This is a genomic window from Anaerobacillus alkalidiazotrophicus (assembly GCF_001866055.1).
In genome coordinates, this window is the sequence record NZ_MLQS01000030.1 from 519043 (window position 1) to 576713 (window position 57671).

General features: G+C 34.5%; 56 protein-coding genes (2 of these 56 only partly in view). 37 read left to right on the forward strand and 19 right to left on the reverse strand.

Annotated elements, in window-relative coordinates; genetic code table 11:
- On the reverse strand, positions 1–513 hold the 5' portion of the coding sequence (locus tag BKP45_RS18400) for a B12-binding domain-containing radical SAM protein (protein WP_071390030.1). The gene continues 1248 nt to the left of window position 1, outside the view; the window shows 513 of its 1761 coding nt (coding positions 1–513); its start codon is at positions 511–513; its stop codon lies beyond the left edge, outside the window.
- 181 nt (positions 514–694) lie between these two features.
- On the opposite strand from BKP45_RS18400, the gene BKP45_RS18405 reads away from it, so the two are divergent.
- Both BKP45_RS18405 and BKP45_RS18410 read left to right on the forward strand, forming a co-directional pair.
- Complete coding sequence (locus BKP45_RS18405) at positions 695–898, forward strand: hypothetical protein (RefSeq protein WP_071390031.1); 204 nt, start codon at positions 695–697, stop codon at positions 896–898.
- On the forward strand, positions 879–1193 hold the full coding sequence (locus BKP45_RS18410) for a YbjQ family protein (protein ID WP_071311084.1): 315 nt from the start codon (positions 879–881) through the stop codon (positions 1191–1193). Before BKP45_RS18405 ends, BKP45_RS18410 begins: the two co-directional genes overlap by 20 nt.
- A 36-nt stretch (positions 1194–1229) precedes the next feature.
- On the opposite strand, the gene BKP45_RS18415 is transcribed toward BKP45_RS18410, so the two are convergent.
- Entirely contained in the window at positions 1230–1799 is a 570-nt protein-coding gene (locus tag BKP45_RS18415) for a GNAT family N-acetyltransferase (RefSeq protein ID WP_071390032.1), read from the reverse strand.
- Between the two features lie 222 nt (positions 1800–2021).
- Here BKP45_RS18415 and BKP45_RS18420 point away from each other — a divergent pair, with 222 nt between their 5' ends.
- The 4 genes from BKP45_RS18420 (at position 2022) to BKP45_RS18435 (ending at position 5611) form a co-directional block, all read left to right on the forward strand.
- Positions 2022–3020: an ABC transporter substrate-binding protein gene (locus tag BKP45_RS18420; protein WP_071390033.1), complete on the forward strand. Its 999-nt coding sequence runs from the start codon at positions 2022–2024 to the stop codon at positions 3018–3020.
- A 116-nt stretch (positions 3021–3136) separates the two neighbouring features.
- Positions 3137–4135, forward strand: a complete 999-nt coding sequence (locus tag BKP45_RS18425; protein ID WP_139193827.1) for an ABC transporter permease — start codon at positions 3137–3139, stop codon at positions 4133–4135.
- Positions 4122–4916, forward strand: coding sequence for an ABC transporter ATP-binding protein (locus tag BKP45_RS18430; protein WP_071390035.1), 795 nt, complete (start codon positions 4122–4124; stop codon positions 4914–4916). Before BKP45_RS18425 ends, BKP45_RS18430 begins: the two co-directional genes overlap by 14 nt.
- 152 nt (positions 4917–5068) lie before the next feature.
- A complete protein-coding gene (locus tag BKP45_RS18435; RefSeq protein ID WP_071390742.1) occupies positions 5069–5611 on the forward strand; it encodes a hypothetical protein in 543 nt (180 codons plus the stop codon).
- A gap of 237 nt (positions 5612–5848) precedes the next feature.
- Here the strand turns inward: BKP45_RS18435 and BKP45_RS18440 are convergent, their stop codons facing one another.
- The 4 genes from BKP45_RS18440 to BKP45_RS18455 all read right to left on the reverse strand — a co-directional run bounded on the left by BKP45_RS18440 (position 5849) and on the right by BKP45_RS18455 (position 12081).
- Positions 5849–7015, reverse strand: a complete 1167-nt coding sequence (locus BKP45_RS18440; RefSeq protein ID WP_071390037.1) for a KamA family radical SAM protein — start codon at positions 7013–7015, stop codon at positions 5849–5851.
- A gap of 189 nt (positions 7016–7204) precedes the next feature.
- Positions 7205–9148 carry a TRAP transporter permease gene (locus tag BKP45_RS18445; protein ID WP_071390165.1) on the reverse strand — a complete coding sequence of 648 codons (1944 nt, stop codon included), beginning with the start codon at positions 9146–9148 and terminating at the stop codon, positions 7205–7207.
- Positions 9149–9336: 188 nt separating this feature from the next.
- A complete protein-coding gene (locus BKP45_RS18450) occupies positions 9337–10284 on the reverse strand; it encodes a TAXI family TRAP transporter solute-binding subunit (RefSeq protein ID WP_071390038.1) in 948 nt (315 codons plus the stop codon).
- Between the two features lie 384 nt (positions 10285–10668).
- Positions 10669–12081, reverse strand: coding sequence for an MATE family efflux transporter (locus tag BKP45_RS18455; RefSeq protein WP_071390039.1), 1413 nt, complete (start codon positions 12079–12081; stop codon positions 10669–10671).
- A gap of 154 nt (positions 12082–12235) precedes the next feature.
- Between BKP45_RS18455 and BKP45_RS18460 the strand changes: the two genes are divergently transcribed.
- From BKP45_RS18460 to BKP45_RS18495, 8 genes are all read left to right on the forward strand, one after another.
- Entirely contained in the window at positions 12236–13108 is an 873-nt protein-coding gene (locus BKP45_RS18460; RefSeq protein ID WP_071390040.1) for an AraC family transcriptional regulator, read from the forward strand.
- A 494-nt stretch (positions 13109–13602) separates the two neighbouring features.
- On the forward strand, positions 13603–14907 hold the full coding sequence (locus BKP45_RS18465) for a sugar ABC transporter substrate-binding protein (RefSeq protein WP_071390041.1): 1305 nt from the start codon (positions 13603–13605) through the stop codon (positions 14905–14907).
- A gap of 308 nt (positions 14908–15215) precedes the next feature.
- Entirely contained in the window at positions 15216–16541 is a 1326-nt protein-coding gene (locus BKP45_RS18470) for a carbohydrate ABC transporter permease (protein WP_071390042.1), read from the forward strand.
- A gap of 2 nt (positions 16542–16543) precedes the next feature.
- Positions 16544–17392 (forward strand): sugar ABC transporter permease, encoded by an 849-nt coding sequence (locus BKP45_RS18475; RefSeq protein WP_084787894.1) that lies wholly within the window; start codon positions 16544–16546, stop codon positions 17390–17392.
- 193 nt (positions 17393–17585) lie between these two features.
- A complete protein-coding gene (locus tag BKP45_RS18480) occupies positions 17586–19307 on the forward strand; it encodes a glycoside hydrolase family 13 protein (protein WP_071390043.1) in 1722 nt (573 codons plus the stop codon).
- A 151-nt stretch (positions 19308–19458) separates the two neighbouring features.
- Complete coding sequence (locus BKP45_RS18485; protein WP_071390044.1) at positions 19459–20505, forward strand: LacI family DNA-binding transcriptional regulator; 1047 nt, start codon at positions 19459–19461, stop codon at positions 20503–20505.
- Positions 20506–20624: 119 nt separating this feature from the next.
- Positions 20625–21710 (forward strand): AI-2E family transporter, encoded by a 1086-nt coding sequence (locus BKP45_RS18490; RefSeq protein WP_071390045.1) that lies wholly within the window; start codon positions 20625–20627, stop codon positions 21708–21710.
- Positions 21711–21998: 288 nt separating this feature from the next.
- Positions 21999–22367, forward strand: a complete 369-nt coding sequence (locus BKP45_RS18495) for a rhodanese-like domain-containing protein (RefSeq protein ID WP_071390046.1) — start codon at positions 21999–22001, stop codon at positions 22365–22367.
- A 763-nt stretch (positions 22368–23130) separates the two neighbouring features.
- Here the strand turns inward: BKP45_RS18495 and BKP45_RS22250 are convergent.
- Complete coding sequence (locus BKP45_RS22250; protein WP_139193821.1) at positions 23131–23262, reverse strand: DUF3941 domain-containing protein; 132 nt, start codon at positions 23260–23262, stop codon at positions 23131–23133.
- Positions 23263–23528: 266 nt separating this feature from the next.
- On the opposite strand from BKP45_RS22250, the gene BKP45_RS18500 reads away from it, so the two are divergent.
- Both BKP45_RS18500 and BKP45_RS18505 read left to right on the forward strand, forming a co-directional pair.
- Positions 23529–24377 (forward strand): YitT family protein, encoded by an 849-nt coding sequence (locus BKP45_RS18500; protein WP_071390047.1) that lies wholly within the window; start codon positions 23529–23531, stop codon positions 24375–24377.
- Between the two features lie 72 nt (positions 24378–24449).
- The gene (locus BKP45_RS18505) at positions 24450–24926 is read left to right on the forward strand and encodes a BsuPI-related putative proteinase inhibitor (protein WP_245747473.1); all 477 of its coding nucleotides are present in this window, start codon (positions 24450–24452) and stop codon (positions 24924–24926) included.
- A gap of 78 nt (positions 24927–25004) precedes the next feature.
- Here the strand turns inward: BKP45_RS18505 and BKP45_RS22715 are convergent, their stop codons facing one another.
- The 5 genes from BKP45_RS22715 to BKP45_RS18525 form a co-directional block, all read right to left on the reverse strand.
- Complete coding sequence (locus BKP45_RS22715) at positions 25005–25175, reverse strand: hypothetical protein (protein WP_169824107.1); 171 nt, start codon at positions 25173–25175, stop codon at positions 25005–25007.
- 15 nt (positions 25176–25190) lie between these two features.
- Complete coding sequence (locus BKP45_RS18510) at positions 25191–28193, reverse strand: DEAD/DEAH box helicase (RefSeq protein WP_084787896.1); 3003 nt, start codon at positions 28191–28193, stop codon at positions 25191–25193.
- Positions 28183–29775: an SWIM zinc finger family protein gene (locus tag BKP45_RS18515; protein ID WP_071390049.1), complete on the reverse strand. Its 1593-nt coding sequence runs from the start codon at positions 29773–29775 to the stop codon at positions 28183–28185. Before BKP45_RS18515 ends, BKP45_RS18510 begins: the two co-directional genes overlap by 11 nt.
- A 64-nt stretch (positions 29776–29839) precedes the next feature.
- Complete coding sequence (locus BKP45_RS18520; protein WP_071390050.1) at positions 29840–30145, reverse strand: AzlD domain-containing protein; 306 nt, start codon at positions 30143–30145, stop codon at positions 29840–29842.
- Between the two features lie 3 nt (positions 30146–30148).
- Positions 30149–30892: an AzlC family ABC transporter permease gene (locus BKP45_RS18525; protein WP_071390051.1), complete on the reverse strand. Its 744-nt coding sequence runs from the start codon at positions 30890–30892 to the stop codon at positions 30149–30151.
- A 131-nt stretch (positions 30893–31023) separates the two neighbouring features.
- On the opposite strand from BKP45_RS18525, the gene BKP45_RS18530 reads away from it, so the two are divergent.
- Entirely contained in the window at positions 31024–31284 is a 261-nt protein-coding gene (locus BKP45_RS18530; RefSeq protein ID WP_071390052.1) for a DUF6154 family protein, read from the forward strand.
- Between the two features lie 210 nt (positions 31285–31494).
- Here BKP45_RS18530 and BKP45_RS18535 read toward each other — a convergent pair whose 3' ends face one another.
- A complete protein-coding gene (locus BKP45_RS18535) occupies positions 31495–32049 on the reverse strand; it encodes a hemerythrin domain-containing protein (protein ID WP_071390053.1) in 555 nt (184 codons plus the stop codon).
- Positions 32050–32213: 164 nt separating this feature from the next.
- Here BKP45_RS18535 and BKP45_RS18540 point away from each other — a divergent pair, with 164 nt between their 5' ends.
- On the forward strand, positions 32214–32417 hold the full coding sequence (locus BKP45_RS18540) for a hypothetical protein (protein ID WP_071390054.1): 204 nt from the start codon (positions 32214–32216) through the stop codon (positions 32415–32417).
- Here the strand turns inward: BKP45_RS18540 and BKP45_RS18545 are convergent.
- The 5 genes from BKP45_RS18545 to BKP45_RS18560 all read right to left on the reverse strand — a co-directional run bounded on the left by BKP45_RS18545 (position 32414) and on the right by BKP45_RS18560 (position 35517).
- The gene (locus tag BKP45_RS18545) at positions 32414–32764 is read right to left on the reverse strand and encodes a DUF1360 domain-containing protein (protein WP_211272972.1); all 351 of its coding nucleotides are present in this window, start codon (positions 32762–32764) and stop codon (positions 32414–32416) included. The genes BKP45_RS18540 and BKP45_RS18545 overlap by 4 nt on opposite strands.
- A gap of 352 nt (positions 32765–33116) precedes the next feature.
- Positions 33117–33716 carry a hypothetical protein gene (locus BKP45_RS18550; protein WP_071390056.1) on the reverse strand — a complete coding sequence of 200 codons (600 nt, stop codon included), beginning with the start codon at positions 33714–33716 and terminating at the stop codon, positions 33117–33119.
- A gap of 376 nt (positions 33717–34092) precedes the next feature.
- The gene (locus tag BKP45_RS18555; RefSeq protein WP_071390057.1) at positions 34093–34323 is read right to left on the reverse strand and encodes a DUF3813 domain-containing protein; all 231 of its coding nucleotides are present in this window, start codon (positions 34321–34323) and stop codon (positions 34093–34095) included.
- Entirely contained in the window at positions 34323–34454 is a 132-nt protein-coding gene (locus BKP45_RS23395; protein WP_281243164.1) for a hypothetical protein, read from the reverse strand. The genes BKP45_RS18555 and BKP45_RS23395 overlap by 1 nt, the downstream gene beginning before the upstream one ends.
- 256 nt (positions 34455–34710) lie before the next feature.
- Positions 34711–35517 (reverse strand): Cof-type HAD-IIB family hydrolase, encoded by an 807-nt coding sequence (locus BKP45_RS18560; RefSeq protein WP_071390058.1) that lies wholly within the window; start codon positions 35515–35517, stop codon positions 34711–34713.
- Between the two features lie 170 nt (positions 35518–35687).
- Between BKP45_RS18560 and BKP45_RS18565 the strand changes: the two genes are divergently transcribed.
- The 11 genes from BKP45_RS18565 to argF all read left to right on the forward strand — a co-directional run bounded on the left by BKP45_RS18565 (position 35688) and on the right by argF (position 48519).
- The gene (locus BKP45_RS18565; RefSeq protein ID WP_071390059.1) at positions 35688–36965 is read left to right on the forward strand and encodes a molybdopterin molybdotransferase MoeA; all 1278 of its coding nucleotides are present in this window, start codon (positions 35688–35690) and stop codon (positions 36963–36965) included.
- Positions 36966–36975: 10 nt separating this feature from the next.
- Positions 36976–37503 carry a molybdopterin-guanine dinucleotide biosynthesis protein B gene (gene mobB, locus BKP45_RS18570; protein WP_071390060.1) on the forward strand — a complete coding sequence of 176 codons (528 nt, stop codon included), beginning with the start codon at positions 36976–36978 and terminating at the stop codon, positions 37501–37503.
- Complete coding sequence (locus BKP45_RS18575; protein WP_071390061.1) at positions 37496–37969, forward strand: molybdenum cofactor biosynthesis protein MoaE; 474 nt, start codon at positions 37496–37498, stop codon at positions 37967–37969. The genes mobB and BKP45_RS18575 overlap by 8 nt, the downstream gene beginning before the upstream one ends.
- Positions 37962–38195: a molybdopterin converting factor subunit 1 gene (gene moaD, locus BKP45_RS18580; protein WP_071390062.1), complete on the forward strand. Its 234-nt coding sequence runs from the start codon at positions 37962–37964 to the stop codon at positions 38193–38195. The genes BKP45_RS18575 and moaD overlap by 8 nt, the downstream gene beginning before the upstream one ends.
- Before the next feature lie 634 nt (positions 38196–38829).
- On the forward strand, positions 38830–39867 hold the full coding sequence (argC, locus tag BKP45_RS18585; protein ID WP_071390063.1) for an N-acetyl-gamma-glutamyl-phosphate reductase: 1038 nt from the start codon (positions 38830–38832) through the stop codon (positions 39865–39867).
- Positions 39868–39899: 32 nt separating this feature from the next.
- Positions 39900–41138 (forward strand): bifunctional ornithine acetyltransferase/N-acetylglutamate synthase, encoded by a 1239-nt coding sequence (gene argJ / locus BKP45_RS18590; protein WP_071390064.1) that lies wholly within the window; start codon positions 39900–39902, stop codon positions 41136–41138.
- 18 nt (positions 41139–41156) lie between these two features.
- A complete protein-coding gene (gene argB, locus BKP45_RS18595) occupies positions 41157–41939 on the forward strand; it encodes an acetylglutamate kinase (RefSeq protein ID WP_071390065.1) in 783 nt (260 codons plus the stop codon).
- A gap of 77 nt (positions 41940–42016) precedes the next feature.
- Positions 42017–43174, forward strand: a complete 1158-nt coding sequence (locus BKP45_RS18600) for an acetylornithine transaminase (protein ID WP_071390066.1) — start codon at positions 42017–42019, stop codon at positions 43172–43174.
- Between the two features lie 95 nt (positions 43175–43269).
- The gene (locus tag BKP45_RS18605; protein ID WP_071390067.1) at positions 43270–44349 is read left to right on the forward strand and encodes a carbamoyl phosphate synthase small subunit; all 1080 of its coding nucleotides are present in this window, start codon (positions 43270–43272) and stop codon (positions 44347–44349) included.
- On the forward strand, positions 44342–47527 hold the full coding sequence (locus BKP45_RS18610) for a carbamoyl phosphate synthase large subunit (protein WP_071390068.1): 3186 nt from the start codon (positions 44342–44344) through the stop codon (positions 47525–47527). The genes BKP45_RS18605 and BKP45_RS18610 overlap by 8 nt, the downstream gene beginning before the upstream one ends.
- 14 nt (positions 47528–47541) lie before the next feature.
- Positions 47542–48519: an ornithine carbamoyltransferase gene (gene argF, locus BKP45_RS18615; RefSeq protein ID WP_071390069.1), complete on the forward strand. Its 978-nt coding sequence runs from the start codon at positions 47542–47544 to the stop codon at positions 48517–48519.
- 465 nt (positions 48520–48984) lie between these two features.
- Here the strand turns inward: argF and BKP45_RS18620 are convergent, their stop codons facing one another.
- Positions 48985–49671 carry a Crp/Fnr family transcriptional regulator gene (locus tag BKP45_RS18620; protein WP_071390070.1) on the reverse strand — a complete coding sequence of 229 codons (687 nt, stop codon included), beginning with the start codon at positions 49669–49671 and terminating at the stop codon, positions 48985–48987.
- A 363-nt stretch (positions 49672–50034) separates the two neighbouring features.
- On the opposite strand from BKP45_RS18620, the gene lpdD reads away from it, so the two are divergent.
- The 8 genes from lpdD to BKP45_RS18660 form a co-directional block, all read left to right on the forward strand.
- Positions 50035–50361, forward strand: coding sequence for a prenylated flavin chaperone LpdD (lpdD, locus tag BKP45_RS18625; RefSeq protein ID WP_084787902.1), 327 nt, complete (start codon positions 50035–50037; stop codon positions 50359–50361).
- A 227-nt stretch (positions 50362–50588) separates the two neighbouring features.
- The gene (locus tag BKP45_RS18630; protein ID WP_071390071.1) at positions 50589–51686 is read left to right on the forward strand and encodes a TIGR04053 family radical SAM/SPASM domain-containing protein; all 1098 of its coding nucleotides are present in this window, start codon (positions 50589–50591) and stop codon (positions 51684–51686) included.
- Positions 51687–52122: 436 nt separating this feature from the next.
- Positions 52123–53331, forward strand: a complete 1209-nt coding sequence (locus tag BKP45_RS18635; protein ID WP_245747461.1) for an MFS transporter — start codon at positions 52123–52125, stop codon at positions 53329–53331.
- On the forward strand, positions 53331–55454 hold the full coding sequence (gene fdhF, locus BKP45_RS18640) for a formate dehydrogenase subunit alpha (RefSeq protein WP_071390072.1): 2124 nt from the start codon (positions 53331–53333) through the stop codon (positions 55452–55454). Before BKP45_RS18635 ends, fdhF begins: the two co-directional genes overlap by 1 nt.
- A gap of 21 nt (positions 55455–55475) precedes the next feature.
- On the forward strand, positions 55476–56018 hold the full coding sequence (locus BKP45_RS18645) for a 4Fe-4S dicluster domain-containing protein (RefSeq protein ID WP_071390073.1): 543 nt from the start codon (positions 55476–55478) through the stop codon (positions 56016–56018).
- 83 nt (positions 56019–56101) lie between these two features.
- Positions 56102–56635: a Rieske 2Fe-2S domain-containing protein gene (locus tag BKP45_RS18650; RefSeq protein ID WP_071390074.1), complete on the forward strand. Its 534-nt coding sequence runs from the start codon at positions 56102–56104 to the stop codon at positions 56633–56635.
- Positions 56628–56825 (forward strand): hypothetical protein, encoded by a 198-nt coding sequence (locus BKP45_RS18655; protein ID WP_071390075.1) that lies wholly within the window; start codon positions 56628–56630, stop codon positions 56823–56825. The genes BKP45_RS18650 and BKP45_RS18655 overlap by 8 nt, the downstream gene beginning before the upstream one ends.
- Before the next feature lie 259 nt (positions 56826–57084).
- Positions 57085–57671, forward strand: the beginning of a protein-coding gene (locus tag BKP45_RS18660; protein ID WP_071390076.1) for a NarK family nitrate/nitrite MFS transporter. It continues 709 nt past the right edge of the window; only the first 587 of its 1296 coding nucleotides appear in the window; its start codon is at positions 57085–57087; its stop codon lies off the right edge, out of view.

Consider the following 57671-nt stretch of genomic DNA (forward strand, 5'->3'; position numbering starts at 1 on the left):
TTCTTTGTCCTCTAGAAATCGGTAGGCAGTAGGTATCGTTTCTAATTTCATATTTGGACGTGGTGGGTTTACAATCACTTCATTATCTTTTCGGTAAGTTGCCCCAAATACTAGATGATACTTCTGTTCTCCACAAATTTCATCTAATAGATGTTTAAATGTTTCTTCTCCTTCGTTAGATACGATGAAGTCGACTTCTGGGATTCTGTCCATCCAATAAGGAACATCAAAAGAGACTTCTGGTCCCCCCAAGATAATTCTTAATGAGGGCTTAACTCTTTTTAACATTTTTATAATTTCGATCGTTTTTTCAATGTTCCAAATGTAACAACTGAAGCCGATGACATCAGCATTTTTTTCGTAAAGATCTGATAATATGTTTAAACTTGGATCCTTAATAGTGTATTCTTTTATTTCAACTTCATATTCAGGCTCAGCGTAAGCCTTTAATAGTCGAAGAGAAAGTGCGGTATGAATAAACTTTGCATTTAATGTTGTTAATACAATTTTCAAATATAATCCCTCAATTTCTAAGATATTAAGCACTATCGTATTTTAACATAAATATTATAAATTATTTGTATATAATCATCATCATTTCCACGAATCCCACCAAATAACAAAAAAAATGAAAATATTGGTTTTTGTTGTATAATTGAAGTTAGATTTATGTAATTGAGGGAGATAAATATTAATGAAAAATCTAAAATTGATATTATTAATTTTAACTTTTTTGTTTCAAGCGATTGCTATTGTTTTCTTTTTTATTAATATTGTTGTTGCTCTGTATTTAATTGCTCTAAATGTACTGTGCGCAATATCGTTAATTGTAGTAATAATAAAGGAAAGAATAAAAGAAAAAAGAGAGGAAGATGACGATGATTATCGCAACTACTGAACAAATCCCAGGTAAAGAGGTAATTGCTTACAAAGGCTTTGTGAAAGGAAGTACTATTCAAGCGAAGCATATAGGTAGTGATATTTTAGCTGGTCTTAAAAACATTGTGGGTGGTGAGATTAAGGAATATTCAGATATGATGGATAAAGCAAGAAAGATTGCTATTAGTAGAATGGTAAAAGATGCAGAGGAACTAGGGGCGAATGCCATTATTGGTGTGCGTTTACAAACTTCAGGAGTAATGAATAGCGCTTCTGAGATTGTTGCATACGGAACAGCGGTTGTTGTTCAATAAAGATACGGAAAATTTTTCGAATGGCATTTGTGGTATTCACAAATGCCATTCGTAATCTAAAAACTTCCCCATAATTATTAAGTCGTCATATCTACCGTTTCCCAGCTTTACTTGATTTACTAGTCTTCCTTCTTCAATAAATCCAAGTGATTTGTATAAGAGAATAGCACTTTTGTTAGAGGCTAAAACTTCCAAACAAAGTTTTTCTAATAAAGGATTATAATCAGCCCATTCAATTAAAGTTGAAAGGAGTGCTTTACCTACCCCGGTCCCTCGAAAATCTTTTTTAACAATGATTCCAATCGAACCATGATGTTGATATTTTTGTAATGTCCCCCCCTGAAAGGTTAACATACCAATAATCTGTCTATTGTACTCAGCTACAATTAGGCAACTTCTTGGATCATCATTGTAAAAATATATAGACTCTTTTTGTTTTTCTTCATTAAGATAAAATTCTTCAATAGTAGCGACTAACGTATCATTTTCACTAATAACCTCATAACTTAATTGACATAGAGGTCTTGCATCTGTTGGACTTGCTGATCGAAGAAGTATCCTATGTCCATTTTTTGAGATAAATTTATAAGGGATGATAACGCTCATCTTTTTTCACTCATTTCATATTTTATCATTAGTAATATATGAAGGTGTTTAGGTTCGTGTTCCACATTAAAAAAGTAAGAAATAGAACTATTTAATAAAAAATGACCTATGTCGCTAAAACGCTTTAAAGTAACAAATTTTTTTGTTTACAATGCAAAAATAATATAATATTATATTATTTAAATATATTAGAAAATTTTAAATTTTCAGGGGGACTTAACTATGAAGAAACAAATGATTAGTAGTTTTGCAATGTTATTATTGGCAATTTTTGCTCTTGTCGCTTGTGGTTCAAATGAACAATCGCAAGAAGAGAACGAAGTTAAACAAATAAAAATTGGAGCAACTCAAATTGTTGAGCATCCATCATTAGATGCAGCTTTTGAAGGTTTTAAAGCAGCGCTTGATGATAATGGTTTTGTTGAAGGAGAGAACGTTACTTACGACTTCCAAAGTGCACAAGGCGATCAAAATAATGTCGCAACAATTTCTAACCAATTTGTTGCCAATCAAGTAGATCTTATCTTTACAAACTCTACACCGAGTACATTAGGTGCGTTAAATGCAACGAACGAAATTCCTATCGTATTTGCTTCTGTGTCTAATCCAGTTGGCGCAGGTATTGTTGAAGCATTAGATCAACCTGGAGAAAATATTACTGGTGTTATTGATTTACATCCTGAATTTACGAAAAGAACGATCGAATTTATTGATACAAATTTTGAAGGTGCAAAAGTTGGATATATTTATAATTCTGGTGAAGCGAACTCAGTTTCTCAATTAGAAGCAATTAAAGAAGCATTAGAAGGATCAAGTCTTACATTAGTAGAAAGAACTGTTGCTACATCTGCTGAAGTACAGCAAGCAGCTGATTCTCTAGTTGGTAATGTTGATGTGTTTTTAATGACAACTGATAATACAGTTGTTCAGGGCTTAGGTTCTTTAGTTGGTACTGCTAATGACTATGGTATACCATTAATCGTTGGTGATCCTGAATCCCTTGATGCAGGTGGTTTTGTCACATATGGTGTTGATTTCTTTTCGATTGGATACCGAGCAGGTGAAATGGCTGCAGCAATTTTAAAAGGAGAAAAAGTACCTTCTGAAATGAATGTTGAAATACCACCTGAATTATCATTATTAATTAATAAGAGTGCAGCAGAAGCTCAAGATGTTGAATGGAATGCCGAGTGGGATGAAATTGCTAAAATTTTAGAGTAATAATTGTTGGTGGAAATTTGAATAATTTATTAGTTTAGGTGTCATGTGGTCAGACATTACTGACTACATGACATTTTAAATAAGTATGTGACTTATAATTAGGAAGGATGAGTTTTGTGTTTATCTCTATTTTTGGCTCAATTGAATCAGGTATCATCTATGCTCTAATGGCATTAGGGGTTTACCTCACCTTTCGTATACTTGATTTTCCGGATTTAACGGTAGATGGGAGCTTTGTGACAGGAGCAGGAGTTGCCGCAATAATGGTTATTAATGGCTACTCTCCTATTATTGCAACAATTGGAGCTGTAGTGGCTGGGTTCATTGCTGGTTGTGTCACAGGGATTCTTCATACGAAAGGGAAGATTAATCCTTTATTATCAGGAATATTAATGATGATCGCACTTTATTCTATTAATTTACGTATTATGGGGAGACCGAATTTACCATTGTTAAATGAGACAACGCTAATTAAGCAAATTACAAACTTTTGGCAAAATCTAGGCTTCGACCAATTTTTTAATGGAATATTAGCATTTTTGGGAGTTTCACATATGCCTCGGACATGGGCAGTTATTTTTGCTGGACTAATTATTACATTCATTGCAAAGTTATTATTGGATCAATTTTTAAAAACTGAGGTTGGCTTAGCATTAAGAGCAACGGGCGATAACAAGAAAATGATTCGTAGCTTCTCTGCTAATACAGACTATTTAATTATTGTTGGTTTAGGAATATCTAATGGACTAGTGGCATTGTCTGGGGCATTAATTGCTCAGCACGGTGGCTTTGCAGATTTGGGTATGGGTATTGGAATGATTATTATTGGTTTAGCGTCAGTAATTATCGGTGAAGCACTTTTTGGTACGAAGACTATTGCACGTACGACCCTAGCAGTTATCGGTGGTGCCATTATATATAGAATTGTGGTTGCCTTGGCACTGAGAGTAGAGTTTTTAGAAACAGGAGATATGAAGTTAATTACTGCTCTTATCGTAACAGCTGCACTTATCGTCCCAAAAGTAATGGCCACACAGCAAGAAAAAAGGCGGAAGCAGCGTAAACGATTAGAGTTATCAAAATCTCAAGGAGGGGAAAGAAATGCTGCAACTTAATAATATTAGCATCACCTTTAATGAAGGAACCCTTGATGAGAAAAAAGCCCTTCAGAATATTAATCTATCTTTAGAAGCAGGGGATTTTATCACCGTTATCGGTAGTAACGGAGCGGGTAAGTCAACATTAATGAATACCATATCCGGATCCTTGTTACCCGATGTTGGGGAAGTTTATATCGGTGGAAATAAAGTAACTCATATCGCTGAATATAAACGGGCAGCACTCATCGGTCGTGTTTTTCAAGATCCAATGGCGGGCACCGCACCTAATATGACAATTGAAGAAAATTTAGCGATTGCTTATAGTCGAAATCAGAGAAGAACATTGAGGTTTGGTGTTAATAAGAAACGAAAAGAAATGTTTCGTGAATATTTACAATCACTGGGATTAGGGTTAGAAAATCGTTTATCGGCAAAGGTAGGTTTGCTATCGGGTGGAGAAAGGCAAGCACTGTCGCTTTTAATGGCTACTTTTACAGAGCCAAATATTTTACTACTTGATGAGCATACTGCTGCACTTGATCCCTCAAGAGCAGAAATGATTACTAAATTAACTGGGGATATTGTAAGAACATACAAATTAACAACAATTATGGTTACTCATAATATGCAGCAAGCGCTAGATTTAGGAAATCGATTAATAATGATGGATAAAGGTCAAATCATATTAGATATTGCTGGTAAAGAAAAACAACAATTAACAATTGATAAGCTAATGAAAGAGTTTCAGCGTATTAGAGGGACAGAAATGGCTAGCGACCGTGCACTCCTAGGCTAGAACGCATTAGAAAAATCTTAGGGCTATTGCCTAAATTATTCAAATACCTAAAAACTAATTGGAAAATTATCACAAGACATCCTCCTATTTCATAAGATTGATAGTGTCAACTTAAACAAGTACCTAACTTACAATCAGGAAGGGGTAATAGAATGTCTTGTGGATGTAATAGTAATAAACATATGCATACGGGAGTAATGCCATACCAAATGGGTATACAGCCAGGGGTATTACCACACCATATGGGATGCCCAGCACCAGGAATGGTACCACAGCAAATGGGAATGCCAATGCCAGCAATACCACCGCAACATATGGGGGTACCAGCACCAGGAATGATGCCACAGCAAATGGGAATGCCAGCGCCAGGAATGGTACCACAGCAAATGGGAATGCCAGCGCCAGGAATGGTACCACAGCAAATGGGAATGCCAGCGCCAGGAATGGTACCACAGCAAATGGGAATGCCAGTGCCAGGAATGACACCACAGCAAATGGGAATGCCAGCGCCAGGAACGACACCACAGCAAATGGGAATGCCAGCGCCAGGAATGATACCACAGCAAATGGGAATGCCAGCGCCAGGAATGACACCACAACAAACTGTCGGCCAAATGCCTACTATGATAGATTATGATGATGATTTAGAAGAATTGCAAATGAATTGGAATGTAAATAATCCTAATTTATATTAGTATTTTAATATTTCCTTAGTAAGTGTTGATTGCCATTTCTTTCAACAAAAAAGGAGCTAACTTTGCTTTTAAAGTTAGCTCCTTTTTTGTACTTTAAGAAAGTTTAACTTCTCTAAAGGAATAGTATAAGAAAAACTAAGGCTTTCGCTTTAGGACTTGGCGATAAGCCAAGTTTTTCTTATAGATTAAGAAACCATAAATTTCTCCCCTTGAAAAGCCGTATAGCTTGTCGTTTTCTTAACTTCTAACTAGTTCTTTTTCACTCATGATCTCATTTGCTGATTGGATTGCTTCTTCCTTCTTGACTGGTGCTTTCCAATATTTTTCATTTCCAGGCAAATCATCAAACCAAGCGGCATCTTTTGGACAATCTAGAACCATGAACTTTCCGTATTCTTTATCTCTAGATTGATGGTATTTTAGGTATGCTTTACCATCTTCAATTGCTAGTATTTCGATTTTTCCAGATGTATGGCTCATAGACAAGCGAACGCGTTTACCTAACCCAGATGTACGTGCTTTTGCTTGTTCAACAATATGATAAGCTTCCTCTAATGTAAGTACAAAATCGTTATTTCCTGCCACCGGGCGATTGATAAAGAAATAGTAAGGTGTTACACCAGCCCATGACAATCGATCAAGTAATTCACCTAAAACAACGGGATCATCATTAATTCCTTTTAATACTGGAGTTTGGTTAACAACAATTGCTCCGGCGTCATGGAGAGCTTGAAACCCTTTTTTAGCTTCTTCTGTAATTTCTCTTGGATGATTAATATGTGCCATAATATAAATGCGTTTTTCAGGAGTTGAATATTCCCGAATAAGATTGAGGAATTCTTGATCTTCATAAATACGCATTGGGTTAAAAACCGGCATCTTTGATCCTAATCGGATAATCTTTACATGGTCAATCGCTCTTAGACGTTCTATAATCAGACGTAGTTTTTTTGTAGCTAAAATTAATGAATCGCCACCAGTAAGTAGAACGTTATTAATTTCTGGATTCTCGGCAATATACTCAATTCCAGGGTTAACGTCATTCATTGCTTCCTTAATTTCATTCCGGAACAAACGTTTTCTAAAGCAGTAACGGCAATAAGCACCGCATACTTCAGAAACGATTAATAAAGCTGTTGTTCCATATTTATGCTGGCATCCAGGAACAACATAGTTAGTCGCTTCATCGGAAGCATCCCAGCGCCCATATTCGGCAAGCTCTCCTTCATTTGGAATAACGAGTTTACGGATGGGATCGTTCGGATTATTCCAATCAATCAGACTTAAGTAATAATCATTTACACGGAAAACGTATTTCTCTGTAATTTTTTTTAATTTTTCCCGCTCAATCTCTGGTATCGCCTCAATTTTATTTATGTCAGTTACATATTTTGGCATTACCATCCTATCAGCTCCTTTTAATAGAATTATAGTAATCAAAATTAAGTATAACAAATAAAGACAAATTCGGTCAAAAAATTACTAGTTTTTATTAGATGATTACAAGAAAATGCTTTTGCGTTAAAACATATAAAAAAGAGAAACCCACAATATTTGTGAATTTCTCTAAAAAGCTCAAAAATTTCATGCTTATTAAGCATTAGCCTTTTGATTAAGATGGCTCTTTTTACGGAAATGTTGAATGGTCCCGATTGAAACAAGTAAAACTAAACCTATAAAAGAAAACACCAAGTTATTAGGATAAATCAATAAAACACCAGAAACGAGTAACATAATTCTTTCAACGAATAATGGTTTATAGACAAAATAATTCATCATCGCTGCACTAATGGCTGTCATTCCAATAAGTGCCGTTAATAATACGGGAGTAAAGGTTGAAAATGTTGCATCTTCTAATACTAAAACTGGATTATAAACGAAAACATAAGGAATGATAAATGCTGCAATAGCTAATTTCAGTGCATTAATTCCAGATTTCATAGGATTTGCCCTTGCTATCCCCGCTCCAGCGTAGGCTGCGAGACAAACAGGTGGTGTAATATCTGCAACAATTCCAAAGTAAAAAACAAACATATGGGCAGCAATAACAGGCACCCCAAATTCAAGTAATGCAGGTGCAGCCATTGAAGCAGTGACTACATAATTTGCAGTCGTTGGTAGTCCCATACCTAATAAAATACAAGCAAACATTGTAAAGAATAAAAGTAAAAAGAAACTTCCACCAGCTAAATCTAATATTCCACCAGCAATTTTTCCACCTAAACCAGTAAATACTACAATTCCAACAATTATTCCTGCACTTGCACAAGCAGCAATAACAGGCAGTGCTACTCTTGCACCTTGTTCTAAAGCTTGGAATACATCACGTATCGACATGCGTGTATCTTTTCTAGTTAAACTTACTAAAAAAGAAACTAAAATACCCCATAAAGCCGCATAAGTAGGCGTGTATCCGTAAAATAGCATACCGACGATTGTAAATAGAGGGAGGAGTAGGTCTGCGCGTTTAGCTAAACTTTTGAAAGACGGTAATTCACTTTTAGGTAAGCCTAAAATTCCACTTTTCTTTGCTTCAAAATGTACTCCCATAAACACTCCTGAAAAGTATAAGATAGCAGGTACGATTGCTATTATAATAATTTGACTATATGGGATACCAGTATATTCAGCCATAATGAATGCTGCAGCTCCCATAATTGGTGGCATGATTTGTCCACCAGTCGAAGCAGAAGCCTCAGAAGCTGCTGCAAATTCAGGTTTAAAACCAGCTCGTTTCATCATAGGTATAGTAAATGAGCCCGATCCAACAGTATTAGCGACCGAACTACCGGTCACCATACCTTGAAGTGCACTAGCAGAAACCGCAGCTTTTGCTGTTCCACCGGTAAAACGCCCTGTTGCTCCAAAGGCTAAATCATTAAAAAATTGGCCGATACCAGTTTTCGTAAGCATAACACCAAAAAATAAAAACAAATAAATAAATGTTGAAGAAATTTGAATAGGGATCCCGAAAATTGCATTGTCACTATATACAAGTCTTCTTACTAAACCTTCCCATGAAAAACCACGATGGCCAAAAACTGGAATGTATTTTCCCCATAAACCATATGCTATTGCGAGTAAAGCAATAATAACGATGGGTAAACCTACAGCACGGCGTGTTGCTTCTAGTAGTAAAGCGATTGTTAAGGAAGCAACAATAACATCTAAAGTAGAAAATCCAGTTGTTAAAGCTCGTGTCGTTAACCATTCATAATTATAAATAATATAAAAATTACAACCTAACGATAAGAAAGCGAAAAGTACGTCATACCATGCAATTCCTGGATTCTTAATAAGTGATCGCTTAACAGGGTATAAAAGAAAAATAAGCGATAATCCTGCACCAAGATGAATGGCTCCTTGAATCATAGATACATAAGACCCTTTAAGTGCAGTGTAAAGTTGAAAAAAAGTTAAAGAAATAGCAATAATCGTAATAACCCAAGCCCACTTCTTAAGGTTGGTTCTATATGCCGCTTCTCGATCATATTTGGCTAAGAGTTCTTGTTCGTTTAGATCATTTTTATTAACCATGAATTCACCACCTGAATAATAAATTAAAATCGATGAAAAAGTAGGAGGCTCAATATTTCCTGCTTTTTCATCGATATCCGTTTCAAACGGAAGTTTTTGATGAAAATACAATATAAGTAATATGGAAAAGATACTCGTTTGATACGTATAAAATAGACCGAACGTAAAGTCCGGTCTATTTTTCTAAATTATTTAAGACCAATTTCTTTGAAGTACTTTTCTGCTCCTGGATGGAAAGGTAAACCTTCTGACCCATTAAGAGCATTTTCGATTGTTAAATGTTGTGCTTGATCATGTGTAACCTTAGTAGCATTTTCAAACATAGCTTTTGTGATGTTATAGCCTAAATCTTCATCAATTGTATCTAAAGATCCTACTAAAACTGCATATGCAGTAACTGTACTTACAGGTGCATCTAAGAATTCATATGCATCCGCAGGGATTTCTAAGTGACCGTACTCGCTATTAGCTAGGATGTAATCTAAGGCTTCGCCTTCGATATCAAGAATAACAATATCGCGGTTTAGTGCTAATTCTGTTACAGCTGAAGCAGGTAATCCTAGTAAACCAAATAGAGCGTCGATGTTTCCATCTTGTAATTGACCAGCAGCATTACCGAATCCTTCAGCAAATTCAGTATAGTCACCATCCTCAATGCCATGTGCTTCAAGAATTAATTTAGCCGCAGCTTGAGTACCACTACCGGCTGGACCAATTGCTACTCGTTTTCCTGCTAAATCAGCAATTGAAGTAATACCTGAATTCTTTGTTGTGACAACTTGCATAACTTCAGGATAAATGTGGCCGATAAAACCGAAATTTTCTACAGGTGCATCAAAGGCACCTTCTCCATTAACTGCTTCCTGAGCAGGAATGTGAACAGTCATTCCTAGGTCCATTTCTCCTTGGCCAATCATAGAAAGATTTTCAACAGATGCACCTGATGAAACTGCACTTACTGAAAGACCATCGATTTCAGCGCTAACAACGTTAGCAATTTCTGTCCCGAGTGGGTAATATGTACCGCCTGGACTTCCAGTTCCAAGTTGCAATTGTGTTTCAGTGTCACCACAAGCAACTAGAAGTAGAGAAATGCTCAGTAGCAAACTGAAAAGAACCAACATTTTCTTTTTCAAATTAATTCCCCCTATTTTTATTTTATTAATAATTTCTACTAACATAAATTATGTATGCTAGGTATCTATATATTATTTTACACAGAGAAATATTTTTTTGTCAAAAAAGATTTAGTAGAAACTTTTTTGAATGGTGATCTTTTAAACTATACATAATGAAAAAATTAAAAAAAAGGCTGTTATATCGAGTACTCAGTAAAACAGCCTTTAAGCAAGGGGAGTATGAGTTTAAAAATGATTAAAAGGTTTTCCAAACTCATGTTACTGTTATTTTATGTTAAATAAATTTGCTAAACAAGTTATTGATAACAAAAAGTGTGGGAAGTAATATTACAAATTATTAAGTTACATAGTTGACCGATTACAAAAGGAGAAAGGAATTGATTAATGAAACGTTGAAGGGACACGTTTTTTTTCTTGGATGGACAATGGCCTTACAGTTTCTTTGTCTACAAAGGACATTTGCTTCCATTTTTTTGACCTCCAACGTTTTAACATTAGTAAACCCCGTAGCCATTCGTCGGCACTGAAGGCAATCCAGACACCAATTAGTCCTAGGCCAAAGTGAATTCCTAAAAGGTATGAAAGGACAACAGCAACTCCCCACATTGAAATAATTCCTATATAAACTGGGAACTTCACATCTCCCGCAGCTCGTAATGAACTGATTACTACAAGGTTAAAAGCTCTTCCAGGCTCTAAAATTATGGTTAAAAATAGAAGTGTACTACCAATGGTAATAATTTCTGGATTATTTGTGAAAATACTAAACAAAGGCTTACTAAACAAGGTGAAAATAATAGCCATTACAGTAGAGACGAATATGGCAATTTTTAGACTTTTTATACACCGTTTGTAGGCAGCTACAAATTTCTCTGCACCGACGTATTGACCGATTAAAATTTGTGTACCTTGGCCAATGGCAATAGAGAAAAGTAAAATAAACATCATGATGTTTTGTGTATAAACTTTAGAGGTTAAGGCTATTGTTCCCATAGAAGCTATGAAATAAGTGATTGCTATTTGAGATGTATTATATGCGATATGTTCACCAGCTGATGGTATGCCGATTTTTAAAAGTTTTTTTAGTTCCTCCTTAGGGAACTTTTTAAAAAGAAATGCAATTGGGATATTTCCTTTTGTCCGGTAATAAAGAATAATGATCATCGCAGTAAGACCAATTGTTCGACTAAGTGTAGTGGAGATAGCTACCCCAGTAACACCTAATACCGGGAAACCAAATGGACCAAAAATAAAAAAGTAGTTTCCTATGACATTGATTAAATTCATTCCAAAGGTTACATACATTGCATCTTTTGTAAAGCCGTGACTTCTTATGATGGCAGCAATGGTTAATATTAATGCTTGAATAAATGACAATCCACCGACAATTTGTAAATAGATTAAAGACGAGTCCGTTAGCTCTGAAGGGATATTCATTGCCTTTAATATAGTAGGTGCAAGTATGAATATAATAATGCTTAACAAAATTCCGAAAATTAGATTTGCAGCGATAGAAACAACGCCGATTTTGTTTGCTTCTTCTTCTTTTTTTGCACCTACATATTGAGCAATTAGAATACTAGTACCTGCTGCAATAAAGCCAAACATGACAATAATTAGATTAAGTACTTGGTTAGCAACACCTACTGATGCAACAGCGTTATCATCATATTGACTTAGCATTAACGTATCAGCACTACCCATTAACATGTGTAATAAGATTTCAATGAAGATAGGCCAAGTTATAGCAAATAAAGTTAGCCTTTCTGTTTTATTAGATTTTAACTTATTCATCTAGTTTTTCCTCCGATTTTCTATGGCTTGATGCGTTATTATTGGACATATACGAATTTTTCAGTATCATTAGTGTAAACGTTTTTCTATATGATAAAAAGACATAATAACGATAATAATTGGATTTTTCCGACCTTGAAGGAGTGGCTTTATTTTGAATACTTTGTGTTTCTTAGCTCCACCTTACCCGACATATATTAATGGTAGAGCACACTGCTTTAAAAAAGGTAAGAAGCATATTAAAAGAGTTTTTACTGTTTTTGATCTATTAGTTGTAAAAAGTGGAGTCATTTATATGTGCGAAAATGGTGTGAATTATGATGTGAAAGAAGGGCAATATATCATTTTGGCACCTGGTCTTGAACACTTTAGTTATAAGCCTTGCGATACAGATACACATTACTATTGGTTGCATTTTGATATAGATGTACATTATGAACTAAAAGAAGTTGCTGATATTAATTGGGGTATGATTATCAAGCAAGAAAAAACAGGAATTGAAGCTGCAAAACATGTATTGCATATCCCGAGATACGGCACTCTTATTAACGAAAAATTTATAGATTCTGAAATAACGCGTTTATTTTCTTTAGATAGTTCCAATAAGCCTGAAAAACGATTAAAAGAACAAATTATTTTTCAAGAAATATTATTACAGTTGCAATCGGATGCTATTCGAATACCGACAAGTGCTGAACAAGTTACAAAACATGCAATAGCATTTATTCAAGCGAATTATTATAAGGAAACGATAAAAATGGACAATCTTTCCAAAGAGTTACTTCTTCATCCTGACTATATAACACGATGTATGCAAAAAACGTTAGGGGTAACACCAATGCATTATCTAACTTCCTATCGATTGACCAAAGCAAAAAATTTCTTATCAAATACAAATGAGAAGCTAGATTCAATTTCAAGACAAATAGGAATTCAGGATAGTGCATACTTTACAAGAGTGTTTAAAAAAAATGAAGGAATAACACCAAGCGATTTTCGTAGATTAGCCAGACGGGAAGGGAAGTAAATAAAAGTAGATATTAACACCATACTGAAGAAATATTTCAGGCATTTTTCACTATTTATATAATCAAAGATATAAAGGAGAGTAGTGCAAACGAGTGCGTTGTGTTCAGGGGTGTGGTCATTATAACATCTCTGCAAAGGCTTTCCCCTATATTTTTCCTATAACATTAATTAAAGATATTCCTAAAAAACTCTTGTTTTTTTTACGAGTCATAGTATAATAGCTTTAAAGACAAACAGTGCAAGCGTTTTCCTTGATAGGTACGTAATGTTTATTTTTTTAAAACAGTGCGCAAACGTTTGTCTTGAGTGAGGTTGGATGCTTTGGAATTTGTGATAGTCAAAAATATTAAAGTAAGAATTTTTTGCATAGTTATTTAAATTTATATTCATACTTAGTAAGAAATTTCTTGCTTTCGTGTTTGATGGCATTACTTGTAAGCGGTTCATCTCATTCTACTGAAAACTCTATTGAAAATATAAGGGGGAAAGAAAATGGTAAAGAATACGAAATTTTTATTACTTTCATTATTGATGATAATGATGCTGACTTTAGTTGCTTGTGGTGGGAATGATGATGCTGCTAAAGAAGACACGGATGGAGCTGTAGATAATGGAGTAAATGAAGAAAGTGATTTTGATTTTGAAATTGTACCAGAAGAAGGAGCGGAACTTTTATTTTGGAGTGAAGGAGATGAAAACTTAGATTGGGCAAGGGAAATGGCAGAAGCATTTGAAGCTGAGTATGGAGTTCCTGTACAGGTAGAAGAAGTTAACCAAGAAGATGCTCCAGAACGTTTAGCTACAGACGGGCCATCTGGACTTGCTGGTGATGTATTTGCTTCAACTCATGATCGAATTGGACGAGCAATATCTGCGGGATTAGTATTAGAAAATTTCTGGCCAGAGGAATATGAAGCTGAATTTATGGATGCAGCGATACAAGCAACTTCATTTGATGATGTTCTTTATGGTTACCCGGCCCGAATTGAAACATATGCACTTTATTATAATAAAGATTTAGTAGATACACCTCCTGCAACTATGGATGAATTTATTGCAGTTGCAAAAGAGCTTAATGATGAGATTGATCGTGGCTTTATGATGGAGCCTGGAAATTTCTATTTCACATATGGATTTTTCGGTGGCTATGGTGGTTATGTATTTGGTGATAATAACACAGATGTAAGTGAGATTGGGCTAAATAATGAAGGTTCTGTGAAGGCAGTTGAATTAATTAAGGAGCTTCGTGATGAAATTGCTCCTGGTGTAGCGGCTGAAGACATCACTTATGATGTAAGAACATCACTTTTTGAAACAGGAGATATGGCATTCGATATTAATGGACCATGGGCAATTCAAGGATATAGAAGTGCTGGAATCGACTTTGGTATTACGCCACTACCTGTTCTAGATAATGGACAAAATCCTACAAGCTTCTCTGGTGCAGGTGCCTTTTATGTAAATGCATATACTCCATACCCTGATGCTAGTGCGTTATTTGCAAAATTTATTACTAGTGAGGAAAATTTATTGAAATTATATGAAACAGTTGGTCACCTACCACCACGTTTAGCACTTCTTGATAACGAAGTTATTCAAAGCAATCCATTTGCAGTAGCATTCCTTGAGCAAGCGGAGCATGCTGTTCCAATGCCAAATGTTCCTGAAATGCCTTTAGTTTGGGGACCGATGGAAGCAGCGGTAAACGAGGTTTGGAATAATGATGTTGATATCCAAGAAGCTTTAGATCGTGCAGTTAATACGATTGAAAACGCAATTAGAGAACAGCAGCAGTAACGTCAGTCCTTAGAATATGAAAATAGTAAATGATTTGATCATTGAGAAAGGTTAAGAATTTCTTACCTTCTCAATGATCAGCATTTATCCCGTACTTAAGGGGCAGTAATACCCCCATCTCAAAACGAATGAAAATCAGAAAACCTAGGTGGAGGTAATCTGCTCCTAAAGATCTGATATAGCGTACTTTTCAATTGATGGTCAATAAAAGTAAGCCTTTTTACCGACTGAATTTAAATCTAATAACAGTAGGAATCGAAGGTGTAATAAAAAAGAATGTCACTCTAAAGTAAAGGAGTATGAATACTATGGAGAATAAGCTTCAAATATCAAGCACTCATAATAGCCATAGCAAGATCGCTGCTGTGTTATCAGCACTTTTTATGGGGTTAGGGCAAATTTATAATAAACAGTATATCAAGGGTATACTATTATCTTTGAGCAAGGTTTTAGTATTAGTCTTTTTTTCAAGACCGATTATTGATGGATTGTATGGGTTAATTACCTTAGGTGAAACACCCCAAGTAAGACAACGAGGACGTATCATTGAGCAAGGAGATCATTCAATTTTATTGATGGCAGAAGGACTTCTCTTATTGTTTTTACTTATTGCTATATTATTTGTTTATTATTTTAATATTCGTGACGCCTATCAAATCGGTAAATTACGCGAACAGGGAAAAGCTATTCAACCGTTTAAAGCTACGATGAAAAATGTTTGGGAAAACGGTTTCGCATATATACTAATCACTCCTACAGCTTTGTTCATGGTTCTATTAACAGTTTTTCCGTTAATATTTACTGCTTTAATAGCATTTACCAATTATTCCTCCCCTAACTACTTACCGCCAGCTAATTTAGTAGATTGGGTTGGACTTCAACAGTTTGTTCGATTATTTACAATGGAATCGTGGAGAGGAACGTTTATTGGGGTTTTCTCTTGGACAATCATTTGGGCAACGTTATCAACTGTGATGGTCGTATTTTTTGGTCTTTTTGTAGCAGTTGTATTGTCGCAAAAAGTAGTAAAGTTTACGAAGTTTTGGAGGAATTTATTTATCCTACCGTGGGCAGTACCAGGTTTTGTGACAATCTTAATTTTTAGAAGTATGTACAACGGTCAGTATGGAATTATTAATGATATGTTAAGAGCAGTCGGCTTAAATGGAATTCCATGGTTATCGGATCCGCTGTGGGCAAAAGTAGCAGTTTTATTAACCAATCTTTGGTTAGGTTTTCCATTTTGGATGGCATTGTTTACTGCAATATTAACAACAATTAGTAAAGAGCTTTATGAAGCAGCCCAAGTCGATGGTGCAACAATTGTTCAGCAGTTCAGAAAAATAACTTTTCCAATTGTAATGGTAGCCGCAGTTCCATTAATGGTCTTTACATTTGCATTTAATTTTAACCAATTAACATTCATTTATTTAATGACTGAAGGTGGACCGACGAATTCTAATTACAACTTTGCAGGTCACACTGATATTCTACTATCATGGATCTTTAAAATGACACTAGATAACGGTCAATATGCGATTGCATCTGCTGTTGCATTATTGGTTTTCCTTATCATTGCATGTTTTGCGTATTTTAATTTGAAAAATACGAAATCAATGAAAGGGGATTTTTAATCATGATTACAAAACAAAAGTTTATGAAATTCACTAATTATTTTATTGTCTATAGCATTTTAATCATTTTAGCGCTTATTTGTCTGTTTCCAGTTTACTTTGTATTTATAGGATCGGTTAATCCTGGTAGTTCACTACGCGCAGCTCAAATTTTTCCAAGTTTTTCTGACTTGAACTGGGGTCATTACCGTGCGTTGTTTGATGATTATAATTATGTCACTTGGTACAAAAATACAATGAAAATTGCTGTGTCAAACATGCTTATTGCTACATTCTTTGGAGTTTTATCAGGATATGCTTTTTCAAGATTTAATTTTAAAGGCAAAAGACAAGGTTTGATGGCCATTATCATTTTGCAAATGTTCCCGACAATTATGGGGATGATCGCGATCTACACTTTGTTAGGTTCTTTTGGGTTATTAGATACTCATCTCGGTTATATTTTAGTTTTAGCTGCTGGGAGTGTTGCGTTTAATACTTGGATTGTTAAAGGTTTTTTTGATGGTATTCCAAGAAGTTTAGAGGAGGCAGCAAGGATTGATGGAGCTTCTAATTTACAAATTTTTGTTCAAGTTATGCTTCCACTTGCAACGCCAATAGTTGCTTTTGTTGCCTTTAATAGTTTTATTGCTGCAAGTATGGACTTTATTATGGCGGAAGTTATTCTTCGTTCAAGTAATCAATGGACATTAGCTCAAGGATTGTTTACATTAATTTCTGGTCAGGCGAATAACAATTTTACGGTGTTTGCAGCTGGAGCAGTATTAATTTCAATCCCACTTATGTTAGGATTTTTCATATTCCAAAAATATATAGTAGAAGGATTAACAGCTGGTGCTGAAAAAGGATAATTAATAAAGTAGGTGCTTTTCATGCTTAAAAGGTTCAAAGTGTTATCAATTATATTGTTAGTTTTAGCAGCTGGTATGATTATATATTCAACATTGCTCCTTTGGATCGTAACGAATTCTTAAATAAAAGAGTAGATCGTATAGGGGTAAAGGGATTATTAATAGTGAGTGAGATATGAGAAGGGTGGAGAATATGGTTAAAACATGGTGGAAAGAAGCAGTAGCTTATCAAATTTATCCACGAAGTTTCATGGATTCAAATGGAGATGGAATTGGTGATATTCAAGGAGTTATATCTAAACTAGATTATCTAAAGGGTTTAGGAATAGATGTTATTTGGATAGGCCCGATATATAGTTCTCCAAATGATGATAACGGTTATGATATAAGTGATTATAAAGGGATTATGGAGGATTTTGGAACGATGGCTGATTTTGATACGCTACTAAATGAAGTTCATTCCAGAGGCATGAAATTAATCATGGATTTAGTCATCAATCATACATCTGACGAGCATCCTTGGTTTATTGAAGCGCGATCTTCAAAGGAAAATCCATATAGAGATTATTATATTTGGCATCCAGGGAAAAAAGGAAAGGAGCCGAATAATTGGGAATCTATTTTTAGCGGTTCTGCTTGGGAATTTGATGAGAAAACAAATGAGTATTATTTACATGTTTTTTCACGTAAACAGCCTGATTTGAACTGGGAAAATAATGTTGTCCGAAAAGAGCTGTACGAGATGATAAATTGGTGGTTAGATAAAGGAATAGATGGCTTCCGTGTAGATGCTATTTCTCATATTAAAAAGTTAAAGGGTTTCCCAGATATGCCGAATCCAAAGAAGTTAAAATACGTCCCTTCACTTGATGGCCATATGAACCAAAAAGGAATAGATGTTTTTCTAAAAGAATTAAAACGTGAAACTTTCGACAAATACGATATTATGACAGTTGGTGAAGCAAATGGTGTGAAAGCTGAACATGCAGAGGAATGGGTGAGTGAAAAAAGTGGTTATTTTAATATGATATTTCAATTTGAACATTTAGATCTTTGGGGTAAAAATACAGAAAAAGGGATAGATCTCGCTGCACTCAAAGAAACATTTACTAAATGGCAAAAAGAACTAGACGGGAAAGGTTGGAATGCACTTTTTCTAGAAAACCATGATCAACCACGTTCTGTATCTACGTGGGGAAACAGTGATAAATTCCGAGTAGAGTCTGCTAAAGCTTTAGCTACATTATATTTTTTAATGCAAGGAACCCCTTTCATTTACCAAGGCCAGGAAATTGGTATGACCAATGTAAAGTTTAATTCCATTGAAGATTATAATGATGTTGCAATTAAAAACTTATATAAAAGTGAAATTGAAAATGGAAAAACTCATGAGGAAATTATGGATATTATTTGGAAAAATGGACGTGATAATTCTCGTACTCCTATGCAATGGAATGATGAAGAGAATGCAGGATTTACTACAGGGCAACCATGGTTAAAGGTGAATCCAAATTATAAACAAATTAATGTTCAACAATCAATCGAAGATCCGAACTCTATTTACAATTACTATAAGAAGTTAATCCAATTACGTAATGAAATACCGGCTTTAGTATATGGAAGTTATGAGTTAGTTTTAGAAGAACATGAATATATTTACGCATATACTAGGACCTTAGCGGATGAAATAGTATTAATTCTGACTAACCTTTTTGAAGAGGAAGCAGAGTTTACTTTACCTGAAACACTTATTGATAAACCAAGAAAATTCTGTATTGGTAACTATGATGTTGACCCTATAGAAGATATAAAAAAAGTAGTTTTAAAACCTTACGAGGCAAGAGTTTATTTATTAAAAACAAACAAGAATAGTATTAGCATGAAAAACACAAGTGAACTAGCTTCAACAAGATAACACTAAAGATATGGGAGGGGTAAATTATTATATCTTTCCATATCTTTTTCTTCGAGTATTTTGAAATAGAAAAATTTCATTGTTAAAGGATATAAAAATAGCTAAAATATATAAAGATAGTTAATAAATAAAGAGGGAAAAGAGGAGAACTATGGCAGTAACAATTAAAGACGTTGCAAAACTAGCAAATGTCGCTCCTTCCACAGTATCTCGTGTTATAGCTAATAGTCCTAGAATTAGTGAAAAGACAAAAGTAAAAGTTCGAGAAGCGATGGAGAAACTAGGTTATCATCCAAACTTTCATGCTAGAAGTTTAGCAAATAAGAGTACAAATACAATAGGTATTGTCATGCCTAGCTCAGCAAATAAATCGTTCCAAAACCCCTTCTTCCCTGAAGTTATTCGGGGAATAAGTTCCAAAGCTTATCAAGAAAATTACGGCTTGTATTTATCAACAGGACAAACAGAAGAAGAAATCTTTCAAGAAGTCGTACATATGGTGCAAGGAGGAAGAGTAGATGGGATTATTCTTCTGTATTCAAGAGTAAATGATAAAATTATGCCTTATTTACAACAACAAAAATTTCCTTTTGTTTTAATAGGGCGTCCATACAATGAAGAAATTCATAGCATTACTTATGTGAATAACGACAATTACAAAGCTGCGAAAACGGTTACGGAGTATTTGTTGTTGTTGGGGCATCGGAATATTGCTTTTATTGGTGGAGAGTTAGACTTTGTTGTAGCAGTCGACCATAAGAAAGGCTATGAACAGGCACTAAAAAATGCAAAAATTCCTATTAGGGAAGAATATATTATTTCGCATCATGAATTAGAGCAAGGAGGAGAGGATGCGATCATTCAGTTAATGAGTTCATCAGTACCACCAACCGCACTTATCGGTTTAGATGATATTATGACTTTCGGATTGTTAAAGATGTTTAGTGAAATGGGAATACGTGTTCCTGATGATATATCAATTGTTAGTTTTAATAATGTTTTGATTTCAGAGCTTTCTTCTCCACCTATGACCACTGTCGACATTAATATTTTCGGACTAGGCTTTGAAGCGATGAAGCTTTTAGTTGAAAAAATTAAAGAACCTACAAAAGAAGTTAAAAGTGTGATAATCCCTCACAAATTAGTAAAGCGTCAAACATGTAAAGCGTTAAATAGATCTGAAAAAAAGGATGAATGAGCACTTTAGTCTTCATCTTTTTTGAGTGGTAATAAATAGAAAAAATTAAATGAATTGTGCTATAATTAAACAAGCTTATTTTATTTCATAAGAAAGTGAAAAAGAGTGGTGAGTACTTGTTGTCACAATATAAATGGTTTCGTGTATTTTTAGGAATTATTATGTTGTTTTTAATTATATACTTAGGAACACTTGTACAATTTATATTTCGGCCAATTGTTGTTTTTGTAGAAGCGCTATTTGTTCCGTTTCTCCTTGCCGGAGTTTTGTATTATTTATTTCGACCAATCGTAAATTTGCTACATAAACAAAAGCTTCCGAAAACATTAGCTATCATAATCATCTACTTAGCTGTTGTTGGATTAATAACATTATTAGTATTATTAATTGGTCCAATTTTACAAAAACAGGTGAACAGTCTAGTCAATAACCTTCCATATTTAATTAATGAGATACGTGCATTAATTATTCAACTTCAAGAAAATGACTGGATTAATCGTTTTGAATGGTCAGAAACATTGTCTTTCGATACGCTTTCAGCTAATACGACTCATTATGTTAATCAAGCATTTAATATAATTAGCACTAATATTGCTGGATTATTTAGTTTTATTACGAATGTTGTCGTTGTATTTATTATTATTCCATTCATTCTTTTTTACATGTTAAAAGAAGGTGAAAAAGCTCCTAATCAAGTGTTAAAACTACTACCTGAGAAACAAAGAATCGAAGGACAAAAAATATTAGGAGAAATGGATGTAAAATTAAGTTCTTATATTCAAGGTCAAATACTTGTGAGTATGTGTGTTGGAATCTTGATGTATGCAGGTTTCTTAATTATAGACATAGAGTATTCATTAATTTTAGCTTTAGTTGCTATGTTTACGAATGTCATTCCTTTTGTAGGTCCATGGATTGGAACTGTGCCAGCTGTTATTGTAGCAATTATTCATTCACCATTTATGGTATTAAAAGTCTTGATTGTGATTGTTGTTGTTCAGCAATTCGAAAGTAATTTTATTTCACCACAAATTATGGGGAAAAAACTGGCTGTACATCCGTTAACAATAATATTACTTTTAATTGTTGCTGGAAGGTTTGCAGGAATTATTGGAATGTTATTAGCGGTGCCAACTTATGCAGTATGTAAAGTTGTTGTATCACATACATATCGCTTACTGAAGTTGAGAAATAGAATAGAGTGATAAGGATCATTGGTCAAATTTTTTCCTCCTTGGATAAAATAAATTAATGGAACAAAATATAAACAGAAGTACAATGATATGTACTTCTGTTTTTGATGTTTATTGGAGTTGTTTACTTATCTTTAATCGTTTGAAAGGTTGAAATTCAACGCTTAGGAGCATGATTATTGATAGTTATTATGTAGGGATATAGAAACGTAAAATATGGCAGCACATTCCTTGTAAAAAGATATATAGTCAAGTAAACTGTATGTGTATAGTGTTAATTGTTGGAGGTGGAGGTTTAATATGGCTTTTATTAATGAAGGTGTTAAACAAATTGATGTAAATGAACTAAAACAAATTCTTAAAGATAAACCAAAGAATACAGTAATTATAGATGTGAGAGAGCGAGAAGAGTATGAAGCTTTTCACATTCCTGGTATTCCATTAATACCGATGCATAACATACCAAATATTTTAGAAGATTTAAAAAGTGATAAAGAGTATATTCTCGTTTGCCGTAGCGGAAGTCGGAGTCACCATGTAGCTCGATTTTTGATAGAAAATGGAATAAAAGAAGCGCATAATTTTTATGGTGGAATGCTCACATGGGATGATGAAGTTAAGACAGGTTTAGAAAATGTTGTAACTGATGTTTCAAAGCTATATCAGTAAGTAGGAGGGAAAACCTTCTGCTTACTTTTTTATTGTTTATCTTATATCGTATATCTTTGTAATTCGGCCTAATTATCATTAAAAGTTACGAGTAGAATTTAATGTAGATATATCGACTTTTCGTTTACCGCAACAAATGGGGCATTTTACTTTAACATTGAAAAGAATAAAGCGAGATTCCTCTACTTTGCCAGTACCTTTACATTTTTTACAAACCACAATAATTGCCATATCGTCACCTCATTTTGGTTTGGTACAAGGATTAAAAAGAAAATTCAGACTTTGGTTTGCAATATAAGATTAGTTATATATCTACCACTATAACAATAATAACATATACCTCCAACTAAAGTTACTTATAACTATTCTATAGTTAGTAATATTATGTAACCTAAAAAGTATAGAGTTAACCAGATATGAAATAAAAAAGGAGAAAGTTATCCTACAACTAAGAAACAGTCAGACAACCCACCTCAAAACTTAGAATATCGAAAAGTTTAGGTGGGGGATGAAAGAAAACCCCCACTGATTGAAGTTCAGCATTATGTGGATGAACAAGGGTGCTTTCGATTTTCTTATAAGGTAAAGTATAAAATTTCTAACTTAGAAACTGTCTAGCTCCAGGTGCCCTATCGACTAGAAAGCTTCCTTCGTCTCGTCTACGATAAGTCGAGAACGAAAGTCTAACGACTTTCGACTCTCCTATATCTCACTCGACTCAGTCCATCTTTTTACGTCTAGAGCTGCGGCGCTTGCGCTTTTCTTATAAATGGTCTGTTTTTTTAGAGAATTGTCTTTCGCCACGTTCAGTGTTCTTCCCTCTTTGAACATTTTTTATATGGCGTTTTGCATTATTGTCCTGTTTCTTTTTATCGTTATCTTTCGTATGAGGCATTTTTTAAAGCTCCTTTCACTTAAAGTCTATAGATATTTTTTCCAAACAAAAGGTATTTATGTGAGTGAATTTCATAATTACCAAAATCGAGCCTCATACATTTATCTCTAGTTACGAAAGGTTCAACGTACCTAGGGGTAGTATCTTAGTGGCAAGAATCATGAATTGTGAAAATTAATTGTAATGAGCCTTTTATGAAAAATGGTATGTTCTAAAATAGGAAAGACTGTATAATAGGTTAGATATTGTAAAGTTTAGGGTGAAATATGAACAAAGAAAGGAGCTTTTTAATTTTGGAAGAAATAAAGAAAATAATAATATATATAATTGGTTCAATTTTATTAGCAGTATCGTTAAACTTCTTTTTAATACCAGCAAACGTTTTTGCAAGTGGATTTACTGGTGTAGCTCAAATATTAGGGGCGCTAACACCTTTATCAACGGGTATTTTTCTATTCATACTAAACATCCCTGTTGCTATTTTAGGTTGGTTAAAAATAGGAAAACGTTTTACTCTATATAGTTTTTTTAGTGTAGCTGTAACAACAATCTCTTTAGAGATTTTACCAATTGTCTCAATCTCTCAGGATATTTTGTTAAACTCGGTTTTCGGTGGAGTTATTATGGCTATTGGTGCTGGTCTTATTTTAAAATATGGTGCTTCCTCAGGGGGAGTTGATATTATAGCTTTAGTATTAGCGAGGTATAGTGAACGACCTCTAGGAACATATTTCTTTGTCATTAATGGTGCGATTGTATTAACCGCGGGTCTACTTTTCGATTGGGAAAAAGCATTATATACGTTGGTAACACTATATGTTTGTTCGAGAATTATTGATACTATCCACACTCGCCATGTGAAGCTAACTGCGTTAATTGTAACTAGTAAACCTGATGAATTACAAGCTGCGATTCATGAAAAGCTTACAAGAGGAATAACACGTATTCCAGCTAGAGGTGGGTATTCTAAAGAAGATAAAGAGATGCTTATGATCGTTATCACTAGATATGAACTATATCATCTGAAGAAGATTATTGAAGAAAAAGACGATAAAGCTTTTACTAATATTGTTGAAACAGCCGGAATTTATGGAATGTTTAGAAAAGAGAGTTAGGTGAATTTTCAGTCTAACTGTTTAAAATAACGGGATAAAAATAATGTATGGAAGGTGGTGAAATTTTTGTTAATGGTCAGTAAATTCATCATCCTAATGAGTATTATTGTTATTGGTGGCTGTGGTACTAGTAATCAAACGAATGATAATCAAGGTGAGGATGGAAAAAAGATGGTAAGTACTAATATTAGTGTTTCTGAATTAAACAGTAAGCTTATGTTTGAGTTGTCTTTAACTAATAACACTGATGAACACAAACAATTACAATTTCCTTCTGGGCAACAATTTGAAATAACTGTCATTGATGAAAATGATAATATTGTTTATCGTTATAGTGATGGAAAAATGTTTACGATGGCAATAGTGATGAAAGAACTAAAATCTTCTGAGACGCTAAATTGGTCAGAAGAATGGGATATGAAAGTAAATGGGGAAAGAATTTCAGCAGGAACTTACACTACTATTGGTGAACTACAAATTATGGCGATCAACGAAGAAAATGTTGAGCGAGATCAATTTAAGGTCGAAAAGTCAATTACTGTTGAATGAAGGTGGAGCATAAAGTGCCCCACCTTCTTATTTTTCCACTTGCAATGAACGCATTGACTCACAAAGGAAAGTTCAGCTTTATCGATTTGGTATATCTTTTTGTACTCGTTTTTTTACAGCTTCTAAAAATAATTTCCATTCATCACTGAGGTTTTCTTTATTAGAAGTGTAAGTCTTTTTTTTCGGTAATTCCTTTGACATATGCCAATAATGATGAAAGGTTTCAGGTAATTGATCTTTGGAAGTCATTTTATACTCCTTTCATTACGATAAATTAGAACTGCGCAATTTAAGGAATTGTTCTAATTCACTTGTTGACAACTCAGATAGTTTATTTTCATTTGTATTTAGTATTTGATCAGACAGTTGTTGTTTTCTTTCTAGCATAGTATGAATTTTTTCTTCCAATGTCCCTTTTGTAAGTAGCTTATGAACAGTAACGTCTTCGGTTTGACCAATTCTGTACGCTCTGTCAGTAGCTTGATTTTCTACAGCAGGATTCCACCATCGATCGTAATGGATGACATGGGTAGCTGCAGTTAAATTAAGTCCTACTCCACCAGCCTTCAACGAAAGAATAAAAAATGGTGCATTCCCATTCATAAACTCATGTATAAGCTCTTCACGTTTTTGTCTTTGTAAACTACCATGTAAAAATGGTATCGTTGTTTGTAATTTTTCTTCTAGACCGTTTTGAATGATTGAACCCATTTCTTTATATTGAGTAAAAATAAGCGCCTTTTCTTGGTTAGAAACAATGGTATCAGCTAAAAGCATCAGTTCTTCCCATTTTTCAGAACGATTTTCAAGACTGCCACCGTCTTTTAAATAGTGTGTAGGGTGATTACAAATTTGTTTTAGTTTTGTTAGGCTACTTAAAATTAATGCTCGGCGCTCCATTTCAGAAACAGTATCTATTTTCTCAAACAGATCATTAATTACTGCTTGATACAAACTAGCTTGTTCTACAGTTAATCCTACACGATGGATAATTTCATTTTTACTAGGAAGCTGGATGTGAATATGCTTATCTTGTTTTGTTCTTCTAAGTAAAAATGGTGAGATTATTGATCGTAGTTCATTAAGCTTTTCTATATTTTGCTCACTTGCTTCAATTTCTTTAATGTATGTCTTTGAGAATTGTTGGTACGAACCAAGAAAATGATCATTTAATAAATCGATGATTGACCAAAGTTCTTTTAATCGATTTTCGATTGGAGTACCCGTTAATGCAATTTTATGAACAGCATCAATTTGTTTAATGCTTTTTCTTTGTTTTGTTTCAATATTCTTAACATGTTGCGCTTCATCTAGTATAAGAGCTTCCCAATTTCTGGCCTTCCATAAAGATTCATCTCGAACAGATAAAGAATATGATGTAATAACAATATCAACTTCAGTAAGTTCATCAATTGAGCGGTTTTGTCCATGATGAACATAGACGTTAAATGTTGGAGCGAATAAATGTAACTCGTGTTCCCAATTTCCGATCAATGATGTTGGGCAAATAAGAAGGAATGGTTCAGTTAACTTTCCATTATTAGCTTCTTTTACAGCAAGTAAGTATGAGATCGTTTGTATCGTTTTTCCTAACCCCATATCATCAGCAAGACATGCGCCAAAACCAATTTTCCTCATATTTAATAACCAAGAATATCCATCCTGCTGATATGGACGCAATGTACCGTTTAATTCTTTTGGTAAGGGGGCCTTTTCCCAAGTATGAACCATTAAATCCTGTAATAAAGATTCGATTTTCTTGTTCCATTGAGCTTCCCATTTAATATTTTTTTCAATTTCATCTTGTAAATGAAGCTGATATGCTTGCATATAAGTAAGTTTCTTTTTTTCTTTGTATCGTTTAATTTTTTCTTGAATTTTTTGGGCTGTATTTACATCCCAAAGTACCCATTTCCCCCTTAGTTTCACAATCGGTTGTTTATGGTTTACGAGTTCATGAAATTCTTCTTCGGAAACGGTGACTCCACCAACGGATATAGAATAATCAAACTCAGCAATTGATTGCCAATTTAATAAAGGTTCAACATGACCTCTATGTTCACTAATTTCTTTTTGTTTAAGGGTAACGAAGAAATCATCTTCTTTTTTATGCCACCAACTAGGGACAAGAACCGCTATTCCGAGCTGCTCTAATTCTATTTGATTATCTCTTAATAAATTATACGCTTCTTCAATTGATACCTTTATAGAAGGTTTAGTTAAAGAAAATTTTTCAAAGTCTATTATTTGGTTTTGGGTATTTTTGAGTGCTTCTTTAAAGAAAGTTATCGGATTTTCTCTCCAGGGATGATTTCCAACAAGAAGCTCATTAACATCAATCATTAATGTTGGGTCTTTCCGATCTTGTATAAATAATGTTATTTGCCAATCATCCGTTCCTTTTTTCTCTTCAACCCGAACCCCAAGTTTGAACGGAGCCACTTCAACTGCCCCAATACTCTCCAAAAAATGTTGATGTGCTTTAGAAGAGTGAGATATTGGTTTATCTTCTTGAAGGTCGCTGATGATATTTTTTACATAGTCTGACTGACTTTCTTGAATGTTGTTAAAGGATTTTATTATTTCTTGATCATTCCTTATTAAATGACTGACGTAACTGTTGATAAATGAAAGAGAAAAGGCTTTTAAAGATGCTTTTTCTACTTCTTTATCAATGAGAGAGTAATTTGTTGGTAGTAGTGCTAAAAGAGAAGAGGGCGAACTATCTTCCCATTCCTTAAAAGGAAAATTAGGTATGCCCCACTCGCCATTTTGATTTGGTATTAAATTACCTTCAATCAGTTCATTTAACAGTGTTCTCATTAGCTGTTGCAGAAAAATAAAATCATCAGCAAGTTGCCATTCATCTGTATTTATTAACTGCAAAAAGGCAGAAATATACAAAGGAATATTCTGATTAGGAATTTCTAACCCATTTATCGGAAATAGGTGAGTTTCATAAGTAGATGGTACGTGATAAACAGGAACACTGCCAGCTAAACTGTAAAATAAGCGATTGTTTAAAGGTACTTGAATATGGCATTCTTCAGTTTCTAAAAAAGTCCCGTAAAATGATGGCTCGTGTTGACGAAATAAAGCTAATTTTAACTCAAAAGGAGAATAAAGAAACGGGTACTTAAATGGTTCTATGTCTACATATTTTTTATGTTTTTTTTGTTCTGCCCATATGAAAATACTATACCCTGATTTTTTTTTTAATAGTCCACCATGGACAATAATAGGGTTTGGGTTATAACTATTTATCAATTTTATTCAGCTCCTGAATAAACGCACGGAACGTTTTAAATCGTTGTTTTAGTCCGTTTTTATATAAATTAAATGTGTGTGTGTTGTTCAGTTTTTCGTAAATAATTTTTAATTTTTTTATAAAGGCAGCCGCTTCTTCATAATGAACTCGAGATTTTTTTTGTACTAATCTTTCCACGAGTTGATGATAGAATGGTAACAGTAGCTGTGGTTGTTTCTTTATTATCACCTTTAACATCTTTTCGATTTCAGGAGAGATTACATACACATCTTTTTTATGTGTTAATAATGAATGTATTCCTTCTTCAAAAAGCTCTTCTTCTGTCACAATATTATAATAAGTTGCTTCAGTTTGAGGACGATATAAATCAGCTCTTAATTTAGGGATAATATATTTTAATATTTTTCGTTTCTCTAATGGGTCGCTCTTTTTAATCCTTGATTTATATGAACCGAACTGTGGGTGTTCAAGCCAGTTTTTCCAAACAATCGTTAACTTTTCTTCTTCACTACCAGTTTCTATTAACATTTCTTCAAAGAGTTTTCCGAGCATCGTACCTTGTTTTGGTTTTTCGTGCGGAAAAAATAAATCAAACCAGTGTTTCATCATAACAAAATCTTTTTTTCGTTCCATTATTAAAAAATGGTCAACAAGTTCACTGTTATGTAGTTTAGATTTGAGTTGTTTCAGTAAAGTTAAAGAACTAGCACCGTCATTCGCTTGTAAATATAACAGGCTAGCTAATTTTGTTAAATAGATTTGATTATTTTTATTGTTAAGGCTTAATAATTGCTTTGCGTGAATAATTAATACATTTTCTCTTTCTTCACATAATAGCCAAGTAGAAATTAGTTTTTCATATGGTGCTTCTATTTCTTTTTTATTAGTTTGGTCGAGAAGAAGTGATGTGTACCATTCATAAAAAGGCACGTTCGCTTCAACAACTTCTTGTTTTAGGAAAGGATATCCTTGTTGAATCAACTCATTAAAAAAAGCTAAAAAACGATTTTGGCGAAATCGATATGTATCGTAATCAGTTGCTTTTTTTATTATTTCATCCATTAGTACTGTGAAACTTATAATTTTAAATTGAGCTGCCTTTTTTGCTTCAATTTGATCAAGCTCCTCGAAAAATTGTTTAACGATATATTTTAAGTGGTCATTACTGTAATGGCCATTTTTCGAAAGAAGTTGATATATTTTATCTACATACGGCTGTATATCATCTATTAAGTGCTTTCTCACAATCTCAGGATGATCAATCTGTAGATATGTTGTAGAAACTAATGAAAGAGATGCTGTTTCTTGAAGTATCTTTTCTAACTCTAATAAAACGGCAACCATATGCTTGCAATTTTTCTCATAAGGACAATTACAATGGCTCTGTTTTAAATCATTTAAGGCAATGGTAACTTCATAATAGGTAGTTCCTTCAACAGTTGCAGAGAAGCTGTCGTTTAATAAATACGTGTCGGAAACATTTCCATTGTAAAAATAACTTTTACCACGTTCTATAATACGACTTTGAAAATAATTTTCTAAAAAATATTCGATATTAGTAAGTAATTGTTTTTTCTCCATAGGTCACCACTTGTTTATTTCGTTATCACTCTATTGTAATACGAAATGTTACTAGAAAACAAATTCAGATAAAAAATGAATATATTGTTAAGGCTGTTATCGCACTGGCAACTACTACAATGAGATTTGCACCTATAAGCGCGATGATGAGCGCTGTGATACCGCCAATGACTCCAAACCAGATATCTCCCTGAATGAACAGTATTCCAGGAAAAATTAGTGCGCCCAAGGCAGCATATGGAACGTTTTGAAGTATAGCTTTGACCTTTGGGGGCATTTCTTTTCCGTTCATCGTAATAAGGGGTAGCACTCTAGGAATATATGTAACGATAGCCATTCCGAAAATAATAAGGGCAATGTTCATAGACATAATTTATTGACACTCCTGATTTTTACCTAATTCTTTATTTAAATAAGGTTGTTTTTTTGAATATATAACTTCAACGATTATTGATGAAAGTATTGTCGCGCATATAATGGCCCAACCACTTGGGATAACAAATGTAAAAAGAGAATTAAATATTGCAGCAAAACTTGCTAGTAAAATTACTTTTCGATGTTTTTTCAATGACGGAGCCAATAAGGCAATAAATAACGCATATAGCGCAACCGACATACTCTTTTGAAGTGTTTCTGGTAATGAAGTGCCAATGACATAACCGATTCCTGAATTAATCACCCAGCTAGAATATGCAATAAACGCTACTCCGAAGATGTACGAACTTGTTAATCGTCCTTCTTTTGTTGAAGTTACTGCAAATACTTCATCAGTAATTCCAAAGGCATAAATTCCTTTAATGATTGGATGGCCTTTTTCTGCCTTATCACTAATAACAGTTGTCATCAATAAGTGACGTATATTTATAATAAAGGTTGTAAAAATAATCTCAAGTGCGCCTGTGCCAATTGCAATTAAACTTAATGACATATATTGAGCTGCCCCCGCAAATACAAAGGCACTCATTGCGAGAGTTTCGATTATAGTCAATCCAGTTGTATTTGCAATAAAACCAAAAGTAAGTGCCACTGGCATATAACCGAGAGCAATACTGAGACCGGCAGTTAAACCTTTATAAAAATCTAATCTACGGTTTTTAATTGTAGGAAAAAGTAACATGTTTATCTTAGTTCTCCTTTTCATGATAGTTAACCCATATTTTACTCCTCCTTTACAAGCTATGTAAATAAAATTAAACAATTACTGAGTTGCATTTACGAAAACTTCCTAATACAAAAGAGGTGTTTATATTGAAAATTATTGATGATGTGTTTGAAATGTATAGGAATCATTTAACGGGTGACGAGGAAGACATTTTTGTCATCATTTATGGAATATTGGATGGCATGAAAACGAGTGATTTGGAAAAGGTTTTTTTAGAGTTAAATGGAGAAGAGAAGTTTGAAATGGTTGCTTTGTACTTATATGAAAAGCTCAGATTAAAAATGTCAGAAGAAGGTATTGGTCACATTGGAAATGATGATGATCAAGGAACAAGTATATTACATTAAAAAAAAGAATGTTGAATAGTTTAAGATATGATATGGAGCCTTTCATCCCAAATATCAATTAAACAAAATTCAACATTCTCAGTTAATCAAACTGATTTGAACTTAAGGGTCAGAACCCCACCTCTAAGCGTAGGTGGGAACTTTCATTCAGGTGGAGTTGAGACACCATCTGAATTTCCGATGTTCTAGCGAAGCTAGAACGAGTTCTCTTTATTTTATTTTTTCAAATTGAATGATTAGTTCTTGTTTTTCTTCATCGGATAGCATTTGTTCTGCCATAGGAAATAGGATGTTTTCTTCTTTCATAAAATGATCTGTTAACGTTATATATACAATTTTAAGATGGTGAAATAAAGAGAAGGCTTCCTCTTTCGATACTTCTTTATTTTCCTCTTTTATTACGGAAACCTTATCCATAAATTGTTTTAAGTTTAATTTAGCTGTAGAATGTTCATATTCCATTACTGCAATTGGACCACCATCACGACCAATATATTTAACCATCATCTCAAAAAGGACATCCTCTTCTCGATTGGAATGAGGTTCTAGTTCTGTAATGAAAGTAGTAATTTTATCATGTAACTCATTAACGGCTTTTGTCCAATCAGTTGTATTATCTTCTTCGAATGTTTCTACCATTTGATTAAATTCTGCCATTTTCGCTAGAAGTGAAGGGTGTTCATCAATTAATTGCTTTAATGGGGCTGAATAATTAATTTCCTTTGGATCGCCAAATGCCCCAGAACAAGGTGAGTTAAAATTCATACTTTTCCTCCTATAAATAGTAATTTTTTTTAGAGTATAGATTTCGCTTTTCTTATAAAATTAATTTTAACCAATAAAAATAAAATATGAGGTGACAATGGTCACAATTGAGAAAAAATGAATGCCTTTCTTTTGTTTGGGGATTTTAAAAGAGAGGTGATAATATGAGTCATAAAGACGATAATTTAATTGAAATACTTCAAGCTTCTGTAGACCAAGAAGAAGAAATGATGCGAACTTATTTAATTGCAGCCGAACGAATTCATGAAAGCGAAGAATTAAAACTTCGCTTACGGGAATTCGCAGAAGGAAATGCTAAACGTTCACGTCAGTTGATGGATGAAATAAAGCGTATCGATTTAACTTAGTGGGTGTGTTTGTTTAAGGCTTGAATGGCTTTAGTGCCAACCCCTACAAACGTTTCGAGTATCGTTTGACCACCAGCGATTGCGAAAATAAATATGGCAGGGACAAATATAGAAGGATAAAGTAAATAGCCTAATCCAAAGATGATCGCACTCCAAATACCTGTACACCAATAACAATTTAATAAGTAACCTAACTTTGAATCAGGTACCTTTTTTGTTTTTTTGTGTCCATCCTCATTGATTGTTTTTTCCTTTAAAAAGGGTTTACGTATAAATTCAGTAACCTTATCAAAAACGATTAAATGAGTAAAACGATAACTCGCTAAAATGATCATAACAAATAACATCCAATTCAATTCAATTACCAATTGAAGGCCCTCCCTAAATTTGGATAGTGTCTCTACATGTTATTTACTTAAAATACGAATTTCATACAGGTTTTGTGGAAGAAATTAGGGGGGGGCTTTAAGTAGCGAAAATAACTGGTAATAATACCCATATTAAATTTGTTACGTTCTATAGTATAATAAAAGAGGTTTTTCAATTTCTATCTTGAGATTTATTCGAGCCCTTTGAATAAATCTCTTTTTTTGTGGTGTCATAAGGAGACAATTGCTCGTAGTAATAAACGGGGGTTTTTCGCAAAAAAACACCCGAATTGTTTAAAACAAGTTCGGGATTTAGCTTTTTTATAAGTCATTAAAGTAATTGTTCAATTTCTTTTTTACGTTTAGATAATAGTTTTAGTTTTCGTTTTTGTTCTTTAATTGCATAATTGTCTAGAGCTTGAAGAGATTCGTAAAGTTCCATTAATGTGTAGTCAATTTCCAGGTTAAGGATATTAATAATCGTTTCTGGATCGAGATCATGATCAAAATCTCGATATTCAATAATTGCTCCATATTGGTTCATAACGATCTTTTCACCTCCATGAATTTCTGTAATGGACTGGATAACTCCATCCTTGAAAAATGTAATATAATGTGGACCCTCGGTGTACGTTTTGATGAAACCACTACCTCGATACTCTTTCATAATCAATTCTAGAGCTTTTGCTACTAATTCTTCGCTCACCTTCAGACAGTCAACAGTGATAGTAAGTTTTGTGCCGTTTTTCTCAAAAGGGATTTCGTGTATTGAATGATTTGTATCTATAATTAAGTAAATAATATCATCGTTGTACCGCCAATAAAGGGAACATTTGTATTCCATCATCTTATTAATGAATTGCTGGAGCGATTGTTTGGATAATTCTACATGAAGATCATGGAATTCAGCTTCGAAAAAATGCGGAACCATCTGAACACTCCTAACTTTTGGGATTCAAAAGCTGTTTTTTATTATCGTATGAAGGGGACGGCGTGAAAAGAAGTAAAAATTGTGTATTTTAATTTAGAAGAAATATATTTATTTTTATGTTTGTCCCCTCGAGATCAAATAAAAAAAGACAGCTAGAATATAGATGTTTCTAGCTGTCTTTTTAAATGATTATAATGTTGCAATTTTTAGGAACAACGCATCTTATAGATGCCATAATTTTCAGGTCAGTTCAAGAAAAAACCTTCAGCAAAGTAATCTAATCTGACTTAATAACTTAAATAGTTTGATGGAGGTTTCCGCGTATTTAGTTGGTTAAGTTGTGATAATGCAACCATTATCCCTACAGTAGTAATGATTATTGGTATTCTGGTAAGTTATGCTCAAGGTTATCTATTTGATCCTGGAGTTCAGCGAGTTGTCGTTTTTCAGCAATTGTCGATTGTGCAAACGCTGAAGAAAGGTTATTTTTCGCCTTCGAAATTTCTTTTGTTGCCATTGCAATTTGTTCAGGAGTAGAGGCTGTTTGAACCATTTTTTGGGCTTGCTCTACAGCTGTTCTAGCTTGTTGAAAAAGTTGGTTCCCCATTAGCATTCACCTTTATTTGTATTATTTTCAACTTCATCCATTGTTTTAATATTACGTTCTCGTTCATTTGCTGGTTGAACATAGTCCTTACCTTGTTGTACAAAGCGTTTTGATTTAGATTTTTTACTCATTTTTGATCTCTCCTTAATATATAAAGGTGCAAACTTATTTTTTTCTATTTGCATCAAAACTACACAGGTAGAATTATGTATTTTTCTAGGGGAATTACATGTATGCGTCATGACTAATTACCTATAAATAAGCAGCTTCGAACCTTAGTAGACCTAAGCGTAAGAATGGAACCCGAAGGAGAAGAAATGAAATATAGTACATAAAAAACGCTTGGCGGAATTCCAAGCGTTTTAACTGAATATTTACGACTACTTTCTAAATACTGAAATATCCCTCTAAAAATTCAGCGATTCCATCTTCTTCATTTGTTAATGTTGTTGCATTAGCAAGAGTTTTTAATTCAGGAATAGCATTTTCCATTGCTACACCTACCCCAGCGTAATCAATCATTTCTAAATCGTTGTCTTCATCCCCAAAGGCAATAATACGTTCTTTAGGGATAGAATAATAGTTCGCAATCTTTTGTAAACCAACCGCTTTATTTAATCCGGCTTTAACGATTTCTATTACATTCCATGGAGCGCCCCAAACCCGTTGATCGATGACTTCCGCATGAGCATCACGTAATAAATTTTTTAATTCCTTTACATGTTCGTCTTGTGGATGTATCAATATTGAAGTAGGGTGATCGGTTAAGATATGGTGTAAATTCCCAAATTTTATTGGAGATTCACCCATTGTAAATGTTTCAATTAAAACTTGATCGTAATACCTTAAATAAAATTCATCGATAATTTCAACCATAATATTTTTAACCTGGAATGCTTCACAAGTTTCAATGATCATTTTGGCTGTATTGAGTTCAAGAGGGCTATGATAAAAACCAAAATCTTTTTGTAATGGATGATGAACAAATGCTCCATTAAAATTCACAATAGGAGTATTTAAGTCTAATTCCTCATAATACATATTACTAGCACGATAAGGTCTACCGGTTGCTATACAAACGATGTGACCAGCCTCACGAGCTTTTTGTATTGCGCGTTTATTTCGGTTAGATATGGTTTTTACATCTGTAAGTAACGTACCATCTAAATCAATAGCAATCAAATGCTGTTTCATATGGCCTCCTAATAATAAAATATTATCGCATTATATTTCTATATATTACCTTCTTGAAAAATAATTGTCTAATTTGATTGAAAGATAATCAGCCAATGTGAAAAAGTTCATAGATATGTCTAAGAATTATCTGATAAAATATAAAGAGAACTGCGAAAGGTGTGACCTAAATGTTAACAGACAGAAAACCGATTAAGATCCATGAAGCTATTGAAGCTGTTTTGAAGTTTTCGAAAGAAGGCGAAATAGAATACATACCAATTGAAGAGAGTGATAATCGAATATTAAAAGCACCTATAAAAGCTGATCATGATATCCCTCCTTTTGATCGTTCACCATTAGATGGATTTGCTGTTCGTGCTGAAGATACAGTTTCAGCTTCAAGTGCTAATCCTATAGAATTAGAAGTAATTGAAACTGTTGGTGCTGGTGGGTTAGCAAATAGCATCCCTCAAAAGGGCCAAGCAATTAGAATAATGACAGGGGCAAAAATGCCAGAAGGTACTGATGCAATTGTTATGTTTGAATTAACAAAAGAAATTGAGAGAAACGGTAAGACGTTTGTTTCAATAAGTAGAAAATTCATTCCTGGAGATAACATATCTTTTCAAGGAGAAGAAACAAGATCTGGTGATGTTTTAGTAGAAGCTGGTCGACAGGTTGAGCCAGGGGTAAAAGCCCTTTTGGCTACATTCGGGTATAGTAAAGTTCCAGTAGCAAAAAAACCAACGATCGGTGTGTACGCAACAGGAACAGAATTATTGGATGTTCACGAAGAACTTAAGCCTGGTAAAATACGTAATAGTAATTCATACATGATTACTTCACAAATTATTAAGACTGGGGCAATACCAAGGTATTTTGGTAAATTAGTTGATGATTTTGATCGTTGTTTTGAAGCGGTAAAGAATGCACTTGAAGAAGTGGACGTGTTAATTACTACTGGTGGTGTTTCTGTTGGTGATTTTGATTATTTACCAGCTATATACGAGAAATTAGGGGCCAATGTGTTATTTAATAAGGTCGGAATGAGACCGGGAAGTGTTACCACGGTTGCTGAATATAATGGGAAACTTTTGTTTGGTTTGTCTGGTAATCCTTCTGCATGCTTTGTTGGATTTGAATTGTTTGTGCGACCGTGGGTTCAAATTTTCTTAGGGTCAAAGAAACCGCACCTACAAATGGTTCATGGAGAACTAAAATCTGATTTTCCAAAAGCGAATCCATTTGTACGGTTTATTCGTAGTAAAATGACGATCGAATCTGGGAAGGTCTTTGCTGAACCAGTTGGACTTGATAAATCTGGGGTGGTTACCTCTCTTGCAAATTCTGATGCGTTAGTAGTGTTGCCTGGTGGAACCCGTGGCTTTCAAAAAGGTGATACCGTTACAATCCTTCTTTTAAATGGTGAAGGTGGCACCGCAATCTATAAAGAAAAACGTAGCTAAGGAGTTTTTAATGAACCAACAAATCATTCAAGTAGCTGGGTTTAGTAACAGTGGGAAAACGACCCTAGTAGAAAAGCTCGTTCGTTTATTGACAAAAGAGGGGTATCGTGTTGGAACACTGAAGCACCACGGACATGGTGGTCAATTGACGTCTACAGATTATGGAAAAGATTCTTGGAAGCATAGTCAAGCTGGTAGTATTGCAACTTGTGCAGTTAGTGCTGGCGATTTACAATTAACAATTAATAGAGAGCAACATTGGGAAGTAGATGAATTGCTTTCTATTTACTGCAAGCTTCCAATAGATGTTATTGTTATTGAAGGGTTTAAAATGGCTCAGTATCCTAAAATAGTGATATTGAAAGAAGAAAAAGATGTTACATTATTATCTAAATTAAATAATATATTCTGTGTCATTAGTTGGTTTCCTTTAGAAAATGAGAAGAAAATGCAAGGAATTTATTATTTCCAAATAGACGAGGAAAGTAACTATACCAATTTCATATTACAGAAGGTGAAAGGGCAGGACAATGAGTGAAAAACTATTTTTAATTACAGAAGGGGAAATCTCAATTCAAGAAGTTGTCGATAAGGTTGTTCATCGTAATGCAGGTGCAATAAACACGTTTATTGGAACTGTTCGTGAACTTACAAAAGGTAAGAAAACAGTTTATTTAAAATATGATGCTTATACAAGTATGGCACAAAAAAAGTTAGCACAAATTGGTAATGAAATTCAAGAACGATGGCCTAATTCCTTAGTGGCAATTTCTCATCGAATTGGTCATCTGGATGTAACTGACATTGCTGTTGTCATCGCCGTTTCAACTCCACACAGAGCAGATTCTTATGAAGCAAGCCGTTACGCCATTGAAAGAATTAAAGAAATTGTACCAATTTGGAAAAAAGAGCATTGGGCAGATGGAGAAAAGTGGATGGGTGATCAATTAGAGAAAACACCGTATCCAACAGGAAAGCCAGAGGAGGAACATTTGAATGATTAAAGTATTATTTTTTGCAGAGTTAGAAGAAATAGTTGGAGCAAGAGAGTTAGTTATTGAAAAATCAGAAATGACAGTTAAAGATGTAAAGGAATATTTAAAAAGTCAATTTCCTAATTTGCCAGTCGATAGAGCCATGATCGCGGTTAATGAAGAATATGTAGAAGAAACTGATATAATCAAAGCAAATGATACTGTTGCCTTAATCCCACCAGTAAGTGGTGGTTGAAAAAGTTACCTTTGGGTAGCTTTTTTTGTACGGCAAAAAACGTTTGAAATTTTGACATTGTTTATGAGACGGTCCTACTTATACTAGTTTTCACGTACTAGGACATATAACTTGTGTATAAACGTCATGTAATCGCCCAAAAGCAAAATGGCCTCATAAATAAAACTAAATAACAAGGACATGGATATTCTAATAACTATGTTAGTAAGGCTTAGAGAGTAATTCACTAAGCCTTAAAGTTTTGCATTTTTATAATCTTATTAGGGAATAGCGATTAATCAAACTGATTTGAACTTAAGGGTCATAGACCCCCACCTCTAAGCGTAGCGTAGGTGGGAACTTCCATTCAGGTGGAGTTGAGACTCCATCTAAATTTCCAAAGTTCTAGCGAAGCTAGAACGAGTTCTCTTGTGACAAAGATTATTTATTTTAAACATATGAATAATCATAAATTATTTGTATAGTCGATTAATTCGAACTATTATTGTTCGTATAAGTATTATTCGTCTTTTTTCTTTAGAAAGAATATTTATAAAATATAAAAATACAGTTGATTTTATTTTTATTCAAACTTATAATAAAAAACAACATTAAAAATGTGAGAAGATATAACCATAGAAAATGAGGGAGAAACATGAAGGCAGCGATAATTGGAGCAACAGGATACGGAGGGGCTGAATTAGTTAGAATTCTGCACCAACATGACTATATAAAACAATATTCAGTCTATACGTCATCCCAAGTCGGAATGAAATTCAGTGAAAGCTATCCACAATTTAATCAAATCACTAATGAACAATTAAAAGAAATTGATATAGATAAGATTTCAGAAGAAGTAGATGTCGTTTTTATGGCGACTCCATCAGGGATATCTAATGAGCTAACGCCAAAAATCTTTGAAAGAGGTCTAACGGTAATTGACCTTTCTGGTGATTTACGTTTTAAAGATCAAGATGTTTATGAAACATGGTACAAGAAAAAGGCTTCGCCTAAAGATGTACTACAAAAGGCAGTTTATGGCTTAACGGAAATAAACCGTGAAATAGTAAAGGATGCGAAATTAATTGCTAATCCTGGTTGTTATCCAACAGCTACAATTCTAGGACTGTATCCTTTATTAAAAAATGTAAAAGTCGACCTTGATTCTATTATTATCGATGCAAAGTCAGGGGCTTCAGGAGCAGGACGGAAAGCGAGTTTAGCAACTAGTTATTGTGAAGTGAACGAAAATTTTCGTATTTATAAAGTGAATGAGCATCAACATATACCAGAAATAGAGCAAGCTCTTAAGACTGTTAATCCTGAACTAGGACCGATAAAGTTTAATACTCATCTTGTCCCGATGACAAGGGGAATTATGGCTACAATATATTGCAAACCATTAAATAAAATGACCGAAAAATCACTTCGAGATTTGTACCAAGACTTTTATCAAAACGATACATTTGTACGGGTTCGTGAGGTAGGGAATTATCCATCAACAAAAGAAGTTTATGGTTCAAATTATTGTGACATTGGAATTACGTATGATGAACGAACAGGCTGGGTGACCATTGTTTCGGTAATTGATAATTTGATGAAGGGTGCTGCGGGTCAGGCAGTTCAAAATCTAAATGTAATGCTAGGAATTGACGAGGGGACTGGTCTTTATGGTCCACCACTTTTCCCGTAAGGCATGCTAAATAAATAAGAGGTGAAGAAAAGGTGGATACAGCAACAAAACATTTATTAGTTACTCCTGTGGAGGGGGGGAGTATAACTACTCCCAAAGGGTTTCATACAGCGGGCATACACACGGGTGTAAAACGTTATAAATTAGATTTAGGTGTATTATATTGCGAGGTTCCAGCTAGTAGTGCTGCGGTTTATACGTTAAATAAAGTTCAAGCAGCTCCCATAAAGGTGACAAAAGAAAGCATTGCTAAGGAAGGTAAGTTACAGGCAGTGATTGTAAATAGTGGCAATGCAAATGCGTGTACTGGAACAAAAGGAATGGAAGATGCTTACACTATGCGTAAGACTACTGCAGAAGTGTTTGAAATTCCAGAGCATTATGTGGCTGTATCATCTACAGGGGTAATCGGCGAATTTCTTCAAATGGAGAAAATCGTTAATGGTATAAAGAAGATAAAAACATTAACACAAATGGATTTTGAATCTGCAGAACGTTTTAACGAAGCAATATTAACCACAGATACGATTAATAAAAGAGCTTGTTTTCAAACGACAATTGGTGGTAAAACTGTTACGTTTGGAGGCGTTGCTAAAGGTTCTGGTATGATCCATCCGAATATGGCGACTATGCTAGCTTTTGTTACTACGGACGCAAATATTGAGCCAAAATGGTTACAAATAGCTTTGAGTAAAGTAATTGACGAAACCTTTAACCGTATTACTGTTGATGGTGATACGTCAACAAATGATACAGTTGTTACGTTAGCTAGTGGTCTGGCAAATAACGACCAATTAACGAAAGATCACCCTGATTGGGATCAGTTTGTCCTAGGTTTAAAAATGACATGCGAGCATTTAGCAAAAAAAATCGCACGTGATGGTGAAGGGGCTACAAAACTAATAGAGGTTCAAGTTAAAGGTGCGTTAAATGATCAAGAAGCTGGAAAGGTAGCTAAGTCAATCGTTGGTTCAGATTTAGTAAAATCTGCAATATATGGAACAGACGCTAACTGGGGAAGAATTATTTGTGCAATTGGTTATAGTGAAGCAGAAATTAACCCAGATACGATTGATATTGCAATAGGAGAAATTCAAACTTTAAAAGATGGTATGCCAATTCCTTTTTCTGAAGAAGAGGCTACTCAATATTTATCAACGGAAAACATTGTTATCTATGTGGATTTGAAAATTGGTCATGGTTTCGGTAAAGCGTGGGGCTGTGATTTAACATATGATTACGTGAGAATTAATGCTGGTTACCGAACATAAAATTAGGAGGTCTAATCCATGAATGATGTAATGGTTGTAAAATGTGGTGGTAGCACGTTACAGGAGCTTTCGGATGAATTTTTTTCAAGTATGAAACTCTTAAAGAATATGAATGTAACACCGATTATCGTTCACGGTGGTGGACCTGAAATAGATTCATTGCTACAAAAACTAGACGTGAAAAGTGAGTTTGTGAATGGCTTACGTAAAACTACAGCAGAGGTACTTGAAGTTGCTGAAATGGTCTTAACTGGAAAAGTTAATAAGTTACTCGTAACAAAGCTACAACAAGCCGGTCTGTTGAGTTTAGGAATTTCAGGGTGTGATGGGACGTTGCTTAAAGCAAGTGCCATAAATGAAACTGAATTAGGTTTTGTAGGTGAAGTGAATCAAGTTAATGCAGGGTTACTTTTTCAACTTCTTTCAATCAATGTCGTTCCAGTCATTGCTCCTATTGGTATGGATGACAATGGTACTCATTTTAATATAAATGCTGATACAGCTGCCGCGGCTATTGCTGAAAGTATCTCAGCTAAAAAAATGATTTTTGTTACAGATGTAGCTGGAATATTAAAAGACAATCAGCTTCAAAAGGTAGTTTCTGTTTCAGAAGTTGAGGAAATGATCAAGGACGGTACTATATACGGTGGAATGATCCCAAAAGTAAAAGGTGCAATAAAATGCTTACAGGGAAATATTGAGGAAGTATATATCATTAATGGAAAAAGTGGGAACTTAATGACTAATGGAGAATTAGTCGGTACTAAAATAGTTAAGTCAAAAGAGCTTATTAATAATTAAGAATATTAAATGGAATGGTTTTTCGACATTACAAAGTAAAAAAAATTAACCATTCTAAAATTAGGTGGGGTGTGAGTGTGAGTTATTTATTTCCTACGTATAATAAATGGCCTATTAAAGTAAAAGAAGCTTTTGGTACATCACTAATTGATGAACATGGAAAAAAGTATTTAGATTTTGTGGCTGGAATTGCAGTTTGTAATTTAGGTCACTGTCATCCTTATGTTAATGAAATGATGATAAACCAATTAAATAAAGTAAGTCACGTTTCAAATTTATTTCATATAGATGGCCAAGAAGAAGTGGCTAAAGCGTTAACGTCGAACTCAAGTGGTGATGCTGTTTTTTTCTGTAATAGTGGGACTGAAGCTAATGAGGCTGCTATTAAATTAGTTAGAAAAGCTACTGGGAAAAAGAAGATTATAACATTTTATCAATCGTTCCACGGTCGTACGATGGGGAGTCTTTCAGCAACTGGTCAGGATAAAATCCATCAAGGATTTGCGCCGTTATTAGATGGCTTTTCGTATGTACCATTTAACAACTCAAAAGCACTAAATGAGGCAGTAAATGAGGATGTTGCAGCTATTATGCTTGAAGTTATTCAAGGAGAAGGTGGCGTCCATGGTGCAAGCGCTGAGTTTATAGAAACCATTAATCAATTAAAAGAGAAGTACAATTTATTAGTTGTTGTGGATGAAGTACAAACGGGAATAGGTAGAACAGGTAAAGCATTTGGTTATCAACATTACAATTTATCTCCTGATATTATAACTGTCGCAAAGGGTCTTGGTAACGGTTTTCCGGTTGGAGGATTAATCGGAAAAGCAAAATTGATTGAATCTTTTGGACCAGGAAGTCATGGTTCAACGTTTGGTGGTAATCCACTAGCAATGGCAGCAGCTAATGCTACTCTACAAACAATTTTCCAAGATTCGTTCTTAAAAGATGTGGAAGAGAAAAGTAACTACTTTATTTCCAAATTAACAGAAGTCCTTAAAGACTCAGAGGTTGTTAAAGAAATAAGAGGAAAAGGTTTCATTCTTGGAATAGAGTGTAACCAAGATGTAAGTTCTTTCATAGTAGCATTAAGAGATAAAGGATTATTAGTATTAAATGCCGGGCCTAACGTATTAAGACTTTTACCACCGTTAACGGTTACGTACGAGGAACTTGACTTAGCAATAAGTTTAATTTCAAACACGTTAAACGTAAAACTAGTTGAAAGTAAATAGTAATCTGATTCCGTTAAATTTTTTTGAGGTTGAATGAATAAAAATACGGTTTGTATAATGAATATTCGTTGGATATTTAGAGAGGGGGAAGTGAAGTGAAGGGATATATAGTTTTATCAACAGGTGAAACTTTTGAAGGGGAGCTTTTAGGAAATGTAGAACAGGTTTATGGTGAAGTAGTTTTTTTCACTGGTATGACAGGATATGAGGAGGTCATAACTGATCCTTCCTTTAAAGGTCAAATGGTTGTTTTCACCTATCCCCTAATTGGAAATTACGGAATTAATGGATTAGATCAGGAAAGTGTAGGGCCGCAAGCATCTGCTCTAATTATGCAAGGATGTAGAAGTCAAGGTTATCATTATGAAGCGATCGCATCGTTAAAAGAATATGCTGAGAAACACTCATTGCCCATATTGGTGGGAGTTGATACTAGAGCGGTTGTAAAAAGAATTAGAGAATTAGGTGATATGGGGGCTATTATCACTACTAACCTGGATTGTGTTGATTTTTCATCAAAACAGGCAATTGGTACGAGAGATCTTGTTCAAGAGGTTTCTGCAACTACAATTGAAAGTTTTGGCGATGGAGACCATCATGTAGTGATGGTTGATTTCGGTTATAAAAAATCAATTGTTACATCACTTGTGAATTTAGGTTGTAAAGTAACGGTTGTTCCATATAATACAGATGAATTGACGATTGCTAATTTAAAGCCTGATGGAATCCTTTTTTCAAATGGACCGGGTAATCCTAAGAAATTACTTCATTTAACAGGTCAGATTAAGCGTTTAGCTACTACTTATCCAACAATGGGGATTTGTTTAGGACACCAACTTTTAGCACTTGCATTTGGTGGTGACACTGAGAAGCTACGTTTTGGTCATCGAGGAGCAAATCAGCCAGTTCAAGATCTGCTAACAAAAAAAGTGTATATTACTTCTCAAAACCATAGTTATGTTGTTACTGATAGTAGTCTAAAAGAAACGGGTTTTACCCCTCGTTACGTTAATATAAATGATAGATCAATTGAAGGTATGTCTCATAGTAAATATCCAATCACATCAGTACAATTTCATCCGGAGGCACACCCAGGACCGACGGATTCAGAAGAGATATTTTTACATTTTCTAACGGACATGAGTAGTAAGAGGAGAGAAAAAGTGTATGCCTAAGCATCAAGATATAAAGAAAATATTAGTTATTGGCTCGGGTCCAATCGTGATTGGGCAGGCTGCTGAATTTGATTATGCAGGAACCCAAGCATGTCTTGCTTTAAAAGAAGAGGGATGCAAGGTAATTCTAATAAATAATAACCCTGCAACTGTAATGACAGATAAAGCATGTGCAGATGTCGTTTACTTTGAGCCATTAACGGTAGAAAGTGTTGAAAAAATTATTCAAAAAGAACGTCCTGATGGCATTTTAGCTACACTTGGGGGGCAAACAGGATTAAATTTAGCATTGTCACTTCATAAAGAAGGGGTATTAGAAAAGTATGGTGTTCCATTATTAGGTACTCCAATTGAGTCAATCATGAAGGGTGAAGATCGAGAAGAGTTCCGTGCTTTAATGCACCAATTAGAAGAGCCTGTACCTGAAAGTGAAATTGTAGAAACGGTTGAAGGAGCACTACAGTTTGCAAACCAAGTTGGTTATCCAATCATCGTTCGTCCTGCCTATACATTAGGTGGCGCTGGCGGTGGAATTGTGAATGATGAGCAGTCGTTAAAAAAGGTAGTTAAAGGTGGCTTGAATGCTAGCCCAATTAACCAATGCTTAATTGAAAAAAGTATTGCAGGGTTTAAAGAAGTAGAATACGAAGTTATGAGAGACGCAAATGATACGTGTATTACAGTTTGTAATATGGAAAATATTGATCCAGTTGGTATCCATACTGGGGATTCAATTGTTGTGGCACCTTCTCAAACATTAACAGATGTAGAATATCAAATGCTCCGTTCGGTTTCTGTGAAAATCATTCGTGCATTAGGAATCGTGGGTGGGTGTAATATTCAATTTGCCCTTGATCCATATAGTAAGAATTATTATTTAATCGAAGTAAATCCAAGGGTTAGTAGATCTAGTGCCTTAGCATCAAAAGCTACAGGATATCCAATTGCACGAATTGCGGCTAAATTAAGTATTGGGTATCATTTACATGAACTATTAAATCCAGTTACTGGACACACATATGCAAGCTTTGAACCTGCTCTAGATTATTGTGTTGTAAAATTTCCCCGTTGGCCATTTGATAAGTTTCCACAGGTGGATCGAAAGCTAGGCACACAAATGAAGGCAACTGGAGAGGTAATGGCAATTGAAAGAAATTTAGAATCAGCTTTTCAAAAAGCAATACGCTCTCTTGATATAAAAGGAATTTCTGGATTGGAAATGGAAAGTGTTAAGAAGTTAACAGATGAAAAGCTATGGAAAAGTGTTAAAGTAGCTGATGACCTTCGTTTTTTTGCAATCTTAGAACTACTACGCAGAGGATTTAGTGAAGTAGACATTCATGAAGTAACTCAAATTAACTATTTTTACTTAAAAAGTTGGAAGTTTCTAATTGAAATGGAACAAAAAGCAAAACAACTTTCTTATGAAACTGTTACAAACAAAGAATTAGAACAATTTAAGGTAAGTGGTTTTTCGGACAAATGGCTAGCTACAACTTGGAAGGTTTCGTTACATGACATGAGAAAAAAACGTAATGAATTTAATATTCATCCTTCGTATAAAATGGTTGATACTTGTGCTGGTGAATTCGTTGCGAAAACGGCTTACTATTATTCTAGTTGGTCTGGAGAGCAAGACGTAGATACAGCATCGACAAAGAAAAAGATTATTATCATTGGTTCAGGACCAATTCGTATTGGGCAAGGGATTGAATTTGATTATGTTTCTGTTCACGGTGTTTTAGCTTTAAAACAAGAAGGCTATGAAGCTATCCTTATTAATAATAATCCGGAGACAGTAAGTACAGACTATGAAATTGCAGATCGATTATATTTTGAACCATTAACGACAGAAGATGTTTTAAATATCATAGAGCTAGAAACGGCTGACGGTGTAATCGTTCAACTAGGTGGTCAAACAGCTATTTCTTTAGTTAAGGAATTAGAAGATGCAGGTGTTCCTTTACTTGGAACAAACCATGACACGATTGATAAACTAGAGGATCGAGACTTATTTTATCAATTCATGAATGAAGTTCACGTTCCTCACATTCCTGGTGTAACAGCAATTAATGAAGTAGATTTAATAACGAAAGCTGACGAAATTGGTTATCCAGTATTAATTAGACCTTCTTATGTTATTGGTGGGCAAGGAATGATGATTTTCCAAAGTCGTGAGGAAATGGTTAATTACGTTAATGATGAATTTACAAATGTATTCTTCCCAATTTTACTCGATGCCTATTACCCTGGAGTAGAAGTAGAAGTGGACGCATTAACCGATGGGGTAGACATTGTTATACCTGGTATGTTTCAGCATATTGAAAAAGCAGGTGTTCATTCAGGTGACAGTATTTCCGTCATACCACCATTGAACCTTGCAGAAAATCACAAAGAAACAATTGTAGAATATACAAAACGTATTGCCAATGGCATGGAATTTAAAGGAGTCTTTAATATTCAATTTGTCCTCTATAAAGAAGAAATTTTTGTTCTCGAAGTAAATCCAAGGGCATCAAGAACAGTTCCGATTCTTAGTAAAGTGACTGGAATGAATATGATTGACGTAACAACTAAGCTTTTAATGGGGCACAAATTAACAGATCTTGTAGATACGTTAGGCTATCAAGAGGAACCACCATATTATACAGTGAAGGCTCCAGTATTTTCGCACTCTAAACTTCCTGACCTTGATCCGAAGTTAGAGGCAGAGATGAAGTCTACAGGTGAACTTATCTCGATTAGTGATAATATTGATGAGGCATTTAGAAAAGCTTTTGTTTGGGGTGAGAGAGATATTCCTCAAATCTTTAAGAAAAAGGGAAGTATTTATTGTGAAATAGGTAAAGATGTAGAAACGGAATTTTTGTTGCTAAAAGAACAATTAGAAGAAAGAGATTATGTAGTTTTACAAAAAGACGATGTTTCCTTCCAAAATTGGTTAAATGATGAAAATAGTGTGTGTTTTTTAAGTGTTAATGTTAATGATCAGGACGCTAAATGGAGAAGAAAGGAAGCGTTAAAAAATCGTTTGCCAGTTGTAACTGAAGTCTCTACTTTCACTTGTATCGTAAACTGCTTGAACACCAATGATTATTCGGTTTCCTCAATTAATCAATGGTTGGAAATGTATGAGAGTAAAAAAGGTGAAACCAAAAAATTAAAAACTAATTACTAAAGGATGTGGATTTCTTGACTGCACTACCGGTAACTGAGTCAGGATTAAATATAGAAAAATATAAAGGGAAAAATCTTCTAACATTATTAGATTATTCTTCTGAAGAAATAAAAGAGCTTCTGGAATTTTCGGTATTACTAAAAAAATATCAAAAAGAAGGTGTGCCTCATCCGTTACTTGCAGGGAAAACACTTGCAATGATATTTGAGAAGTCATCGACAAGAACGAGGGTTTCTTTTGAAGTTGGGATGAATCAGTTAGGAGGATCAGCTTTATTTTTAAGCTCAAAAGATTCGCAGCTTGGAAGAGGTGAACCAATTTCCGATACTGCTCAAGTACTTTCGCGATATGTAGATGGGATTATGATCCGAACTCATGGACATGAAATTATTGAGGAATTAGCGAAATTTTCAACAATCCCAGTTATAAATGCATTAACAGAAGATTTTCACCCTTGTCAGGCACTAGCTGATATTTTAACCATTTATGAAGTAAAAGGAACGTTTGAAGGGATTAAAACTGTATATGTTGGCGATGGTAACAATGTAGCTCATTCATTTTTAATAGCTTGTGCAAAAGTAGGTATGGATGTAGCGATCGCAACACCTAAAGGTTATGAGGCAAAAGACTGGATCATGAAGGAAATCGAGGCTATTTGTAACGAAACAGGAGCAAAACTTCTTGTTACAAATGACCCGGTTGAAGCAGTAAGTGGTGCAGATGTTATTTATACAGATGTCTGGACAAGTATGGGTCATGAAGAAGAGACAGCCAAAAGACTTGAAGCATTTAATGAGTTTCAAGTAAATAAGGCTTTAGCTAGCCATGCCAAGGATGATTATATATTCCTTCATTGCTTACCGGCTCACCGTGGAGAAGAAGTAACGGTTGATGTAATTGATGGGGAACATTCATATATTTTTGATCAAGCGGAAAATCGACTGCATGCTCAAAAAGCTGTATTAGTTGCATTAATGGGTGATACGAAATAGTTATTAAATCAAAAAAGAGTTGGCCTATAGATTTTAGGCAACTCTTTTTCTGGTTGGAGAGCTATGTACGTCTAGATCCAATGACGGGTTGTTAGGTAGTTTATTAAGGAATTTACTACATTACAATAAAAAATATTTATAATAGGCTTCAACAAGGTTGTTTCAGCGATTACTCATAAAACAAAAGACTGCTTGGAGAAAGCGTTCTTTAGAGTGAGTATAGTTTTAGTCGTTGAAGTACGCAGAAGTCCTAAAGCGATCCTTAGAAACGTCAAAGTTCCTCGTGGTTGATTACATTTGATCCCACTCTTTAGGGGGCAAGTAAGACCCCCACCTCAAAACTTAAGAAAATCGAGAAGTTTAGGTGGGGGATAAACTGCCCCTAAAGGTCCGATATAGAATAACTTTCATCAGTGGGGGATGAAGGAAAACCCCTACTGATTGAAGTTCAGCTTTATATCGTTTCTAGTTTATATATTCTTTTAATGCATCAATATTATGAATAAATAAATACCCCTGTTTTTTTGTAACTATTTTTTGTTGCTTTAACTGATTCATTAATCTTGTTACACTTTCACGTGTTGCACCAAAGAAACTTCCTAAATCTTCATGTGTTAATTTGAGCTTAATTTTTATTCCGTCTTCAGTAGTACTTCCGTATTCATCCGCCAACCGCACTAAAGTAGCTGCTAATGCTCCGAATTTCCCGTATAATGCTACATCTCGCAGTGTGGTTTGAGAAATTCGAAGTCTTTCTGAAAAGTCCCGGAACAAAGATATTGCTAGATGAGGATGCTGTAATAAAAAGGTTTCTAAGTCATCATTTTTAATATAGGAAGTATTACCGTTCTCAATACAAGTGGCTGTAGCAGGGTATGTGCTTTCGGGTTTACAGAATAAAGCCACTTCTGCAAACATTTCTCCTGATTGGCGAATGCTTAGTACGATTTCTTTTCCATCTGGTGTACTTTTATTTATGCGTACTTTTCCTTCATTTACAAAATAAACTGCGTCAGCAGGGTCATATTCATGGAAAAGAACTTCTCCTTTTGTCATCTTTTTAGTTTGAATAATATGTGTAAGTTGTTCCTTTTGTTCCATCGGTAATGCAGAAAAAATAGGTATATTATTAATAAAGCGACTAACAGGCATTTATTTTTTCATCTCCTTTGGAAAAAATATTAAGTAAATATACGAAATAATAGTGGTTAAAAAACTATATTCAATATAATGAATTTCATAATTGTTTATTTTCGCTATTCTAATACTAAATGTTGCACCATTTAGGTAATGATGAAATTCAATCAATAGTTTAAAAATACCATAACATAAGTGAAATTTGTTGTGCAAAACTTTACATTGATACGAGGAGTGTAATATTTTCATTTTAAAATACTTTCTCCGATTTTTTAAGGGTGAATTTGTTAACAAAATATTCACTGTGATATGTTTCACATTAATTATACATTGAATTTGATAAGATTATCTCAAATCACGGATATAGGGGGAGCAAATGTGATTAGTTGTGAGCTAAATCGAGTTGGTGTCGATGATCTTATCATTGTATCGGGTGGGACAGGACCACATATTGGAGCTGTTGTTATTGCAGAATATACGGACAGCGAAGTTAAGATAATAAGTTATGGATTTCCAAATCATAAAGAAGAAGATTTATTTATACAATTAGCTAAAGTCTGGTGTCATACGTTTCAACAAAAAACCGTTCTTTTAGGTGGAATTCATATTGATAATGCTACCAAAGCTCAAATTGAAGATCTTGTTAATCAAACATGGGATAAATTTTTTCAACTTATGCTAGATCAAAAAAATTGTAAAGGTTAATAATGAAATACAAAAGTGAGGGACATTAAGTGATTACTTAAGGAACCTCATTTTTTTTGCGCTGTTTTTTCTTGATTACAAAAAAACTAGGGTACTTATTTAGTTTTCTAATTTACGTCTAAAAATGTGACTTTAAAAGCATTGTGATATATCTCACTGAGGTAAATCGTGTTTATCACATATGATGAAACTATGAAGAACTTAGTTAAAAGAGCGGAGGAGACCTTATGAATTTATCATTCTTATCAGAGAAACCTAAAAATTATGATGAAAATCCGTTCATAGTAATTTGGGAAGTAACAAGAGCTTGTGCCCTTAAATGTTTACATTGTCGCGCTGAGGCACAATATAAAGCCGATCCAAGACAACTATCTTTTGAGGAAGGTAAGAAACTAATAGATGAAATTGCTACTATGGATAACCCGTTATTTGTATTTACAGGTGGAGATCCATTAATGAGACCTGATCTTTATGAATTAGCCAAGTATGCAATAGAGGAAAAGAAATTACCAGTCTCAATGACGCCTAGTGCTACACCAAAAGTGACGAAAAAGGCAATTGATCAAGCGAAAGAAGTTGGTTTATCACGTTGGGCATTTAGTTTGGATGGTTCCACTGCCGAAATACATGACCATTTTAGAGGGACAAAAGGTTCTTTTGATTTAACAATGAAGGGGATCGATTACTTAAAAGAGTTAAATATACCTATTCAAATAAATACAACGGTTTCCAAATATAATGTTGATGATTTGCCAGCTATGGCTGAAAAAGTAAAAGAAATGAATGCTGTGCTTTGGAGCGTTTTTTTCTTAATTCCTACTGGTAGAGGTATGGAAAAGGATATGATTTCTGCTGACGAACATGAAGAAGTAATGAAGTGGTTATTTGAAATTCAACAAAGCATGCCATATGGAGTCAAAGCTACAGAAGCTCCTCATTATCGCCGAGTAGCTATTCAAGAAAAGAAGCGATTAAATCTAAAGGCTACTGAAGGAAATAAGCGTCTTGATACGTTGGGTCGTGCTCCTAAAGGTGTTAACGATGGGGATGGATTTGTATTTATTAGCCATATTGGCGATGTTTATCCAAGTGGCTTTTTGCCCGTAAAGTGTGGAAATGTACGAGAAAAGCCACTTCCTGAAATTTATCGGGATAATCCGGTATTCAGAGATCTAAGAAATAAGACGCTACTAAAAGGGAAATGTGGAGCTTGTGAATATAAAGGAATTTGTGGTGGTTCCCGTGCGAGAGCATTTGCGCTTACTGGAGATTATTTGGAAAGTGACCCATATTGTGCTTATATCCCCAAAAAGTATAAATCTTAACATTAATCAGTGCGGTGGATCTTTACCCAGCACTGATTTTTTTGTTTACCAGAAAACTATAGATTTCTTCCTTGTGGATAAGGCTGAAGTTAAAGGCAGTAAGTTTTGAAGCTTTTTACTTAATTTAATAAATATGTAAAAAAATGTAGAAAAAACAAGTTTTATTTGGCGGGTGAAATGTGTACATTTTGTGAACGGGTGTCATGTAAGTGGACAAAAAGAATGTTGATAAATAGAGCTTCTTTTACATGTTTTGCACTTTGTAAATGTTACAAATGACTTTCCTGTGATAAAATTCACACCTTTGCTGTGAGAAATTGCACAGTGAGTGATAAGTGTCTCTTCTACAATAAGGGTAACAGAACGTTTAGCACTTCTAACAGCTAAAAGGCCTATAGTTGTCCATGTGCGTACTTCAAAAAAGGAGTGAGAAAAGATGAACAATCTAGAAAGAACTTATTCTACTAATAACCCTAATGAATCAAACGATACAACACATAGAATAAAGTACCTTGAAAGATCTTTTTATTCAAAAACTAGTATGTATGCATTTTTTGTAGTTGCATTCTTGTTTATCACAATGTGGATCGGTACAGCTCAGTTCAAAAAAATTGATCTAATGTTAGCTGGCTATATGGTTGCCTCTTTTATCTTTTTCATTGGTATTACAGTTAGAATGGCGTCTTGGCTAATGCGACCGGCTACAAATGAGATGGTAAAGCGAAGTATTAAGAATTTATTTACTAAAAAGCGTACAAAAAGAAATATTGCAGCAATTTTAAAAACTTTCGTAGATAATATTATTTTACAAAAATTTATCTTTAAACGTGGATTGTACAGAGGTATTCAGCATTGGTTAATAGCTTGGGGGTGTATCGGTTCATTTGCTATTACATTTGGATTAACATTTGGTTGGATGCATTTTAGATTAATTGATGCAACAACGTATCAAATGATGGTATTTAACCTACCAACGATTAAAATGCAAGCAAATGGTATATTTGCTGAACTAGTTTATAACGGATTAAACATAACTGCACTTATGGTTTTAGTGGGTATCATTATGGCCCTAGTAAGAAGAATTAATAATCATGATTTGAAGGTTACTGAACGAGCTGAGTTTGATTTATTACCCCTTTATATACTATTAGCGGTAACGGTATCCGGATTATTATTAACAGTTTCATATAAGTTTTTAGGTGGATTTATTCACCCGCAACTAGCTTTAATACATCAAGTAACGGTCGTTTTATTTTTGATTTACTTCCCATTCGGTAAGTTGTTCCATTTACCAATTCGTCCTTTAGCAACGGCTGTACCGATGAATTATCAGGAGGAACCTATGGTAGATACGAGATCCTGTAAAAAGTGTAGCACGAAATACAGTAGTGACGATCAAATTGCAGATGTGAAAACCATTTTACATGAGCAACAGTTTGATTTAAAACTAGACGATGGAACATATTTAGCGGATTACTGTCCTAGTTGTCGAAGAAGAATTCGTGTAATGAGTCAATTAAACTTGGGATCAGTAAAGGGTAATCCGTACGGTCCGGTTCAAACAAACAACGGCATTCACATTCCAGGTTTTGGTAGAAGGAGATCGGAAGAATTTTATAACCAGTCTGATAAGGGGGATAAATAATGACACAGTTTTTAGCTAAAGAAGGAGTAAAAAATCTCCACCATGAAGGTGAAAAATTAATTACCACTCACTGCTGTTATTGCGGAATGCAGTGTGGGATGCATATTAGATTAAATGAAAAAACAGGTAAGGTAGTTGGGGTAGAGCCACGCTATGATTGGCCTGTGACATTAGGGAAGATGTGCCCAAAAGGGGTTACTGCTTATCAAACAGTTGATCATGAAGAAAGAATTACAACACCATTAATTAAGAAAAACGGACAATTTGTAAAAGCAACATGGAATGAGGCGCTTGATTTAATTGAAAAGAACTTTAAGCAGCTTCAACAAAAATATGGAAAAGATGCACTTTCTGTATATGGTGGTGTATCAATGACAAATGAAAAATGTTACCTCGTTGGAAAATATGCACGTGTTGCATTAGGGACAAGATTTGTTGATTATAACGGTCGATTTTGTATGAGTTCAGCAGCTGGTGGATTTATGAAAACTTTAGGAACTGACCGTGGTTCTACATTACCATGGACAGAGCTAGAGCACACGGATTGTTTCTTTATTAGTGGATGGAACGCAGCTGAATGTCATCCGACATCCATACAGTGGTTATGGAAGGCAAGAGACAAAGGTGCAAAAATGATTGTTGTAGATCCTCGTGAAACTCAGATTGCTCGATTAGCAGATGTTCACTTAGATATTAAATCAGGTACAGATTCAGCTTTAGCAAACGGAATGTTACACATTATTGTTCGTGACGGTTATGTAGATGAAACTTATGTAAAAGAACGTTGCAACAATTATGAAGAAATGAAGGAACAAGTAAAGCTTTTCACACCTGAATACACTTCTAAAATTACAGGGGTAACAGTTGAAAAAATTGAAAAAGCTGCCCACATTTACGGACAATCTCCGCGTTCAGTAGTGATGTTCTGTCGTGGTATCGAACAACAATCTAAAGGTGTTGATAATGTTTGTGTATACACATCAATGGCATTGTTACGAGGTCAAATAGGGAAATTTGCGTCAGGCGTTGCTACTGTCACTGGGCAAGGAAATGGTCAAGGTGGGCGCGAGCACGGGCAAAAAGCAGATGCGCTTCCTGGATACAGAAAAATTGCAGATCCTGAACATGTAAAATATGTGGCAGAGGTTTGGGGAATTAAACCTGAAGAAATGCCAAAAGCAGGTGTTTCCGCTTACGAAATGTTTGATGAGATACAAAAAGGAAATATTCGTGCGATGCACGTGATGTGTAGTAATCCGGCAGTATCTGCACCTAATACAGAATATGTTTGGGACAGCTTTAGAAAATTAGATTTCTTAGTAGTAAGTGATTTCTTCTTGTCTGAAACATGTGAATTTGCAGATGTGGTATTACCAGCTACAACTTGGGCTGAGGATGAAGGGACAACAACGAACCTTGAAGGTCGTGTCATTCGTATTCGTAAAGTGAAAGACCCAATTGGTGAGTCCAAAACTGATTGGCAAATTATGAAGCTTATCGCTGAGCGTATGGGCAAAGGTAAGTTCTTCCCATACGAAAATGTACCAGAAATTTTTGAAGAATTCCGTATTGCATCAAAAGGTGGAAAAGCTGATTATTACGGAATTACGTATGACCGTATTGATAAGGAAGATGGTGTTTTTTGGCCATGTCCGTCTGAAGATCATCCTGGGACACCAACAATGTTTAAAGAAAAATTTGATACACCAAATGGAAAAGCTAATTTAGCAGTTGTAGGTTGGCAAAAACCAGCTGAAGTCCCTAGTAAAGATTATCCACATACATTAACAACTGGCCGTGTCGTATTTCATTACCTTTCAGGGACACAGACTAGAAGAGTGAAATTTTTGATGGAACAATGTCCTCTACCTTATGCTGAAATGCATCCAGAATTAGCAAGTCGATATAATCTTGCAAATGGAGATAAGGTGAAGTTAACTACGCCGCGTTCTTCGATGCTATTAGATGTTCGGTTAACAAAAGCAATTCGAAATGACCATGTGTTTGTTCCATATCATTGGGGAAAAGAATTAGCGGTTAATCAGTTAACAAATCCAGCACTAGATCCAATATCAAGAATGCCAGAATTTAAAGTTTGTGCCGTGAAAATAGAGAAAGTGTAACGGAGAGGGGAGAGTCAAACTATGAATAAAATTATGTATCTAGAATTTGAACGTTGTATCGGTTGTAGATCTTGTCAAGCAGCATGTCGTGAATGCGGTGGTCATGATGCAAAAGAACGAAATTATGTTGAATATGTTGACTTTTTAGAGAGCCGTCAAACGTATCCAATGCTTTGTATGCAATGTAAAGACCCGGCATGTGCACGTGTATGTCCGGCAAATGCAATCCAAATTACTGAAGAAGGTGTCGTTCTTTCAGCATTGGAAGAAAAGTGTATTGGTTGTAGAAACTGTACATTTGGTTGCCCATTTGGAATTCCGAAGTTCGATTTTGAAGAGAATAAAATGTATAAGTGCGATATGTGTTATGACAGAACACAACATGGTATTTCTCCTATGTGTGCGTCTGTTTGTCCAAGTGACGCAATTCGTTTCATCGATTTTGATGAAATGCAAGCATTACGTCGCCGTAGAACACAAATGAATTTAATTGAAGGAAAAAAACCTACAGAGCAAGATAAGTGGCAGTATGTACCTGAGTTTTTTGGCGTGTACAGTGACTAAGTATTGAGGAAAACCCTTCCTCACTTAAAGCGAGGGGTTTCCCCTCGCTTTAAGTAACAAATTTACGAATGGAGGGTAAAATCATGACAGAAAAAAAGAAGTTAGGTCGTAATCAAAAAGATACAGATGATGACATGATTAATTTAGTAGACAATTTAAATCGTGATGACGATTTGAAATATAACCGTAGAGCCTTTTTAAAAACAGCAGTAGGAACATCTGTAGCTTTAGGGGTAGCAACTATCCCCTTTTCTGTAAAGGCGATGTTAGGTATGAATGAGAAAGAAAAAGAGAGAGTTGAAATTGCTAAACTTGAAGATCTTCCAGTAGGCGAATCAATAACTTTTTATTACCCAACTGAGAAAGATCCAGCTCTTCTAATACACACAGTAAATGGAGATTTAAAGGCATATAATAGCGCTTGTACTCACCTCATGTGTCCTGTTTTTTATGAGAAGACTCAAGATGTATTATTGTGTCCTTGCCACGCTGGATATTTTGATATAAATAATGGTCATCCAAAAGCCGGTCCACCCCAGCGAGAATTACCTTTGATTGAAATTGAAGTTGACAATGGTGTGGTTTATGCAGTAGGGAGGCAGTATCGCCATGGGTAAAAAAACGTGTTGGGTGGTAATTATTGTCTCAATTATTATTAATGTAATTATGCTTCAATGGACAGTTGAGGCGTTCCTAGGAAGGGAATATGATGTTTTATTCATTTATAACATTATAAGTTTAATATCAGCAGCAGCAGCAATATTTGCTTATTTTCAGTGGCGCAAGCTCGAATATAATAGCAAGTAAAGTTACGCGCTTTTTCATAAGGAATCCAATAATGGGTTCCTTTCATTAGGCGCAATTTGTTGGAAATCTTTAACTTTTCGTCATCGAAAAACAACATTTTTACTATTTCAAAAGAGTTTAACGTAATAAATTGAACAATTCGTGAACATCGATTAATTAGTGATTTATTTCACACCCTCATGGTAGTCCATCAACTATCATGAAAGTAACTTATTTTTAACGTTTATTAAATTAAGAAGGAATTCTAGGAGGAATTATTATGGCAAGAATTACAAGGTGGGATCCGGAAAACGAACAGTTTTGGGAAGCCGAAGGTAAAAAACATGCAACGAGAAACTTATGGATCTCTGTTCCAGCACTTTTTCTAGCATTTGCTGTTTGGCAAATTTGGTCGGTAACAGCAGCTAGTTTAAACGATATAGGTTTTAATTTTACTAGTGCAGAATTATTTACTTTAGCTGCACTTCCAGGTTTATCAGGTGCAACATTACGTATATTTTATACATTTGTTGTTCCAATTTTCGGGGGACGGAACTGGACAATTATTAGTACAGCCTCATTGCTTATTCCAGCAATTGGAATAGGAATTGCAGTACAAAATCCAGAAACGACCTTTATGACGATGGCAATCCTTGCTGCCCTATGTGGTCTAGGTGGAGGGAATTTCGCTTCATCAATGTCTAACATTAGCTTCTTTTACCCGAAAAAAGCAAAAGGGACAGCTTTAGGAATTAATGCTGGTATTGGAAATTTAGGAGTAAGTGCTGTTCAGTTTTTAGCTCCTTTAGTAATAACTGTAGGAGTTTTTGGAGCAGTGGCAGGGAACCCTCAAGTACTACCTGATGG

Coding starts and splice junctions, on each gene's coding strand:
- BKP45_RS18435 (WP_071390742.1), top strand. CDS start 5,069: ATGTCTTGTGGATGTAATAGTAATAAACATATGCATACGGGAGTAATG.
- BKP45_RS18635 (WP_245747461.1), top strand. CDS start 52,123: ATGAACAATCTAGAAAGAACTTATTCTACTAATAACCCTAATGAATCA.
- BKP45_RS22250 (WP_139193821.1), bottom strand. CDS start 23,262: ATGCCTCATACGAAAGATAACGATAAAAAGAAACAGGACAATAATGCA.
- BKP45_RS18555 (WP_071390057.1), bottom strand. CDS start 34,323: ATGGGGAACCAACTTTTTCAACAAGCTAGAACAGCTGTAGAGCAAGCC.
- BKP45_RS18550 (WP_071390056.1), bottom strand. CDS start 33,716: ATGGTTCCGCATTTTTTCGAAGCTGAATTCCATGATCTTCATGTAGAA.
- BKP45_RS18415 (WP_071390032.1), bottom strand. CDS start 1,799: ATGAGCGTTATCATCCCTTATAAATTTATCTCAAAAAATGGACATAGG.
- BKP45_RS18485 (WP_071390044.1), top strand. CDS start 19,459: ATGGCAGTAACAATTAAAGACGTTGCAAAACTAGCAAATGTCGCTCCT.
- BKP45_RS18480 (WP_071390043.1), top strand. CDS start 17,586: ATGGTTAAAACATGGTGGAAAGAAGCAGTAGCTTATCAAATTTATCCA.
- BKP45_RS18440 (WP_071390037.1), bottom strand. CDS start 7,015: ATGGTAATGCCAAAATATGTAACTGACATAAATAAAATTGAGGCGATA.
- BKP45_RS23395 (WP_281243164.1), bottom strand. CDS start 34,454: ATGAGTAAAAAATCTAAATCAAAACGCTTTGTACAACAAGGTAAGGAC.
- BKP45_RS18500 (WP_071390047.1), top strand. CDS start 23,529: ATGAACAAAGAAAGGAGCTTTTTAATTTTGGAAGAAATAAAGAAAATA.
- BKP45_RS18655 (WP_071390075.1), top strand. CDS start 56,628: ATGGGTAAAAAAACGTGTTGGGTGGTAATTATTGTCTCAATTATTATT.
- BKP45_RS18405 (WP_071390031.1), top strand. CDS start 695: ATGAAAAATCTAAAATTGATATTATTAATTTTAACTTTTTTGTTTCAA.
- moaD (WP_071390062.1), top strand. CDS start 37,962: ATGATTAAAGTATTATTTTTTGCAGAGTTAGAAGAAATAGTTGGAGCA.
- BKP45_RS18575 (WP_071390061.1), top strand. CDS start 37,496: ATGAGTGAAAAACTATTTTTAATTACAGAAGGGGAAATCTCAATTCAA.
- BKP45_RS18420 (WP_071390033.1), top strand. CDS start 2,022: ATGAAGAAACAAATGATTAGTAGTTTTGCAATGTTATTATTGGCAATT.
- BKP45_RS18545 (WP_211272972.1), bottom strand. CDS start 32,764: ATGTTATTTGTTATGATCATTTTAGCGAGTTATCGTTTTACTCATTTA.
- BKP45_RS18520 (WP_071390050.1), bottom strand. CDS start 30,145: ATGTCTATGAACATTGCCCTTATTATTTTCGGAATGGCTATCGTTACA.
- BKP45_RS18465 (WP_071390041.1), top strand. CDS start 13,603: ATGGTAAAGAATACGAAATTTTTATTACTTTCATTATTGATGATAATG.
- argC (WP_071390063.1), top strand. CDS start 38,830: ATGAAGGCAGCGATAATTGGAGCAACAGGATACGGAGGGGCTGAATTA.
- BKP45_RS18650 (WP_071390074.1), top strand. CDS start 56,102: ATGACAGAAAAAAAGAAGTTAGGTCGTAATCAAAAAGATACAGATGAT.
- BKP45_RS18565 (WP_071390059.1), top strand. CDS start 35,688: ATGTTAACAGACAGAAAACCGATTAAGATCCATGAAGCTATTGAAGCT.
- BKP45_RS18505 (WP_245747473.1), top strand. CDS start 24,450: ATGGTCAGTAAATTCATCATCCTAATGAGTATTATTGTTATTGGTGGC.
- BKP45_RS18560 (WP_071390058.1), bottom strand. CDS start 35,517: ATGAAACAGCATTTGATTGCTATTGATTTAGATGGTACGTTACTTACA.
- BKP45_RS18470 (WP_071390042.1), top strand. CDS start 15,216: ATGGAGAATAAGCTTCAAATATCAAGCACTCATAATAGCCATAGCAAG.
- BKP45_RS18645 (WP_071390073.1), top strand. CDS start 55,476: ATGAATAAAATTATGTATCTAGAATTTGAACGTTGTATCGGTTGTAGA.
- mobB (WP_071390060.1), top strand. CDS start 36,976: ATGAACCAACAAATCATTCAAGTAGCTGGGTTTAGTAACAGTGGGAAA.
- BKP45_RS18620 (WP_071390070.1), bottom strand. CDS start 49,671: ATGCCTGTTAGTCGCTTTATTAATAATATACCTATTTTTTCTGCATTA.
- BKP45_RS18525 (WP_071390051.1), bottom strand. CDS start 30,892: ATGTTACTTTTTCCTACAATTAAAAACCGTAGATTAGATTTTTATAAA.
- BKP45_RS18455 (WP_071390039.1), bottom strand. CDS start 12,081: ATGAATAAGTTAAAATCTAATAAAACAGAAAGGCTAACTTTATTTGCT.
- BKP45_RS18445 (WP_071390165.1), bottom strand. CDS start 9,148: ATGGTTAATAAAAATGATCTAAACGAACAAGAACTCTTAGCCAAATAT.
- BKP45_RS22715 (WP_169824107.1), bottom strand. CDS start 25,175: ATGACTTCCAAAGATCAATTACCTGAAACCTTTCATCATTATTGGCAT.
- BKP45_RS18475 (WP_084787894.1), top strand. CDS start 16,544: ATGATTACAAAACAAAAGTTTATGAAATTCACTAATTATTTTATTGTC.
- BKP45_RS18495 (WP_071390046.1), top strand. CDS start 21,999: ATGGCTTTTATTAATGAAGGTGTTAAACAAATTGATGTAAATGAACTA.
- fdhF (WP_071390072.1), top strand. CDS start 53,331: ATGACACAGTTTTTAGCTAAAGAAGGAGTAAAAAATCTCCACCATGAA.
- BKP45_RS18630 (WP_071390071.1), top strand. CDS start 50,589: ATGAATTTATCATTCTTATCAGAGAAACCTAAAAATTATGATGAAAAT.
- BKP45_RS18515 (WP_071390049.1), bottom strand. CDS start 29,775: ATGGAGAAAAAACAATTACTTACTAATATCGAATATTTTTTAGAAAAT.
- BKP45_RS18535 (WP_071390053.1), bottom strand. CDS start 32,049: ATGAATTTTAACTCACCTTGTTCTGGGGCATTTGGCGATCCAAAGGAA.
- BKP45_RS18540 (WP_071390054.1), top strand. CDS start 32,214: ATGAGTCATAAAGACGATAATTTAATTGAAATACTTCAAGCTTCTGTA.
- argB (WP_071390065.1), top strand. CDS start 41,157: ATGAATGATGTAATGGTTGTAAAATGTGGTGGTAGCACGTTACAGGAG.
- BKP45_RS18610 (WP_071390068.1), top strand. CDS start 44,342: ATGCCTAAGCATCAAGATATAAAGAAAATATTAGTTATTGGCTCGGGT.
- BKP45_RS18430 (WP_071390035.1), top strand. CDS start 4,122: ATGCTGCAACTTAATAATATTAGCATCACCTTTAATGAAGGAACCCTT.
- BKP45_RS18410 (WP_071311084.1), top strand. CDS start 879: ATGATTATCGCAACTACTGAACAAATCCCAGGTAAAGAGGTAATTGCT.